Below are 56,746 nucleotides of genomic sequence, written 5' to 3' on the forward strand. Positions count from 1 at the left end.
GACACTTACTCGGGTTGGACTTTCACCAACTAGCAATTAACGGCTTGCTGGGCACGCGAAAATGACAAAAACCCAAGGACGATGTCCCTGGGTTTTATCTAAATAGAAATTAGTCGTTCACAACTTCTTTTCCTTTGTATGTTCCGCAAGACTTACATACACGGTGAGCAAGTTTCATTTCTCCACAGTTTGGGCATTCTACCATACCGGGAACCTGTAATTTAAAATGAGTACGACGTTTTCTTTTCGCAGTTTTAGAAGTTCTTCTAAAAGGTACAGCCATTCTTCCCACCTCCTTAAAGAGAATTAAGAAAGTTATGAAGGCCAGATCAAGCTGGATTCTTCAAATGCTTCTTGTTTTTCCTTCCGGCTACTTATTCAGAAGGGTTATTTTTTTGATCGAAAAAGTTAGCAAGCCCGGCAAGACGGGGATCAACCTTTTCACGTTTATCCTGCTCATGAATGACTTCCCAATCATTTCCTGATTGAGGAGCCCCTTCATCACCGCTATCTTCACAGAAAACTTGCATTGGGACCTCAAGCAAAAGAATTTCCTGAATAACCGGCATAAGGTCGATTACTTCTCCTTTTACTTGATGAACTTCCTCTTCGGTTTCATAATCCAAACCTTTTAAGAGAAACGTTTCCGTTGTTTCAACGTTAATTGGATAATTCACGTCAACTAAAGTACGAGAACAAGGAAGTACCAAATGACCTTCTATTTTCAAATGGAAAGTCACTTTCGCTGAATCGATATCTGCCCGGCCTGTAATATGCATGGGCGAAACAGAACGGATTGTCGAATCAATTTTTTTGATTTCATCAACATTCACAGTTTCATCAATCGGAAAATCCTTGCTTCGATATTTTTGCAACTGGCTTAAAGTCCATTTCATACGAATCACCCCAAGGCAACAAAGGTAATTATAGCTTCCATATAATTATTTGTCAATATTTTTTCTTTACACTATAATGTAGACATTATCCTACCACTTTAAACTGCTTTGTCAACCTTTTAATAGGATTTAGTATGCCTGACTTCAGGTAAATCGGGCTCTTTTTCATAAAGAAAAATGAAAAGATTTTACCGCGAGGGAGTAACGAATCATGAAAGTTGTCGGAGTCATTGTTGAATACAATCCCTTTCATAACGGCCATGCCCACCATCTCGAAATGGCAAAAAAAATAACAGGTGCCGATGTGGCGATTGCCGTGATGAGCGGAAACTTTTTGCAGCGCGGTGAGCCGGCGCTCGTTTCAAAATGGACGCGGGCCAAAATGGCACTGTTAGGCGGGGTTGATCTGGTTTTTGAGCTGCCTTACCAATTTGCGACCCAGAAAGCCGAAGTGTTCGCCAATGGTGCAGTGTCAATCCTGTCGTTGGCTGGCTGCACCCATTTATGCTTCGGAAGCGAATCAGGCGATATTGATTCATTTTATACCGCTATCGATTTTTTGAACAGGCATGACAGCGAGTTTCAAGAAAATATCAGGCACTATATAAGTAAAGGTGTCAGCTATCCAAAAGCGCTGGCGCTCGCCTTTCAAGATTTAAAACCCGGGAAAGAAATGGCTGATTTATCCAAGCCGAATAATATCCTTGGATTCCAATACATAAAATCGATGCAAAGATTGGACACGGGCATGGAGGCCGTAACGGTTAAACGGAAAAGTGCCGGTTACCATGATGAGCATTTTTCTTCAGAAACGATCGCAAGTGCAACAAGCATCAGGAATGCATTGTTTTCCGAACAGGGAAAGCTTGGCGAGATCAAAAGCTTTGTGCCGGAAAGCACCTACCGGCTGCTTGCTGAGCATTATCACGAATTTGGGCATTTTCATAGCTGGGACAGCTACTGGCCTTATTTGCGATACAGGCTGATCACGATGTCGCCCGGGGAACTGGCAATGATCTACGAGGTTGAGGAAGGGCTCGAAAACCGGCTTATGTCGTGCGCGCTTCAAGCAGGTTCTTTTGCTGATTTTATGAAAATGGTTAAAACAAAACGGTACACATGGACAAGACTGCAGCGGACGTGCGTCCATATTTTAACGAACGCAAAAAAAACGGAGATGAAACACGTCACGGAACCACAATATTTACGGTTGCTCGGCATGTCCGAGCGCGGCCGTGATTATTTGAATAAAAAGAAGCAGCAATTGACTGTCCCGGTTGTGTCAAAGCTGTCCGCCTTCAAAAATGAGCAAATCCAGCTTGATATTAAAAGTTCAAGGATATATGCGCTCGGGGCGCCGCCACATATGCAAACATCCGTTGTCGGAGATGAATATAAGCAACATCCGATTTATTTACTTAACCAAAATTAAACAAGCAGCGTTGTACCACGTGGATACAATGCTGCTTGTGTTTAGTCCGTTCATTATTTTTCTTCAAGTCGCTCCAAATACTGGACCGCTTCATCAAAGGAGTTAACGGGAACAATTTTCATATCCGTTCGAATATCTTTTGCTGTTGCAACGGCGGCCTCGTAATTTGATCCCCCGGCTCCCTCCTCAAAAGGGGCCAAAAAGATTTCCGCACCTGCTCGATCGGCTGCAACGACTTTTTGCTCAATACCGCCGATTCTGCCGACTTTTCCATCTGGTTCGATCGTTCCTGTCCCAGCAATATCATATCCTTTAGTCAAATCTTCTTCCGTCAGCTGGTTATAGATCTCAAGGGAAAACATTAAACCGGCCGAGGGCCCGCCGATATCCTCGGTATTTAGCGTTACTTCCGGATCGGTTATCACTTCTTTGTCATCTGTCAGCATGATCCCGACTCCAACCTTTTCAGGATGGTCTTTGTACGGCTCAATTGACAGTGAAACGTTTTTCGTTTTTCCGTTTCGTTCAAAACTTAACGAGATTTCTTCACCAGCCTTTTTGGTGCCCACATAATCAATAAACTGATCAGACGACTCAAATTCGCGCCCGTCCACCGCAAAAATTTTATCGCCAACGGCCAATTTCCCGGCGGCTGGCATATCATCAAAAACGTTCAAAACGTAAACGCCGTTGTACTTGTAATCGATCTGCTTCCCGGCCTTTTGGTAGGCGACCTCAATGGCGCTTGTCTGGGAGGTGGTCATAAGGTGGAGCTGTCGGACATTGTATTCCTCATCAGTTTCATTCGGGCTCTTGATCATTTCTTCCGGGTGGAGCTGATGATACTTGCTAAATTTCGCAGCCAGGTACGAATAAATGTTAGCACGGCCCATTCTGACCGTCGTTAACATAAAGCTCCCTTCCTCCTCATAACCGTTCTCTACTTCAATAATTGCTTCAAGTTCCTTCGCCATACCCGGTTTTGACACATAAAAGGGTAAATAATAAAAAGTGCTTGCTATCAAGAAAATAGCGGCAATAATGAAGGCACGTACATAAAATTTTCGCTGCATTACTTACTGGGGCTCCTTCCATCTTTCAAAAACGCTTCTGATTTTACTAAGTTGTTTTCTTGTTTCCTCTTCACCGATTGAAATAATTTCTTCTATATTTGTAAAAGCTCTCGAGCTGTACATTTCCACTCTTGGGCGGATCATTACATCCGAGGCAATCTGCCTGTTGATGACGAGCTCATTTTGCATGATATCGAGGCTCTGCATAATAACATCGTAGATTGTGGTAATCTCGGTATTTATTTTAACATGCGATACATCTACAGCAATGATTAAATCAGCGCCCATCTCCTTTACGACAGAAACAGGCACTCTGTCAATGACCCCGCCGTCAACGAGAAGCCTGCCATTTAACTTTTCCGGAACAAAAATTCCGGGGATTGAAATGCTCGCCCGGACAGCATCAGCAATCGGCCCGCTGTAAAAGACGACCTTTTCCCCTGCCATGAGGTCTGTTGCAACGACTCCGACTGGTATATCGAGCTGCTCTATATTTTTCCCATGGGTAAAAATACGAATAAGTTCCTTCACCCTTTTGCCGGAAATAAAACCCATTTTCGGCACCGTAAAATCGAGGTAATATTTGCGTTTAAACGCTTTTGACAATTTATAGAGCCTTTCTATATCAAGGCCTGCGGCAAAAAAGCAGCCAACCATTGCTCCCATGCTGCTGCCTGCCAGCAAGTCAACCGGTATCCCTTCTTCCTTCAAAACTTTCAGTACACCTAAGTGGGCAAACCCCCGGGCTCCTCCTGAACCAAGCGCGACACCTATTTTTGGACGACGCAAAAGAGATTACCTCCCGCTCAAATTTCAACCTGATTCAATCTTATGGTCTATTTCATGGTTCTATGAGTATATTGGGATATATAAGGACAAGGCATGGAAGGCGCATGGTGATGAACGCCTCTCTTAAAATATTCGGCTTTTTTCTAATGACCAATATTCTAACACTGTTTTATGCACTTTGCACAGCAAGGAGGGAGGCAGCAGTGTTTCTTTCAAAATTCAAAACAGTTTTCCTCGCTTTATCGGTCACCTTGATGGCTGTATCGCTGATCTCTTTTCCACAGGAGTCTGTTGATGCTTCCATTAGGGGCCTTAATATGTGGTGGGAAATCGTCTTTCCATCCCTGCTGCCGTTCTTCATTGTTTCAGAAATGCTGATCGGCTTTGGAGTCGTCAAATTCATTGGAGTATTGCTTGAACCATTGATGCGGCCTTTATTTAAAGTTCCCGGGGTAGGCGGCTTTGTCTGGGCAATGGGGATGGCTTCCGGATACCCTGCAGGCGCAAAGCTCACTGCGCGCTTGCGGCAGGAAGGACAGCTGACGAGAGTCGAGGCAGAAAGGCTGGTTTCGTTTACAAATTCATCTAACCCCTTGTTTATTTTCGGCGCGGTTTCAGTCGGTTTTTTTTATCATGCACAATTAGGGATTATTTTAGCAATGGCCCATTATTTAGGGAATATTTCAGTCGGGATGATCATGAGATTTTACGGAAAAGATGAAGAGAAAACAAATGAAAAAAGCGGGCAGAAATTTTCCATTAAAACAGCACTATCCGCCCTGCACCGGACAAGAATGAATGATAACCGGCCGATCGGGAAGCTGCTCGGTGATGCGGTCATGTCGTCGATCCAAACTTTATTAATGATCGGCGGCTTTATCATCCTGTTTTCGGTGATCAATAAGCTGCTTTACCACCTGCAATTTACTTCATTTTTCGCAAAAATAATCGAAGTGATCCTTGATATTTTGCATTTGCCTGTAACCCTCAGCATTCCATTTATTTCAGGCCTCTTTGAAATCACGCTTGGCAGCCAAATGACCAGCCAGGTCCAGGAAGCCACACTGATGCAGCAGACGATTATCACAAGCTTCATCCTTGCTTTCAGCGGATTCAGTGTTCAAGCCCAGGTGGCAAGCATACTTGCCCAAACAGATATCCGCTTTCAACCTTTTTTCATTGCCCGTGTAATTCACGGAATACTCGCCAGCTGCTTTGCCTTTATATTGTGGAATCCGGTTTATGAACGGTTTTATAACACAGAAGAACCCTCCAACGCCATTCCCGTCACTGTCTTTGCTGAAGATTCCTGGGTTTGGCAAGCATATAAGATCCTCGTTGATACGGGCCCGGTGATCACCATTGCATCCCTTCTCGTTTATACAGCTTTGTACGCCAAAAAGATGTCCGGCTGGCGGTAATTTGTGGCTAATGAAAAAAACCTGCACTGTGATGATCTTTAGTGCAGGTTTTTTAAGTTATCGTCCGAATTTATCCTTAAGTGCCTGTTCGACAACAGGAGGGACCAGCTCGGAAATATGGCCGTCGTATTTTGCTACCTCTTTAACAATACTTGAACTTAAAAAAGAGTATTGGTTGTTGGTCATAATAAAAAACGTCTCAATGTCAGGATTTAACACGCGGTTCATCGAAGTAATCTGCATCTCGTATTCAAAATCGGATACGGCCCGCAAACCGCGGATAATCACTTTGGCATTCACACTTTTTGCATAATCAACCAGCAAGCCCTGATAGGACTCGACATGGACGTTAGGAATATCTTTCGTGGCTTCCTTAATAAGCAGAATTCGTTCTTCCACCGAAAATAATGGTTTTTTCGAAGAATTATTTAAGACAACGACATTTAACTGATTGAACACCTTTGCACCTTTTCTAATAATATCAAGATGCCCATATGTAATTGGATCAAAGCTACCTGAACATACCGCTACTTCAGTCAATTGATTTACCCCCATACTCCGCAGTATCGTTTGTAAAAATCGAAATGGCGATGACGCCGTATTGCTCATGCTTTTTCTTGACCAGGGAACCTACTTTGTCAGGAAGTTTAACGTCATGGCTATGCTCACAGACTATCGTACCGTTTTCAGCAATGATCCTCTCCTGTTCGAACGTTCCGAGAAGCTTTAGAAGCTGCTGTTGTTTGTATGGCGGGTCAAGAAAAATATAATTGAACCTTAATTCCCGCTTCTTGATCGCTTTCAGAGCTCGCTGCGCTTCATTCCGGTAAACCTCTGCCCGGTCTTCCAAACCGCACGTTTTGATATTTTCATGAATCGTCTGGATGGCCTTTCCATCGCGATCGACAAAAATCATGTGGTCCAATCCCCTGCTCAACGCTTCAATCCCCAATCCGCCGCTCCCTGCGAATAGGTCCAGGCCGGTGCCTCCATTAAAATATGGGCCGATGATATTAAACATGGCCTCTTTCACCTTGTCCGTTGTCGGCCTTGTTGAATTTCCCGGTACCGCTTTCAACAAGCGTCCTTTACAGGTTCCTGAAACGACTCTCATATGTATCACCACTAATTTTCGAGATAAAACAAGCATCTCCATTATCCTATCATAATTGTTTTTTTGCCGCCAACCTGTTAGATGCTTTATTTCATCTCCCTACTTTTAAAAAAATAACCAAAAAGGGTGTATAACCCCATTTATTGTGGAAATACTGTTACTAACAGCATCTATCGAGGATGTTGTTGCCAACCGCGGAGAAGACTTACGTTTCCCCATAAGTTCTTCCTCCGGTTTCTCCTCTCCCTTTGCCTTCTATTCTTAGAAATAAGAATATAGAAGGACCCTGCAGGAAACTGCAGGGTTTTTTTCTTGTTGTTACTCTCCCGGCCCGGAAATGATAATTTCCTGTTCATTTTCTTCAATTGCAAAATTAAAAAGTGTTTCAAGCCATTGCTGTTCAATATACATACGATTATCAATCGTGATCAGCGGATTTTCCAACAGGCCATAATCCTCCTCATTGTAAATAAATATATTGCGGTCTACGAAGAAGCGGTAACTGTTGGTTCCTTTATTGAGCAATAATCCTCCCTGATCAGCTAAAGCAGTTGTCTCATAGCCCATCCCGGTCATGAGTTCTGTAAATGGGAACAGCCTTTTCCCGTCCTCATAAATAACTTCGATCCCGTCTACCGGCTTATTGGCTGCACGGATAGGCCTTGGGTCATAGAAATAGAGAGGGACGAAAGCGGCTGAATCCACCCTGTTTAATGTAAAAAAGTGAGTCCCCATCCCTTCTGCAGCACCCAGAAGCTCATCCAGTTTTTTTGCAGTTAGTTCCGGCTCCTCTTGCACTGCAGTAAAAAAGAGGTTTAGCTGAGCATCAGACAACTTCGCCTTGAGATCATTCAACATTGCTTGTCCCTTTGCGTTCGAGCTTTGCTGCTTAGTGACCGCAGCGGCAAAAAGGTCAATAAGCCCTTTTTCCTCTGGCGACAGAGTTTTCAACTTTTGTGAAAAATAGATTTGGGCTGCTTTTCGTTCAACCGTTTCCATTGGTTCATTCTTTTTCGTGATCAAAAGCCCTTTTCCGATTGTTTCAGGATATTGATCGGTCATCACAATCGATAGATGGGGGAAATCAGCGATTTTTGCCAAAGACTGCAACTGGAATGGTGCCCCCTGTTGAACTGGTTCGCGGTAATAGATGATTCCACCTTGATTGGCTGTCGCCAATGGTGCTGCTTGCCAATAGAGAGAAAGGGCCTCTCCTTCACCTTCAAATACATAATAATCGATAAATTCAAGCTTTTGCTGACCTTTTAAAGGTGCGCCGGCAATCCACGAGCCGTTTCTCCTTGCATAATCGACAATGTCCAGCTTCGTTCTTGAAGCGGCAACATCCGGAAATTTTATCGTCCAATCATCCAGGAACAAAGAAGCAGCGCCATCATCGACAGGCAGTCTGTATTCGAGTGTGATGCTTCCTTTGTCAGCCAGGAAGGTGTCCGGATTATCATCGGCTGATTCACACGGATTTGCTTCTTTCGTCACGCAGCTCCAGTTCTCGATTGATTCCGGAACCGAAATGCGATATTCCTTTCCCTCTGTCAGTCCATCTATAGTTTGGGAAACCTTCAATTCCCGGGGTTGTGATTCAACTGTTAAATGCTGGAGGGCTGTCTCCCGGCTCTCCTCAGGCTGCTCAATTTTTTCCGAGTAAGCTTCCCACTGCCAGAACAATATGCCACTGATGGCAGCTGACAATATTGTAAATAAAAATAAAAATGCCCGTAACAATCGGAACTCTCCTCACCAAAATATGATTACCTTAACAATAACAAAATCGCTCATATTCGTCACACAAATTTTGTATAAAAAACTCGAAAAATGTTTTCATTTGGAAGCATTCTTTGGCATACTGAAATCAATCATTTTATCAGCCCAATGCAATAGTGTTTTAAAATTATAAAAAGGTGAGGTTCTCCCCCACCTTTTAAATTCCCATTTTATAATCGTATTCTTTTGCTTTGTCAGGTTTGGAATTTTCAAATTCCAGCCGCAGAAAAGGCTTGTAAGAAGGTTCAGCCTTCTTGACGAACGAATACGATTGAATTTTTTCAAGCAGACCTTCCATTTCTTCCTGATTACAATAGAGAACAGCATATTTCAAACGCCTTGAAACATAATGGACATTTCCAAATCTTCTCAGCATCTTTGCTTGCTTAAGCGAATACAGCCAAATAATGATTCCCTGCCGTTGACCAAACATATTGATACTCCTTCAAGATAGGTTATTGCTAATAGTCTAGCATAATATACGTTCTTTGAGCAACGCAGATTCCTTTATTTGAAACAGGATTGCCCTTTTTTATAAAATAATCGTAAAAGGACATTGGTGGAAAACATGGATTTGGATCATATTTGGGACCGCTTTATCGAGTTGCTGCAAGCAGATCCGGCTATCAATAAAGCCTATTATAAAAAAGCGGCAGGCATTCCGTTTCTCTATATATGCGCGATCGACAACCAGCCTGGCCAGGTGTTGGATGCAGCGATTCGGCGTTCCTCGGCAAAGGCGATGAAGGGAAAGCAACTGCATAGTGAAACGGTGTTTGTCCGCGCAGACGATCAATTGTTCGTCTACCGGCACCGTTTTTTTGTCCCTCAGCAGAAAATGTTTTGCTGCGGCAACCAGTGTGCTGACTGTGTCCGGTTTAAGCTGCAATCGTTTTGGACTTAGGTCCGCCAGACCGTGAAATTTTCTCGCGCGTGTTATGAGGACAAATGAAAAAGGCATGGGTGATCCCCTGCCTTTTTCATTGTTCTCTTGGTCATCAAGCGGAACATCCGCAGCTTCCGCCTGAACCACAGCCGCCACCACAGCTCGATCCGCTGTCGAAGAAAGGATTGCCGGTCGGCACTTTTACACTTTCGGAAACTGATTTGCCAATCAGGGCACTCACTTCGTCAAGTAATGCTTGAAGCTCGTTTTCTGCCTTCTTAAATTCGTATATATTCGAATCTAAATCCAGTTCCCTTTTTACTGTGCGGATTTCTCCCATCACCTTTTTGTAATCGGGGTGATATTTGCCGAACCTTTGCACTTCCTCATACATCTCCTTCATCTTGATGAAGGCCTGGAGCTTCCGCTGCGTTTCCCGGCTGTGCTGTAATTTATATAAACATTGGCGATAATGCTCGGCAGCATCTGATTCTATGATCATGTTGGCTAATTCATCAGCCATATCTAAAAGCCTGACTCTTTCTGTTGTAGCAAGCAAATTGGCACACCTCCGTCTCATATTTTATCATGAAACTGTATCTAAAGCTAAATGATTCGTCAGGAAATGATCACAGAAAATTCATTTTTGAGCTGGTACGGCTGATTATTCGGCTGCACCACTTCCAATTTGATCCGATGGGTTCCAGGGGAAAGGTTTTTTAAAATGAAGGCAGCCGCCGTCACTTCTTCTGTCTTTTTCCCATCTACAAAAACGACTATTTTCCCTTGCTCTTTCCCTGTTTCATGTGGAGCCCGGAATGATATACCTGTGACAACGCATTCAACAAAGACGTTATTCCCTTTTATATGGTGCTGCACAGTAAATGTCCTGTTTTCTGCCTGTTTAAACGCAGATACAGTTGCATCCCCGCTTATTTCGGCAGGCAGCGACGATTCGGCATGCACTTTCGTTGCCGTTTCCGGCTCAGGCAAATCCCTCCGGCATCCTGTAAGGCATACAAACCCAAACATCAGCAAAAGGCAGGCTTTCCGTTTCACTTTCTTCACTCCTTTATGCCTGTATTATTAGCCGCATGTCCATTTTTTAACCGAACAGCACACAATTATCAATCCAGGCATAGAAAGGCTCTCCCTGCAGGTAAGAAAGCCTTTGTTAAGAGCCTGACTTCATCGTCTGGAGCATATGCATCATCATCGATGCCATTTGCACACCGTTTGAGAATTTTTCAACCTGATGTGGTATCGTTTTTTTATAATAATCAAGGGCAGCCACCTCAAGCTTTTCAACGTCATATGGATTTCTTGTTAACAACCGGTACCATTGGGGCTGCTCTCTGACAAATTGCTTTAAATCTTTTTTGCTGTTCAAAAACTCGATTAATTCGGTTCGCACTTTTTTTTCCTCTCAGTCCTTTCTAAACATAAACGGGCTCGTTGGCGGGTTTGCCTGTTGCGGGCCCGGCTGTTGGGGAGATCTTTGAAATTGGGCGATTACCCCCTGGACAGCGGCAAGAGCCTGGCTGATGTTCTGGATATGCTCCTGCATTTGATTCTGGTCCATTTTTTTAATCACGCTCGTTATTTGTGCCATCCAATCGGTTTTCTTTTCGTCAGTCTCTTTTTTGCCTGGCTTTTTGCCTTCCCGAAAAGAATCCCATCTGCTGTCATCCTCGCCAAACAAATACCAATCTTCATAAAGCTCTTTCCATGTCGTCTTCCCTTTTCGCACTTCCTGAATAATTTTTGGATTTGCTTTGACAAATTCCTTAAATTGTTCTACAGACGGATGAAGCTTTTTCTGTACCATTTTGATTCACCTCTATTATGATCCATTCGCCTATCATACAATATGATTTTTAAGTAAAATCGGTGAGAAACGAATAAAGGCAAAAGCGCGGGGACGAATACACGCCTATTTGGGTCACTCTTCCCAGTTTTGAATAAAATTTTGTGTATAATGCCTTTTATAAACTCCGACACCAAGATGGGTGTAATCTGGATTTAGCAAGGTTTCACGATGTCCTTGACTATTCAGCCAGCCTTCGACAACCTCGGGGGCATCAATATAGTTTGCCGCAATATTTTCCCCTGCGAGCTGGTAAAAGACATCGGCCGCATCGAGCCTGTCCGCTAAATCGCCCGATGTTTTAGAAGTGTGGGAAAAATCGCCGCTGTCATGCATATCCTTGCTGTGGGCATAAGCAACCTCGGCCGTTTTTTCATCCCAGGCGACAGGACTGGCGTTATGGCGGATTCTAATAATATTTGTAATATCAAATATTTGCTGTTCCATACCATCCTCGACCCGTTGTCTCTTTGTTTCTTCCAGAGGCTTGGGTTCAGGCAACGGACCGCGATACGCAAGCTCATACGGTCTATGGGTGATCAGCGTCTTCTTATCCAAATAACGGATGCTTGAAAGGCTGCCTGTAAATTTGTCGATATAAAGCTGGGCAAAATAGTCGCCAATTTTAACAAGCGGACGGGTGTTCATATCCGTCTCGGACAATTCAAATCGGTATGACCCTTTGTCATATTCAAGATTTACATTCGTTTCTATTAATACGGAAGTATGAATTTCCTCTATCTGCTGGCCAATATGAAATGGCTGGACGTTGCTGTCCTTGCCGTTGGCATAAATGGTTACGACTTTATCCTCTTCGATGCCAACTTGTATATAGTTTTGGGGATCCTGATAGATCCACCATTCGTAATCATAATAAGATGGGTCACGTCGATCCGGTTCACCAAGCGCGGTTTGGACAGCCTGGCTATTTTGCCCCATCAAAGCGGCAAGGCCTTCTTTAGGGGCTTCAATCCCGGACTGTTGATTTTCAGTCGTTTCTGATAAAGGCAAATCTTCTTTTGATAACGGCTTTTCGTTTTCAATAAGAATGTCGTTTTCTTTCTCCCCGTTTAAACCAAGGTATAATCCAAATGTTAATAGTGCAGATACTATAATTAAAATCCTGACAAGAGTTCTCAGTGGGAAACCTCCTTTCTATCAATTTCTCTATTATATATATGTATGCTATTCAAAAATATTATAGCATCTATATCTTTGTTTTTGATAGAACACTGTTTAGCCCCGAAACTATGTATAAAAAAAGAAAAGACACCTTTAGATGTCTTCTCAGTGGTGATATTCTTCCGGCTCTGATATTTCAGAAAGTGCTGTTTTCGCTTGATCATCCGTAAGTTCACGAACGGCCAAATCACCGAGGGCGACGATTCCAACCAGCTTTCCATTTTCAACAACAGGCAATCTGCGAATTTGGTGTTGTGCCATCAATTCAGCAGCTTCTTTAGTCGAGGTGTCAGGACTGACCGTGATCAGGTTTTTGCTCATAATCGCTTCCACCTTCGATGATCCCGGATATTTTTCAGCAATACCGCGAACGACAATATCCCGGTCTGTAATCATGCCGACAAGTTTCTCGTTATCGACAATCGGAATCGCCCCGACATCCAATTCCTTCATCTTAACAGCGACTTCAAATACATTATCAAGCAAGGAGCATGTTTCGACATCCTCAGTCATAATATCACGAACCTGTTCCATATGTCCTCCTTTAAAATACTGAAGTTTGTCCAGTCTGTTTTCCACAAATAATAAGATGAAAATAATCTTATTCTGAGAAAATGTTCTGTAACGGTTTTTTGGGTTTTGTTTCGGTTACGCTTGTAGGTTTTCCAAAAGAAGAATATTTATACACAATTATGTTGCACAAAGCGTTTTGGAAATAGATGAAGACTCGACTCAATATTAGATGGAAGTAACACTTCAGTCTAAACGCAAATTTTTAACTTCCTGTCTGCTGATAATTTGTTTAAATAAGGAAAAGATAAATAAAAACAATTCTATGTGGATGGTTTACAAATTATCTCTTTAGGAGTGAAAAAAGTGCAACCAAGAACAGGGACCAGGGTTATCCTTCATCTATTATTACTTATTGTTGTTATTGCTTTCTTTATTTGGTCTGCTATAAAACCTGTAAGATTTTCAAACTGGGCTATGGAAGTAAGCCCGGCTGTTATTGGATTGATTATCGTTACTGCCACTTATAAAAAATTTCGTCTAACTACCCTCTCTTACGCCATTATTACAATTGTATCCATTATTGCGTTTATCGGCGGCCATTACATTTACTCTAACGTACCTGCTTTTGATTGGCTAAAAGAAGAATTTAATTTAGGACGAAACTTATACGACCGGTTTGGACATTTTCTTAAAGGGCTGCTTGCAATTGTAATGAGAGAAATACTGTTACGAAAAACACCGTTAACAAAAGGCTTTTGGGTAAATTTTATTGCGGTAAGCATGATTCTTGCAATTGCTGCCCTGTACGAAATCTCAGAATGGCTTTATTCTTTCCTTACCCATGGGGGAAAAGTCGCAAAAGACTTTTTAGGAACGCAGGGAGATATTTGGGATACACAATGGGATTCGATGCTAACATTAATCGGATCGATTCTCGCATTACTTTTTTTCACTAAACTGCATAACCGGCAGTTAGAAAAAGAATTGAATATAAAATAATTCTCCATTCCGCTGCAGCTTCCGGGGGACCGCATTTTCTATGCTTTTCTTTATTCCACATTTTAATCGTACTGTTCATTCATCTTAAATTATTGATTGTTATTACATCTTCCTGCTTTAATAAATCGTTGTTAAAATAAATATTTTTTCATATATTTTATTAATCATGCGCCTCTGTAGCTCCAGAAGGGAGGATCGCCGGAAAACAATTGCAGCACCGGGTCGCAAGGCAAGGAATTAGGAGCACCAAAAAGCAAATTAGCTGGGGCAGGAGAACTTCCTGGCCGGTGAAAATCCGCAGGGAAGCGTGTTCTCCCCTGGCCCATGCTTACGAAAGAAGAGAATAGAGGGAGAGGAAAACATATGGCAATAAGACCACCGTTGTTGCAAAGAGGAGACACGATTGGATTGGTTACACCTGGCAGCCCTCTTGATGCTAATATTATTAATGCCAGAGCACAAACTTTGAGAGATATGGGCTATAATGTTGTTTTTGGCAGGTATGTTTATTCCTATGAAGGCATCGTAGCTGCACCAGCCGAGCAAAGAGCCGAGGATGTAATGAACATGTTCAGAGATCCGAGAGTCAAAATGATACTGCCAACACGAGGAGGGACAGGGGTTCAGACCATTCTTCCTTATCTGGATTATGACGTCATAAGAGAGAACCCTAAAATTATATCCGGTTATAGTGACATAACAGTTCTACTAAATAGTTTGTATCAATTTAGTGATTTAATTACGCTCCACAGCCTCATGCTTATTGATTTTAGATTAGAGACACCTGCTTATAATTTCAATCAATTCTTTCAAGCAACCTCTACAGTCATTTCTCCCAGGATTATCCAAAATCCACCGGATATGCCTCTGATGAGTTTAGTAGCAGGAAATGTAACGGGTCCAATAGTAGGTGGAAATATGACTTCGTTAGTAAATACCCTTGGCACTCCATTTGAAATCGATACTCGAGGAAAAATTCTTTTTTTAGAAGAAATCAATTCACCTACTACAACGATTTTTCGGTATCTAACCCAACTATTGATGTCAGGTAAATTCCAGGATTGTCTTGGTATTATCATGGGAGAATGTACGAATTGCCTTGTATCTTATGATACAACATATGAAGAATTAATTAATGATTGGTTAGTCCCGTTAGGAAAACCTCTGATGGTCAACCTTGCTACAGGGCATGGTTTTTATAAAGCTGCTATTCCAATCGGTGCTTCTGTTAATCTCAATACGATAGATAATACATTGACTGTACTTGAACCAACCGTTTCTTTTTGATATGAAATTTTTTGTTTCGAGAGGATGATTAGCCATCCCACCAGTAACAATCCCTGCTTTTCAGGTTTGAAAACGGGTCCAATGTTATCATTGCAACTTTTTTACTTTTCTACTATTATTGAATTGAGATAAACTCGCCTTAATTTATTGTCTGATCGGATTGTTTTTTAGGAGGGATATAGAATGAAATTTGAGAATACCGGTTTTGAAGAATTGAAAGCAGATTTAAATCGTCTTGATGAGGTCATGCTCGATCATGGACTTGTACGGGAAGAACAATGGGATTATGAACGTGTTACATACGACCGCAAGTTTGAGCTGAAAGAAGGTACTTACTATCTGCGCGTGTTTGGTTATGCGATAGAAGGTGACGTTGGTGCCCACAATGCAACAATTCAATTGATGACACCTGTGCTTGGCAAACATTACTATCCACACGGCGTAGAATATGGAGAAGACGAACATTTCCCTCAGCCGCTTGTCACCCAATGTGAAAAACTGCTTGCTGAGTTAAAAGCAATTATTGAGAAATTTTAAAGGCGCAGAGTGCGCCTTTTTTTAATTTAATAGCTTCTTTCGATCCATGGCGATAATACAAGCAAAACAGGTGAATTTTGAGGTGTTTTGTTAGTCTAAAAAAAGTCATAGATAAACGTCTTCTGGACTGGTATTTTCTTTTCCAGCTCGTCTATTTCTTTTTCGCTGCCTGTTAAAAGCCCGAGCTGAAAAAGTTCTTTTGGTTTCATGAGCCCTATGAAGACCGCTTTTGCTATTTTTCAAATGAGATTTGTCCTTCATGAGCCCTATGAAGACCACTTTTCCTATTTTTCGAATGAGATTTGTCCTTCATGAGCAATAAAAGTACCCGCTCTCTTTAGCCCATTTGAAGATAGTTGGAAAATGTTAAATTCAATTTATATAGCAAAAAAAGAAAATTCCTTTAAAAGGATTTTTCCCACTAAAAAAGCACTGCACAATTCGCAGCACTTTTTTACCGGCCTATTAAAATCCTAAAATAGCTTTGATAACGGATGTTGTTTCTCCGCCCCTGTAGAAAATGTATAAAAGGAGATACACTGCTACGCCTGTCGTTGCGGTAAAAAACCAGATGATACTTGTAATCGGGCCGAGCTTTCGATGGCGGGCCAATTTGTTTTTATAGCCTGTCAAGAGCGTCACGATCCCGAAAACGGCACCAGTCGTTGCCAGGAAAATATGAAAGACAAGGAAAATGGTATAGTATATTTTAATATCAGCCGGGCCGCCAAACGCTGTATTTCCGATGAAGATTGTCCGGCTCGCATAAATGAGAAAGAAAATAAGCGCAAAAATAGCTGCGACGACCATCGTTTTTTTATGGGCTTCAATTTTTCGCTGTTTGATCAGGTACCAACCGATCGCCACCGTAACGGCACTGAGCACGATAAACGTCGTGCTGATCGTTGGAAGTATCGGAATTGATTGCATGAATAATTACCTCTCCATTCTTTTTGCACATAGAATCATTTTATGGCAAGAATCACTATTTTTCAACAATCATTATCATTGTTCATAAAATATTGCGATTTGGCCGCAAATCTATTAAAAAAATCACAGACATGCTTTATACCGAAATATTTGTGCTGAAAATATTGACAAGAAAGACAAAAAAAGTGACCTGGTTTGGGCCACCTTTTCTCCACTTTGCAGATTCAATTATTAGACATTTACATTCGCTTCCGATTCGTACAATTCCACCGCTCTGTCGACACTGTATCTCTCGTGGACAATTGAATGAATCGCCTTGATCATCGCAACGGGATGTTCGGACTGCCAGATGTTTCGCCCCATATCGACACCCGCCGCACCTTGATTCATCGCATTGTATGTGATGTCCAGCGCTTCACGGATCGTATCAAATTTAGGACCGCCCGCAATCACAATCGGAACTGGACACTTGCTTGTTACCTGTTCAAAGTGATCACAATAGTATGTTTTCACGATATCTGCCCCCATTTCCGCAGCCACACGGGACGCTAATGCCAGGAATCGCGAATCCCGTTTTTCGAGCTCTTTCCCTACTGCTGTAATGCCAAGGACAGGAAGACCGTAATCATGGGCATCTGTTACGACATGGGCCAGATTGGTGATTGTTTGAGTTTCATAATCTGAACCAACAAATATTGAGACTCCTACCCCGACAGCGTTGTGGCGAATTGCTTCTTTTACCGAGGTAACAATCGTTTCATTTGCCAGGTCTTTTCCTACTACAGTTGGTCCGCCGGATACGCGGAGAACCATCGGTTTTTCCGTTTCTACCGGAATCGAAGCAGCAAGCGTTCCCCTCGTTAAGTATAAGGAATCGGTATAGGCCAAAAGGTCTTTTACCGTTTCACCCGGCTTTTCAAGTCCGGAAATGGGACCTAAAAAATAGCCGTGGTCAATCGCAAGCATAACCGCCCTTTTATTTGGCAAAATTTTATTTAATCGATTTTCGAATCCCCAGCTCATCGTTTTTCACTCCTTAATTAATTTCCGGCTTATCAATAACGACTGAATCCTTCTCGGAAATATGCGGTGATTTGATGAAGACAGCTTTGAAATTTTGCTTTGATTGATTAATAAGATAATGAGAGTCATTCGGCCGGCATTGAATCATATCACCTGGTTTAGCCGGCACTTTTTTATTATTAATATAGAAATCTATTTCACCCTCAAGGATATAAAAGATTTCTTCACAGACTGTATGATAATGGTTGGGAAAATCCTGACCGGGTTTTAATACGACAACTCCAAGGTCAACATTTGGCCCTTTTGTTAAATATTTCGGTCCATTGTCGCCAAATCGGTATTCAAAATCCTGTTCGTTCACTTTCTTCATTCCTTCACCTCCTTTCACATTTACGCCAGTCCCGGTGCCTTCCACATGTGGGTGGTTAGACCATAGTCCGCCAATCGCAGCTGCTCTTTATAAACCTTTCTCCATGTTTCATAGATTTCCAAATACTTTACGTGGTTTTCCATATTGGGTTGGTGGGTTCGTTCCCACTTCACGACAATATTTACAGCTTCCTCAATATCGGCGTAAATTCCCGCGCCAATTCCCGCATACAGGGCAGTTCCCAAAGATGCGGCTTCTTTTACAACAGGTACCTTTACAGGAACACCCAATACATCAGCAAGGGTCTGGCTCCATAATTTTCCCTTTGAAGCACCCCCGGCAAAAATGACTTCCTTCGGATAAAATCCCGTTTCTTCTTGAATGAGTTTCAGGTTTCCAAGTGTGATAAGAGCAGCGTTTTCTTGAAGAGCTTTGAACATTTCTTTTTTACCTGTTTTTTGAGGGTCCAATGTGAGGTTAATAAATGACGGTGCAGCATGCCTCCAGAACCTATAATTCATAATATTGGAAAAGATCGGAATGATTCCGTTTGATCCGACCGGGACAGCCATCGCTTTTTCCTCTAAAATCTCATACGGATCACGACCGGTACGAGCAGCCTCTTCTTTTTCAAGTTCACAAAATGCATCCCGGAACCATCTCATCACAAGCCCTGGAAAAAACGCAATCGTTTCCAGCTGCCACAGGCCGGGTACTGCATGGCAATTGACACGAATGCGCCCTTGCTCACCGACAATCGGCTCTTTAACGTTTACTTCTTGCTGCCAGAACGAGCCACCCGATACAACCGTTTGCTGATCCGCAACTGCCCCCACCCCTACCGAGGCCATTTGTGCGTCTCCCCCGCCGGAAACGACTGGAGTACCCGCCTCAAGCCCGGTTAGCGCTGCGGCTTCATCTGTGATCCGGCCTAAAATGGTACCCGCTTCGTTTACTGGCGGAAACAAGCCTTTCTTAATTCCGCAAAGACCAGGTATATCCTGTGACCATTCCCGTTTAACCAAATCAAAAATACCTGTTGTACATCCATTCGATGGTTCGACATGAAGCCTGCCCGACAATTTGTAGAGGATCCAATCATTAATCATCGAGATCGCGGCTGCTTTCTCATAAATAAACGGTTGATGGTTTTTCAACCATAAAAGCCTTGGGAGCGCCCCTAGCGCAAAGGTCTGTCCGGATAACCGATAAATTTTTTCTTCTATTCCCGAGTTTGACTGTTTTAGAAATTTCACTTCCTCCGAAGCGCGTGCATCCACATTTGCACATGCCCAAATTTCTTTTCCGCTTTGATCGTATAGGACAATCCCCTCCCTCATGCTGGTAGCGCTCACCGCTTTTATATCTTTTGGGTTTATCCCGGTATTTTCCAGGACTTTATGGACGCACTGAACAACCAGCTTCCAATTCGTTTCAAAGTCAAAATCCATTGAACCTGGATACTGTTCATGTGAGCGATGATGCCATTCTATTTGCGATACACCCGCTTGATTTCCTGCGTTATCGAACAGAACGGCACGAATACTGCCCGTGCCGGCATCAAATGCCAGAATGTACTCCATTCCGATGATTCACCTCCATATTGATTAAAGATAGAGCCGTTGCTTCATCCGTGATCATGGTGTGAATGTATCTCCCTTTCAATGCACCGTAAATGGCTTCTACTTTTTTCCTGCCTCCCGCAACCCCAATCACATTATTCATTCCATGCAGTGAGGACAGGGTTAATCCAATTAATCTCTTATGATGCGGCAAGTCCAGCACCTGTCCATTGCGGTCAAAAAACTGCCCTAAAATATCGCCCACTGCATTCTGCTGTTTAATGAACGTAAGCTCATTCAGCGTCATTTTCTCTTCCTGAATGATTGTGGCATCGGGATATATTCCTCCGATCCCAACAATCATATATTTGCAGAGTTGTGCTAAATCAAGAATCTCTTTGACGGAAGGTTCCGTCAAAAAGCTCTCAGCCATTTCTTCTGTGGAAGCAAGAAACGGTGCCGGAATCACATGAATCTGGTGGAATTGTTCCATACCACCATCATGGTTGCTCCGATTATGAAGATAATAATTGACACCGCCTGTCAAGGTTACAACGGAAATATGGCTGTCAGGGTCCATCGAAAGATAATCAATTGTTTTTGACACAGCCCTTCCCCATCCGAGGCCAACGAGGTCGTTATTGGCAAGTTTATTCTGCAAATATTGGGCAGCGGCCCGTGATAATGAATTGCTCAAATCGCTTTGATCGGGCGGAGTCGGAATAACAAATGCATTTGCAAGAGCGAAAGCTTCCTTGAACTCTTTTTCGATTGACAGAAGGTTTTCCCTATGTCCTTTTATATGGAACTGGACAATTCCTTCTGCTCTCGCCCTTTCAAGCAGGCGCACCACTTTCATACGGGAAATATCGAGTAAATCAGCAATCTCGTTCTGGGTTAAATTTTCCTTATAATAGTACCAGGCTACTTTGATGAGTACATTTTCTGTATAAATATCTTCGTTCATCGCGGTTACACTCCTTGAGACAAATGTTCACCGTGCAATTAATTGTTCACAACCTACCAAGAGTATATCGCTGCATTTTTAAAAAAAGACCATGATTTTGTACGATGATAAATTTTAAAAAATATATATTCGCCGCGGGTAATATTTTTTTAGTTTGCCAAGTAAATAATAACAAGCTTTTATTTCTGATGAACTTTTTACAGACAAATTGACTTTTGTTCATTTGTAAGCGTTACCAACTTTTTTATAGGTGGTGAAAAATATGATCATACCTTTGCTTCAAATAGAAAATGTTTGTAAACAATTTGCGAATAATCTTGTCTTAAAAGGCGTTACTTTATCATTAAACAACGGAGAGATTCACGCGATTGTCGGCGGCAACGGGGCAGGTAAATCGACATTAATGAAGATTATTACAGGGTTGTACAAGGCCGACAGCGGTGTGATAAAAATCAAAGGACAACAAGTGGTTTTTTCCAATACGCATGAAGCACATATGCATGGAGTATATCTCGTCCCACAGGAACCGCTCATTTTTCCAAACATGACCGTTGCAGAGAATATCACAATTGGGCTCCCTGACAAAAAAACGGTCCTGAATGAAAAAATAACTAACATTATGCTGCGCCTCGGTTGGAAAATAGATTTACACAGAAGCGGGTTAAGCTTATCGATCGCTGAACAGCAGTTAGTGGAAATTATTAGAGGACTGATAAGAGAAGCTGAGATTTTAATACTGGATGAACCGACTTCCACCCTTACCTTCGCTGAAATTGATTCGTTGTTTCAGACGATCAAACAGCTTACAGACGAAGGCCTCGGTGTATTTTACATTACGCACCGCATCCCGGAAATCTTTACATTGTCCAATACCATTTCTGTCTTGCGTGACGGGGTGATTTCAGCTCAAGGACCCGTATCCGGGTTCAATTATGAAAGATTGCTTGAGGGATTAATGCCCGGGAATATCGCAAGACCCCAGCAGTCTAAAAACAACAGCATGGCAACAGCGCTGCCAAGCAAAAACACCCTCCCGGATAATAGACCTGTATTAGTCATTGAAAACCTGTCAGCTAAAAGATTTCATCACGTTTCTTTCAGTGTCCATGCCGGTGAAATTGTTGGAATTGCCGGGGTAGTTGGTGCCGGCCGTACTGAACTGGCTGAAGCTGTCTTCGGGGTCTCACAAACAGAGCGGGGCAGCATCCTGTTAGACGGGGCAGATATTAAAAAATGTTCAATCCGCCAACGGATCGATAAAGGTCTTGTCTATGTCCCGGAAGATCGTCACTCGCACGGAATTTTTCCGATTACAACAATCCAAAAAAATATAACCTCGACAATTTTGCATCGCCTTAAAGGGTTTTTACTGCCATTTCACCGAGAACAGAAACTTGCTGCACATTACGTTTCAGACTTGAAAATTAAAGCAACAAGTATTGACCAGGAGCTTAAAGACGTTTCGGGTGGAAATCAGCAAAAAGTTGTCTTATCCAAATATCTTGCATCAGCACCAAAGGTAATGATATTGGATGAGCCGACAAGAGGAATCGATGCGAACGCCCGAAAAGACATCTACCGAATTATCCAGGAATTAAAAGCAACCGGTCTTGCTGTCCTATTAATTTCTTCAGATATTGAAGAAATAGAAAAGTTGAGTGACCGCGTCCTGGTGATGCACGAAGGAAAAATCGTGAAAACTTTGCTGAAGCCTGAGATCAGTTCAGATGCGATCACGACATGGGCTTTTGGGGTAAAAAAAGAGGTGAGCGTATGATGCGTGCGTTATTATTGCAAATATTGAAAGCACGGGAGCTGTCAATTGTCTTATTGATGCTCGCCTATATCGTTTTTATAGGTTCCATCAACCATGAATTCATTACAGCAGATTCAATTTCCTTACTGGTCAAAGCCAGTGTGATTCTTCTTATCATGGCGGTCGGCCAGTCCTTCGTACTATTTACCTCTAATATTGATGTATCAGTCGGCTCAATTATGGGTTTAACTGCCGCAGTTTGTGGAGTCCTGTTAACTTCCGGATACAGTCTCTGGATGATGGTTTCTTTCGTTCTGATTGTCGGAGCGGTTATTGGGTTTATGAACGGAGTCGGAGTCGCCTATTTAAAAATCCCTTCTATTATCATGACGCTTGGCACGCTTGGAATCATTAGAGGATTTATGCTGATTTACACGGAAGGAATGTGGATAGAGGACATTCCCCATTTTTATAAAGAATTATCAGGTATCAAGTTTTTAGGTTTGAATTTCCCTGTATGGATCGCGATTTTTATTCTTATCATCACCTCTCTTTCCCTGGCGAAAACAAAATTCGGACGTTATTTTTATGCGGTAGGTGACAATTTTGAGGGAGCCCGCCTGGTGGGAATACCTGTGCAAAAGGTCCAGCTGGCAGCCTTTATATTGTCAGGAATTTCAGCAGCAATTGCCGGACTTGTTTTCGTTATGAATATTGGATTCGTTCCGAACCAAACTGGAAGCGGTATCGAATTGCAAGTTATTGCGGCAGCAGTACTTGGCGGTGTTAGCCTGACCGGCGGTATTGGCACTGTGCTCGGTGCCGGTTTAGGAGCTGTTTTCTTTACGGTGATCAGTAATTCGTTAATTTATTTGAAAATACCAGCCTATTGGAATGATGCTATATCGGGGCTTCTATTACTGCTAATTGTGGTGGGAGATTCCAAATTTCAGCAATATCTTAAACAACAGTCCTTTAAAAATCAAAAAAAGAAAATGCCAGAAGCAGTTCCTTCCCTTAAAGGAGGTGTTGATCATGATAAAAAAAATAAAGCTGTTACTTAAGTGGGAAGCCGCTCTGATTTTATTTCTTGGATTGGAATTACTATTGTTTGGCTGGGTCTCTCCCGGGTTTTTAAATGTTAACAATCTCCTTTACAGCATGAACGATTTTGCCTATATCGCTTTGGCAGCCATTCCGATGACGTTTGTGATTATTACAGGCGGAATTGATGTTTCAGTTGGATCTGTAATGGGATTATCCTCGATAACGGTTGGCGTCCTCTGGATGAATGACATCAATATTTGGATTGCCCTGCTGATCACGCTTGCGATTGCCATGTTAGCCGGATTCATCAATGGCGTGCTGGTAGCTTTCACAAACGTTCAACCTCTTGTTGTCACTTTGGGCGGAATGTTCTTATTTTCAGGAATCGCCCTTGTCATTTCCGGTGGCTCAAGCGCTTCGGGCTATGAGGGCATCAGCGGTTTTCCGGATTCATTTGTGGAGCTTGCAAATGGGCAATTTCTCGGCATCCCCAATCCCATTTGGATGTTGATCATATGCATGTGTTTATTCGGCGGCTTGCTCCACTTAACCCGTTATGGAAGAAACGTGTATTTAGTGGGGATTAATATAAAAACTGCCAGGTACAGCGGCATTTCCACTAAGTGGACGGTCATGAGTGCCTATATATTATCGGGTCTTGGAGGTGGGATTAGCGGAATCATCTTAACATCATACTTCAGTTCGGCCAGGTCTGATTTAGGTGCCGAGGCGGTATTGCCGGTCATTACGGCAGTTGTGCTCGGAGGTACAAGTATCTTTGGCGGGAAAGGCAGTGTGTTTGGGACAGCTGTAGCCAGTATCGTAATCGGCATCATGCAGTATGGGCTGCAAATGGCAAATATGTCCAGTCAGCAAACGAGCGTTGTCATTGGTTTTATGTTAATTGTTGCCGTTTTGCTGCGAAACACCGATTGGCAGGCATTCAAAGCTTCTATTATCAATCTTTCAGGCAAAAGCACGACTCAATTTTTGAAAAAATAAGGGGGTATTTCAAAAATGAAGAAGGTTGGACCGATAGCCGTAATTATCACCATTTTTGTTTTGGTTGGATCTTTGCTTGCATGCAGCAATGGCCAGCAGTCCCGTTCAAATGGAGAAAGCAATAATGCGGATAAGAAGGATGTAAAACTTGCTTTTATCCCTAAACTTACCGGAGTTGGTTTTTTTACATCGGGCGGCCAGGGTGCTAAAGAAATGGCTGATTCATTGGGGGTTGAATTAAAGTATGATGGTCCCGCTGAAGCATCGGTAGCCGGCCAGGTTCAATTTATTAATAACTTTGTAAACCAGGGCTATGATGCTCTTATGATATCTTCCGTCTCGGTCGATGGCTTAAGTCAATCATTGAAACGGGCAAAAGACCGCGGGGTAAAGATTTTGACATGGGACTCGGACGTTAATCCAAAGGACCGTTCTTTTTATATTAACCAGGGTACTCCCGAGCAACTGGCAGAACTGCTGATCCAAATGACGTCAGATCAAATCGGGGATAACGGGAAGGTCGCTTTCTTCTACTCCAGTCCAACCGTGACAGACCAAAACCAATGGGTAACAAAAGCAAAAGAAATCATTGCTGCTGAATATCCCGGCTGGGAAATTGTCACCACGCAATACGGGGAGAACGATGCCCAAAAATCATTATCTGTAGGGGAAAGCATCTTAAAAACGTATCCGGATATCAATGCGGTCATCTGCCCTGACGCTACTGCCCTGCCGGCGATGGCGCAAGCAGCTGAAAACTTGGGGAAAGCCGGCTCCGTTGTCATCACCGGATTCTCGACACCAAATGTGATGAGAGACTATGTCAAACGGGACACTGTCAAACAATTCGGTTTATGGGATGTTAAAAAACAGGGCGCACTTGCGGCATACGTCGCTTACCTGATGACGGCGGAAGGTAAAGAATTAAAAGTGGGCGATGAATTTGAAGTACCCGGGATCGGCAAAGTGAAAATCGAACCGAATTCAATACAGGGATATGATTATACAGCAGACGACAGCGGCATTATCCTCCTGCCTGAACGGGTGGTATTTACAAAAGAGAATATCGATGATTATGATTTCTAAATGAGTCAATTTCACAATGTAATAAGCTAAACCGAAAAACGAATGAAGTTGACTAGATATATAGGAGTATGCCGTAGGAAACGAATAATACTATCTTAATTTTAAGCAACTGTTCGTTTTTCACTTAAAGAATTACTTTTTGAAAATCATTCAAATATCCAGAAATAAGCAAAGCACCCAAATTGGGTGCTTTGTTCATTCTATCGTTTGCGGATTTAACGATGGATTCATGTCGACCTGATCCGCTTCCTGTTCTTTTTTGTACCAGCTAAAAAATACTTTGCCAAGAACAACTCCGTATACAATTTCCTGAATGATTTTCATGATCACACCGCCAGTCTGCTGATCATTTAAAAGGGACATTGAACTAAACATTTCCGGCCCGCTCAAATTGAGTCCGGACAACGTTGAAGCCGGCACACAAAGAGCCAGTGCGTCTGCCCATGCGCGCGGGTCAGAAAACGTCTCATACATCGGTGCATCTGCAAAAATAATCAGCGCACATGCCGGGGTCAGCAAAATCCCATTGGCAAAAATGTAGCCGACTTTTTTCAACCCGCCCATCGTCTGGTATTCGTCAAGCTGATTGACCAAAGGCCACCACATGATGATCGCCATTAAGAAAAGCATCGTCGTGTAAGCAGCATGCAGCAGCATATCCGTCTTGACAACGTCAAAAATCAGCGGGATATGATAAAACGAAAATAACCCGTTAAATAGAATCAGTGCAACAATCGGCTTTGTCAAAAAGCGGAACACCGCTCCAATGCTCTTCATACCGAGAACCTTTCTCCACATCCACTCGGGGATCGCGACGATAAACAATGGCGGAATAACCAAATACAACAAGGCCATTTGGATCATATGGGCATAAAAAGCAAGATGGCCCATCAGATCAAGCGGCGAACCTTTAATGGCATAGAGAAGTGCGGCGGTTGCAACGAAAAGAACCGCTTCTTTTTTCTGCAAAGGCGCACTGCCGCTAAACCGGTCCCGGTATTTTACGGTAATCAAGAAAAACACAGCCGTTACGGCTAAAATAGCAACAAAAAAATAGGGACTCCACATTGCCCGAAAGCCAAAAATATCTAATGAAAGCACGGTAAATCACCCCGTTGTTAGCACTAAGAATACATGTTTTCATTATACTCCTGATGCCCGCCAACTGCAATTTATGAGGATTTTCCAACATTTTAAGCGAGGCGGGCCCATATAAAAAGAAAATCGGCTCTTAAGCCGATTTTCCTGAATATTACCACCAAATAACAGTCATAAAAGTCAGTACGGTTATCGCAGCTACAAACACACCCGAGAAAAGAAATAAAGAAGGTGCTTCATGGCCTTTATGGCTCATATGCATGAAATAGTAGAGCTGAAAAATAACCTGTACAACAGCGAGCAGAAGAATAAACGGTACTGTAAACCAGCCGGTAAACCCGTCATAGGCAACTGCTGCAAATGCTACAATCGTAAAGAAAATCATTAATGCAAAGGTAATGACTTGATATTTCATTTCTTCTGCGCTTTTTTTGCGGCGATATTCAATGTCCACTCTTGGGTTACCTGAATTTGGTTGTTGTGTCGCCATCAGTTTATCCCACCAATCCCATTAAATATACTACTGTGAAGATGAATACCCAAACAACGTCGATAAAGTGCCAGTAAAGGCTGGCTACGTAAAACTTCGGAGCGTTGTAGAGGCTTAATCCCCTTTTCGCGTTGCGGACCATCAGTGTGGTAATCCACAATAAGCCAAATGCGACGTGGCCGCCATGGAAGCCCACCAGCGTGTAAAACGCAGAGCCAAAAGCACTGCTCGTAAACGTATGGCCATACTCATGAACATAATGATTAAACTCATAAATTTCAAAGCCAAGGAAGGCTGCACCCAATACTACGGTAATACCAAACCAAAGCTGCATTTTCTTGAAATTAAAGTTTTTCATATGATAGATCGCATATACACTTGTCAGTGAACTGGTTAACAGCAGCATAGTCATAACAAATACAAGCGGCAAACCAAAAAGGTCTTTAGCTAGCGTATGCTCTGTATTTGGAACTTTGTCTTTTAATGCCAGGTAAGTGGCAAAGAGAGAGGCAAAGAGAACCGTCTCTCCTCCTAAGAACAGCCAAAAGCCAATAAATTTGTTTTTCGCTTCGAGGGTAGCCTTTTCAGGCGAAGCAGGCCAAGTTTCAATCGTGAATTTTTCTTCAGCGTGCATTATTCCATTCCCCCCTTATCATCTTCAAGATCTTCCTTGTGAATATGGAAGCCGTGGTCATCCTTAATTGAGCGGACAAACATTGCGCCAAGCACGATCGCTAAACCGAGAACCAATACCGGAATGCCCCATGCATGGTCGACCCGGTACATGGCACCAAACGCCGCAATGAATAATCCAAGCGAAATCACGAATGGAATGAATGAACTATTCGGCATATGGATGTCACCGACAGGTTCGGCTGGAGTCATACCCTTTTTGCCTTCCATTTTTTCAAGCCAGAAAGCATCCAATCCGCGGACAAGCGGAAGCTGCTTGAAGTTATAGAATGGAGGCGGTGAAGGAAGCGCCCATTCGAGGGTACGGCCATCTCCCCATGGATCATTGCCGACCTTTTCATTCTTAACACTCGTCATGATGATATTAACGAGCAAGACGATAACGGCAGCTGCCATCAAGACTGCTCCGACCGTACTCACCAAATTTCCTGTTTCCAGTCCCTGATCAGGAAGGAATGTGAAAATACGGCGCGGCATTCCCATCAGGCCAAGGAAATGCTGGATAAAGAATGTTAAATGGAATCCGACAAAGAACAGCCAGAAAGTGATTTTACCAAGCACTTCATTCAGCATTGTTCCAAACATTTTTGGCCAGTAAAAATGTGCTCCGGCAAATAGTGCGAAGACAACCCCGCCGACAATAACATAGTGGAAGTGGGCAACAACGAAATAAGTATCATGGAACTGGTAATCCTGTGCTGCGGATGCAAGCATAACACCTGTGACTCCACCAGCTACGAAAGATGGGATAAACGCAACCGCCCACATCATTGGAGTCGTAAATTTAATGCTGCCTCCCCACATCGTAAAGAGCCAGTTAAAGATTTTAATCCCTGTAGGAACGGCAATCGCCATCGTTGCCACCGCAAAAATCGCGTTCGCAATCGGCCCCATTCCTGTTGTGAACATATGGTGGGCCCAAACCATGAAGCCAAGAAAGCCAATCAGTACGGTTGCAAACACCATCGATGAATAGCCAAACAGGCGCTTTCTCGAAAAGGTTGCGAAAATTTCGGAAAAGATACCGAATGCCGGAAGAATGAGAATATATACTTCCGGGTGACCGAAGATCCAGAACAGATGCTCCCAGATAATCGTGTTGCCGCCCGCTAGCGGATCGAAGAAGTTCGCGCCAAACATGCGGTCAAAGGTCAATAGGAACAAACCGACCGTAAGCGGCGGGAATGCGAATAATATCAGTGCTGAAACAACAAATGTAGACCAGGTAAATAAAGGCATGCGCATATAAGTCATTCCCGGTGCACGCATATTGATGATCGTGACAAGAAAGTTAATACCACCGATCAACGTTCCGAATCCGGAAATTTGCAGACCAAGCGCATAAAAATCAATTCCGTGTCCCGCTGAAGCAAGCGACAAAGACGCGTAGGAAGTCCAGCCTGCATCAGGAGCTCCACCTAAAAACCATGACAGGTTTAGAAAAACGCCCCCGAAGAAAAACAGCCAGAAGCCCAATGAATTTAAAAACGGGAATGCAACATCACGCGCCCCGATTTGCAAAGGCATGACGGCATTCATAAAAGCGAAAACCAGCGGCATTGCTGCCAGAAAGATCATCGTTGTACCATGCATGGTAAGAATTTCATTATATAGTCCCGCACTTACAAAATCATTATTCGGTATTGCAAGCTGAATGCGGATAAACATGGCTTCCAAGCCGCCGAGAATAAAGAAAAATCCGCCGGCAATTAGATAAAGGATGGCGATTTTCTTATGGTCAACGGTTGTTATGTAATCCCATAAGGTTGCGCCAAACCCTCTTTTCTGAGCATAAGTACTCACAGTTTTACCTCCCCTTTAAAAAATCCCCTTTTATTCCTGAACTTTTAAGCCCATCAAATATTCAGCTAAAGCATCCAGCTCTTCTTCATTTAATTCTTTATATTTCCCGGTCATTTTATTTCCAGGCTTAACTGATTCAGGATCTCTCAGCCAGTTTTTAAGTTCTTCTTCATTATTGTCAAGAATTCCGGCTATGCGGGAACGGTCACCAAAGTTCGTCAGGTTTGGACCGACACGCGCTGCTTCAGGAGCCTTGTTTGTCGGTGTTACAGCATGGCAGCCGATACAGCTGTTGTTGAAAATTTCCTGGCCCTGTTGTGCTGAAGCAGTTTCAGCCTGGACTGGTTCTTCAACAGCCTTCATATCACTTGCCCATTGCTCAAACTCTTCTTTAGAAACAGCTTTCACTTTAAAGTCCATCAATGCATGTGAAGGTCCGCAAAGCTCAGCACACTTCCCATAAAACAAATTACCTGCTTCATCAGCAGCTTTTTCATCAAATTCCAGCCAGAACTTGTTTACGCTTTCTGTATTCGTATCGATTTTTCCGCCAACAGCAGGAATCCAGAAGGAGTGCTTAACATCGGATGCCTTTAAATTAAAGTAGACTTTCTCACCTGTCGGCACTACCAACTCCTGGCTCGTAACGATCTCCTGGTTTGGATATTCAAATTCCCACCAGTAAAGGTTGGCGCGCACATTAACGACGAGTGCATCCGTCTTCCCTTCTTCATTCTTTTTCTCGGCGGGAGAAACATCTGCCAGCTTAAATGTAGCAGATACTGTTGGCACTGCAAGAATCAAGAGAAGAAGAATCGGAATAACAGTCCAGATAATTTCCAATTTGTGATTTCCCTCAACCTGTTTTGGAATCTTCTCATCTTTTCTGCGGAAGCGCACCATGACAATAATAAAGATAACAGTTACGGCAAGAATAACACTGACCATAATTGCTGTGCTCAATAGCATTAAATCATATTGTTTCTGAGCAACTTCACCTGCAGGCTGCAATGCTGATAAAAATGGTTTTCCACAGCCGGAAAGAATGAGCGTCAATCCTGCAAATAAAGAAAATAAACGCCATTTCGCAAGCCTTTTCATAGCTTAATAAAACCCCTCTTTCGTAATATATTTTTTTGAAATAGTTGATCAAAAAAATATGGAAAAATTCTCTCTGAATTATGAATCTTGTAAAGAGAGAATCTCCTAACAAAAATAATTAAATAAGTGTGACAATGACCATAGCTACAAACATAATAGTCAGATATTGCAGGGAGTATATAAACATCAGCTTAGCCCATTTAATATCATCCTTTAGCTTATATCCATAAATCCCTAAGATAAACCACCCTAAGTTCAAGACAGTCGCAAGAATAAGAAATGGAGTTCCTAAAGAGGTAAGCAAAAGTGGAAGCGGAAACAACGCTGCTACCCATGCAATAATATGCTTCTTCGTTGTGCTGTAGCCTTTTACAACAGGGAGCATCGGTATGCCCGCGGCCCTGTACTCCTCGACTCTTCTCATCGCCAGTGCATAAAAGTGCGGTGGCTGCCACACAAACATGATGAGAAATAATGCCCACGCGACCGGATCAAGGCTTCCATCAATAGCCGCCCAACCAATTAATGGCGGTACAGCTCCCGAAACACTGCCGACGATCGTGTTTGATACATATTTCCGTTTTGACCACATCGTATAGAGGAACACATAACTGAATACTCCGATTAAGCCGATCAAAGCAGCAGCTGGAGTCGCCAGCAGTAAAGACAGCGTTCCCAATCCAATTAATAAGATGCCCAGCGTGATCACTTTCGAGGGGTTCACCCGTCCTGTTACCGTTGGCCTGTTTTTCGTTCTCTCCATCAAATGGTCAATATCCCGGTCAATGTAATTATTAATGCTGCATGAACCGGCAATAATTAATGAAGAACCAACAAGAGTAAAGAAAACAATATCAAGATTATTCAAAAAACCTTTATCAGTGAAATGCAGCGCCAGCCACAAACCTGTAAAAGTTGTAATCAAATTAGAATTAACAATGCCAATTTTTATGAGAGCTAGAAAATCGCTCCAGGCAGTTGCTGCCGATACTTTCACATTAAGGCTCCGTTCACTGCTATCAATAGCCGCCTCAGCTAAAGCCTTCGTATTAGCCATTATTTTTCCTCCTTTATCCAAATCACCAACCGGAACCGTAAAAAACGCCTGTAAGCATCGTTAATTGCCGCACTATACTCGCAACAAAAATTTTATAAAAGATTAAAAAAGTAGTTTTCCACTATTATTATTGTAGAAATATGGATCAGTATTTGTGTAGAAAAACATTCGATACTCACTGTATATTAAATCACATTTCAGCTGTTTTTTGTGAATATTTTTCGAATTATTTTTGACCAAATTGTGTCGCGTAGTGACAAAAAGTATAATTTTTGTTGTTTTTCTAAGATAATAAAGTGGATCCAAAAAGCAGGATAGTAGAGCTCTCATTCTTCCAGGCTTATAGCAAATCGAGGAACCAGCAATCATGCAGCTATCTATTGTAAAAATCCCTATTATTGTGTAGTATCTTTAAAGTGCAGTAAAAGATTGATATCTTTATATAAATTCGTTCTTATTATACACTTCCATTATTATCGGTGACAAATTATCGAACTTTACTATAAGAAGGTGGATCAGTTGGATCGGTTTTTAAAATGGTTTGCTGTCCTGACTACAATTGGGATGTTGTTTATCCTGTTGGGCGGAGCTCTTGTAACAAAAACAGAATCGGGTATGGGCTGCGGCAATTCCTGGCCGCTCTGCCACGGAGAACTAATCCCAAGCAAGATCACTCCTGAATTAATTATCGAATTAGCCCACCGGGTCGTATCAGGCGCTGTCGGGTTCATGGTGTTAATATTATCCGTCTGGTCATGGCGGTCGATCGGACATGTCAGGGAGACAAAATTTCTTTCCGTCCTTTCATTCTTTTTTTTGGTGCTCCAGGGTTTGATCGGCGCTGCAGCAGTGGTGTGGGGACAATCCGATTTCGTGCTCGCACTTCATTTTGGAATTTCACTTATTTCCTTTGCAGCCGTATTGTTGCTGACACTGCTTATTTTTGAAGTTGACAAAAAATTCGAAGCGGAGAAACTGATCCTCGACAAGAAAATGAAATTTCATATCATCGGTGTTTCCCTGTACAGCTATCTCGTCGTATACACCGGTGCGCTCGTCCGGCACGTAAATGCAAGCTTGGTATGTAAAGACTGGCCGCTTTGCGTCAATTCTGATCCGGGTTTGCCGGGCAGTATGCATGAATGGATTCAGATGGGCCATCGTGCCGCAGCCGGATTAATCTTTATCTGGATTGGCTATGTCACCTACCTGGCTATTAATCAGTACCGGCATCAAAAGGTGATTTATTGGGGATGGATTATTTCATTTATACTTGTTTCGTTGCAAGTTATCGCCGGGGCACTCGTTGTGATTACCCGCGTAAATTTATATCTCGCATTATCCCATGCTTTCTTTGTTACATGCCTGTTTGGAGTATTAAGCTATTTGATCCTGCTGACTTCACGCAGCAGTAAAAACGCCGCGGCTCTTGAAAAACTAAAAGATGATCGAAACAGCCAATCCACTGTCAATCATGCCTGAAATAAAAAAACCGATCGAACGATGATAACAACACTGTTCGATCGGTTTTTTATATTACTTGGACAATTCAATCAGCAGATCGCCGGTTTGGATCGCTTCTCCGTTTGTCACATAAATATCTTTGACAACTCCTGAAAACGGAGCTTGAACGGTCGTTTCCATTTTCATCGCTTCCGTAATCATCAGGTGATCGCCCCGGTTTACCTTTTCACCCTTTTCGACAACCACTTTGATTACCGTACCTGGCATGGAGGCGGCAATATGGCTGTCATTTTTCGGATCCGCTTTTATTTTTGATGCAACCTTTGATTTTACACTTTCGTCCTTAATGACGATTTCGCGCGGCTGGCCGTTCAATTCGAAATAGACGACTCTCGTACCATCGGCCTGGGCCTCCCCTATCGCCACCAGCTTTACAATTAGCGTCTTACCGGTTTCGATTTCAACTTCAATCTCTTCTCCAAGACGCATACCATAGAGGAATGTTGGCGTATCGAGAACCGAAATATCTCCAAATTGTTCGACAGTGTTGAAGTACTCCATAAACACCTTTGGATATAAAGCATAGGCGATCGCATCGAAGCTGGTGACCTGTCTTCCCATTTCCTTAAACAGTTTTTCTTTAAGAGCGTTGAAATCGACATCTTCGAGCAGTTCTCCCGGCCTAACCGTGATAGGCTCCCTGCCTTTTAAAATGACCTTCTGCAATTGTTCCGGGAAACCACCGTGCGGCTGGCCAAGATACCCTTCGAATAATTCGACAACAGAATCAGGAAAATCAAGCGAGTCGCCCCTGCTTAACACATCCTCCTCGGTCAGCTCGTTCTGCACCATGAACAGGGCCATATCACCGACAACCTTTGAAGATGGTGTAACCTTGACGATATCTCCAAACATTTGGTTAACCCGGGCATACATGCTTTTTACAAGGTCCCATCTATCGCCGAGTCCCACCGCTTTTGCTTGCTGCTGCAGATTGCTGTATTGGCCTCCGGGCATCTCGTGCTCATACACTTCCGTATGCGGAGCCATCATGCCGCTTTCAAAGTCATGGTAGTATTTGCGGATATCTTCCCAGTAATACGAGAGTTGTTCAAGCGCACGGTTGTCCACCTTCGGCTGTCTGTCCGTGCCTTCCAATGCATAGAACAGTGAATTGGCGCTTGGCTGTGAAGTTAGCCCGGCCATCGTGCTTAACGCAACATCGACAATATCGACACCTGCTTCAATTGCTTTTGCGTACATATAAATGCCATTGCCGCTTGTATCATGCGTATGGAGGTGAATCGGAATGTCAACCGTTTCCTTCAACTCAGAGATAAGGCGGTAAGCAGCTTCCGGCTTTAACAGCCCGGCCATATCCTTTATACCAAGAATATGGGCCCCTTGCATTTCCAATTCTTTAGCCAGATTTTTATAATAATCGAGATCGTATTTCCGGCGCGTTGGATCGTTAATGTCACCTGTATAGCAAATCGCGGCCTCGGCGATTTTTTCGGCCTGTCTTACTGCGTCAATGGCGACTTCCATGCCTTTCACCCAGTTCAGGCTGTCAAAAATCCGAAATACATCGATTCCGGCGTAGGCAGATTTCTCGACGAATTCGCGGATCACATTATCCGGGTAATTTTTGTAGCCCACCGCATTTGACGCGCGCAGCAGCATCTGGAAGAGAACATTTGGAATCTTCTCCCGCAGCGTCAGCAATCGGTCCCACGGATCTTCTTTTAAGAAACGATAGGCAACATCAAAGGTTGCTCCGCCCCACATTTCATATGAAAATAAATCGGGCAGAAGCCTTGCCGATGGTTCAGCAATATGGCTAATATCAGTTGTACGGACACGGGTTGCGAGCAGTGATTGATGCGCGTCCCTGAAGGTCGTATCCGTCAGGAGCACTTCCTTCTGTTCTTTCACCCATTTGACAAGCCCTTCAGGCCCTTGTTGATCGAGGATTTGCTTCGTTCCTTCGAGTCTGTCAGAGCTGTACTTCAACTTTGGAATGCGCGGCTTTTCAAAAATCGGCTTCTTCTTCTTTTCTATTCCGGGAAAGCCGTTTACTGTTACATTTGCAATATAGGTAAGCATTTTCGTTCCGCGGTCTTTACGTTTTGGAAAAATAAACAATTCCGGTGTTGTATCAATGAAAGATGTATCATACTGGCCGGTCCGGAACCGTTCGTGTTTAACGACATTTTCAAGAAAAGGAATATTTGTTTTGATCCCGCGGATTCGGAACTCTTGCAAATTTCTGACCATTTTGGCTGCAGCCTGGTCAAATGTCATTGCATGGGTGGACAGCTTGACGAGCAATGAATCGTAATATGGTGTAATGACCGCGCCCTGGAAGGCATTTCCGGCATCGAGACGGACACCGAAACCGCCGCCTGACCGATATGTCATCAGTTTTCCTGTATCCGGCAAAAACTGGTTTAATGGATCTTCCGTCGTTACACGGGATTGAATGGCGAAACCATGTATTTTAATATCTGCTTGCTGGGGAATTCCAGCCTTCTCACTATGCAAATCATGCCCTTCCGCGACAAGAATCTGCGTTTGGACGATGTCAACGCCAGTAACCATTTCCGTGATTGTATGTTCAACCTGGACACGTGGATTTACTTCGATAAAATAAAAATCTTCACCTGCGACCAGAAATTCAACCGTACCCGCATTGACATAGCCGACATTATCCATAAGCCGGACAGCAGCTTCACAAATTCTTTCCCTCAATTCATCTGTGATCGATACGCACGGGGCAACCTCCACCACTTTTTGGTGGCGGCGCTGGACAGAACAATCGCGCTCATACAAATGAATGATATTGCCGTTCTTGTCAGCAATGATTTGAACTTCAATATGCTTCGGTTTTTCAATAAACTTCTCGACATAAACCTCATCATTGCCGAAGGCCGCTTTTGCTTCCGATTTTGCGCGCTCGTACGCTTCTTTTACTTCATCATGATTGTTCACGATTCTCATACCGCGGCCGCCGCCGCCAAGAGCAGCTTTAATGATGAGCGGGTATCCGTGCGTCTTTCCGAATTTAATAACCTCTTCAAGCCGGTGGACTGGTCCATCGCTTCCCGGGATTACCGGAATCTTTGCCAATTGCGCCTGAGTCCTTGCTTTTACCTTATCACCGAACATGTCGAGATGCCGTTCTTCAGGTCCGATAAAAATAATTCCTTCTTCTTGACAGCGCCTTGCAAAGTGAGTGTTTTCAGACAAAAACCCATATCCAGGATGGATTGCGTCCACGCCGCTTGTTTTCGCAATATCAATGATACCTTCAATATCCAGGTAAGCATCTATCGGTTTTTTGCCTTCCCCGACAAGATAAGCTTCATCCGCTTTATACCTGTGATAAGAGCCGGAGTCCTCCCTGGAATAAACCGCAACCGTACGGATATTCAATTCTGTACATGCTCTAAATACGCGGATCGCAATCTCTCCCCTGTTCGCGACCAAGACCTTGTTGATAACTTTACTCATCAGAACACCTCATCTTTATATAATTAGTACAAGGATTGTTTTGCTTACGCATAGCAGGTGTCAGCTAAGTGATACTTTGAGCATGCGCTGTTGCTAAATCCTTTTATCTGTCAAAAAATGACTGTTGAAACTGATTTTGCATTTATATAAAAGCCTTATTGGGCTTAAGCTACTTGTTTTTCTTTATCTTTGTTTTTGTATTTTTGTTCATAGTTGACGAACATTGAGACGTTTACGAGTATTCCCATTGAAATGTATAGCTGGAGCAATGAAGAACCTCCGTAGCTGACGAACGGGAGCGTTACACCTGTTAGGGGAATGAGTCCCGAGGCGCCGGCAAGGTTAATAAATGATTGGATTCCAATCATGCTTGAAATCCCGATCGCAAGCAGGCTTCCAAACGGATCAGTGCATTTTAAGCCTGTGTATATCCCTCTTAAAACGATATAACTAAGCAGCAATATGACAAAAGCAACTCCCCAAATCCCCAGTTCTTCCGCGATTACCGCGATAATGAAATCGGTATGCGGTTCAGGAAGATAACCGAGCTTTTGAATGCCTTTGCCGAGACCAAGTCCGTCAATTCCGCCCGAGCCAATCGCAATATAGGCATTGGTAATTTGATAACCGCTCGTCTGCTCGACTGCAAAAGGGTCCATAAAGGCTTTAAAACGGCCCAGCCTGTTTTCTGTGAAAATCTTATCCTGCAAGGCAATGAATATAGGAAGGATAACCATTAGCCCAATGCCAGCAAGCTTCAGCAGATTTTTCAGGCTCATCCCGGAAGAGATAATGATCATCGAAGCAATCAAGATGATAATGGCTGCGGTCCCGTAATCCGGCTGAATGGCAATAAGCACGGAGACAAGAAATAAATAGAATAAAGGAGGGACAACACCTTTATTGAATTCATTTATGTACGACTGTTTTTTCGCATAGACTGCGGCCAGGTAAATGATCACGGAAACCTTGACAAATTCAGACGGCTGCAGGCTTGCCGGCCCGATTTGAAACCAGCTTTGCGCATTGCCGGCAGTATGTCCGAAAACAAATAAAGCTACCAAACAAAGCAAGGACAGCAAAACCATCGGTCCAAGTATTTTATTGCTTTTCATCGCTTTATACGGAAAGAGTGCAAAAAACAAAAATACAACGGAAGCTCCAATCAGGTGGAGCTTTTGCCTTTGGAAAAAATGATCACTCGGATAATCGTATGCCGTCACCATGCTGGCGCTGTAGACCATGACGAGCCCGAATAAAGATAGCAGCACCATCGCAATCACTAAAGAATAATCGTATGATTTAAAGATTTTTTTAAACATTCAACCTCTTCCCCATTTTCTCCGGATGTATATGTATTCTCCGATTATAAACAATAATCCTGCTCAGAGAGGTTATGTTAAATGTAACATGTTAATTCTGAAATATCCACAAATATGTTATACTATTAAAAATAAAATATGTCACATTTAGCATAATCGAGGGTTATCCCTATATACCCTAAATATTTATAAAAAAACTCAAACAAGTAATGAAGAACTGTTTGAGTTTTTCGGTTTATTTTTTTTGTGAAGCTTCATGAAGGATTGACAGCTCAGCTTCGAGCGCGGCAAGAATGGCTTTTCCTTCTTTTTGATCAATGAGCCCGAGGCGGACTGCAAAATCTATTTCCCGTGACAAGCCAAACATTTGCGTATCCAGAACCTCTTCGTAAAGAGGACATTGAGGCATTGTAAGGTTATCCATTTGCACCTTAATAAGCTTTAATATCTTATCAGCGTCAGCCTTTAATAGGGCGTGTGCTTTTTCTTGGTGGTTCACCATCATTTCAGACGCCAACATTGATCCCCCCGTTTCCGAGCGTTTACCCGATCCTATCTTTAAATATTACCGTTAAGACGGGAAAAAAGCAAGGATAATACGGGATTAGCTTTTTATTTTTGCATTTCGCTTAAAAGATGCTGAGCTGGTGCTCTGCGGCGAGCATTTCAAGAACCTTCATTCCAGCTATGCTGTTACCTTTTTCATCGAGCGACGGCCCGAAGATTCCGATTCCATAACGGCCTGGTACCGCGCCCATAATCCCTCCGGAAACTCCGCTTTTGGCAGGTATGCCAATTTTGATGGCAAATTCCCCGGAAGCATTATACATTCCGCATGTAACCATAAAGGTTTTGCAAATCCGGGCAATGTGTTCCGGAATGATCACCTTCCCGGTTTCAGGATCGGCCCCGTTTAAAGCGAACACAGCACCGACCCTGGCAAGGTCAAAGCAATTCATTTCGATCGAGCACTGCGCAGTGTAAACGTGAAGAAGGTCTTCGACATCGCCCTGGATAATCCCGTGCTGTTTCATAAAATAGCAAAGGGCCCTGTTCAGATGGGCTGTTTCCATTTCCGATCGGGCCGTTTCCCAATTGCATGAGACCGGCTCTCCATTTAAGAAGCTGGAAACAAACCGGAACAGCCTGTCAATTTTTTCTTTGCTGTCACGGCCGTTAATCATATCGGTAACAGCAAGCGCTCCTGCATTGATCATCGGATTTAGCGGTTTTGAAGGGACCGTCGTTTCAAGCTTGGAAATCGAATTAAAAGGATCACCGGTCGGTTCCATTCCAACATGGCTGAATACATAATCAAAGCCCCGGTCGGCAAGGGCCAGCGCAAGAGCCAAAACTTTTGAGATGCTCTGCAATGTAAATTTCTTCTTATAATCGCCGGCATAGTAGCATTCTTTCCCAATTTCAAAAATGGCGACAGATAAATCGCCTTTTTCTGCTTTTCCAAGTGCAGGTATATAATCAGCAACCCGGCCTGAAGCAGTATAAGGGCGTGCTTTTTCAACCAGCTTGCTGAGGCTTTCATTCGAATGGCATGTCAAGGCGGCATTCCCCCGGTTAAAAACTTTTAATTAGTGTTCCGCAGGCCGTTTCTTTTCATGCGCTGGTTTCCCCTGCAAGAGCGTAAAATAGGCGTTTCGCTTAAGAACCTGCTATACTTTACTTAGGCATGGAACGCGAACGAGGAGGTTGTGATGGAAAATATTATTTTTATTAAAGGGAAAGTAAAATACCCGATTACATTGGATCCGGGGGTTTGGATTTTTGATGATCGCCGCCTTGACCTGAATACATATTTCGATCAGGCAAATGAATCTGTCGATGAGCTGGAAAACTACACGAAATCGATTTCAAAGCATTGGGACCGGGAGATTATGGAAGGTGCAGTTTATCCGCCGACATTAAAATCGGAAAAAAAGTTCGAAAAGGAAAAAGTATTAACGGGGACATTCGGGATACCGCTGCTGCCATTTATACAAAATGCTGAACCTGAGAGCACTGCCCGAACGCTGATAGTTGAAAGCTTGGATGGAGAAATTGCATTGCCGATTGAACAGGGGAAAGAATTGATTTTGGGTTTTTCAAAGGATGGAAAGCCACTGCAGGAAGACGGCCCTGTTTATGCCTTTTTTGGGGATGGGTCAAATCGGGACAAGCCGCTTAAAAACATAAAAGGCTTCCGATTGGAATGATAAGCGCTGTCTTATCAACACAATCCAGCCTGCCAAAAAGCAGATTCCCCTTTTTTAGGTGAATCTGCTTTTGTCAATCATGACTTCGGATTAAAGGAGATCAGCTGCGAGCTGCGCCAGATCGGACCGTTCCCCTTTGATCAGTTTTACATGTCCGGAGATTTTTTGATCCTTGAACTTTTCGACCACATATGTAAGTCCGTTGTTGAATGCGTCTAAATATGGATGGTCAATTTGTTCTGGATCGCCCATCAGCACAATTTTGCTTCCTTCCCCAACTCTCGTCAAAATTGTTTTGACCTCGTGCTTTGTCAGGTTTTGCGCTTCATCGATAATGATATAATGATCCGGAATACTCCTGCCCCGGATATAAGTCAATGCTTCAACCTCAATCGAACCCATTCCCGCTAAAATCGCATCAAGTTCACCTGGTTTCTTCGTATTAAATAAATATTCGAGATTGTCATAGATCGGCTGCATCCACGGCCGCAGCTTTTCACCTTTTTCCCCGGGCAAAAAACCGAGATCTTTACCGACAGGCACAATCGGCCGCGCAACAAGCAGCTTTTTATACTCTCCGAGATCCTCTATTTGTAACAGCCCCGCAGCAAGGGCAAGAAGCGTTTTGCCCGTACCTGCTTTTCCGATAAGCGTAACCAGTGGCAAGTCTTTTCTGAGCAACAGTTCTATCGCCATCGTCTGCTGAACGTTTCGCGGCCGGATCCCCCAAATATGATCATGGTCGAAAACCATTTTTTTAACTTTTTTTCCGCTCTTTTCAACCATTCCCAACGCTGAAGAAGAGCTTCCCAAGGAGTCTTTCATAAGCAGAAATTGATTTGGATAAAAAGGGTGATTGGCTATGTCTGCGAGCGGTAATTCCCCCTTCTCATAAAACCGGCCCAGTTTTTCAATATCTGTATACACCTCCTGCATTCCGGTGTAAAGATCATCATTTTCAACGACGCGGTCACTCAGAAAGTCTTCAGCTATTAGCCCGATCGCATCGGCCTTCACTCTAACCAGCGCATCCTTGCTGACTAAAATAACAGGTCGTCCATTTTCTTTCGTCTGCTCTTCAAGTGACAGGTTTTTGGCTACGGCAAGAATCCGGTTATCATTTGTTTTTTCTACAAATATTTCTTGAAGCTGCTGGAAAGAACGATGGTTCAGTTCAATCCGCAATATCCCGCCATTTTCAAGCGGAATTTTCTCATGTAGCTTGCCTGATTCCCTCATGCTGTCGATCAGCCTCGATACTTGTCTTGCATTGCGGCCGATTTCATCCATATAGCGTTTTTTTGAATCAACTTCCTCCAGGACCACCGCGGGGATAACAACTTCATTATCATCAAAGGAGAAAATTGAAAACGGGTCCTGCAGCAAGACATTCGTGTCCAACACATAAATTTTAGCCAAGTTGATGCCTCCCACTCTGTTGTTTCTTTATGGTGCATCTCTACCCTGGATTCGGGTAGCAATTGCTAAAATATATGTTTTTCCGAATAAAGATAGAAGAAATTTAACACAATAATTGCTGAGGTCCATTTATTCAGGCAACGAACTCTTTCACAGCATTTTTATTTCTTATTTGGCTAATTTGGAGTCTTACAATATATTTGCCGGAGGTGGCAACAGTGAGAAAAATGATATTGGGAACCGTGCTGGTAGCGGCATTGGCTGGCTGCGGGGCAGAGAATGACGCTTCCAGAGATAATGAGCAGAATTTAGTAAATGTTAAAAGTGGCCCGCTTGGAGAAGTTGACCAGGAAACAGGCCAGAGGGCTTCCACCCACCTGGAAGAAATTGCTGGCAGCGTCCCGGATGTGGAAGACGCTACAGCTGTTGTGATAGGAGATTATGCAATTGTCGGGATTGATGTAAATGAAAATTTAGACCGTTCAGAGGTTGGATCCATTAAATATTCGGTGGCCGAAAGCCTCGAAGATGATCCATATGGGGCGAGAGCGGCGGTTGTCGCCGACCCGGACATAGTAGCCCGGTTAAGGGAAATTGCCGAGGATTTTCAAGCAGGGGAGCCTGTTGAAGGAATCGTCAACGAACTGGCCGATTTGACTGGCCGGATGATGCCTGAGATTCCTGCCGATATTGAAGACCCAAATGCAAACAATGACACAGAAGAACCAAAAAAGAAGCTGGAAGACTCTGAATCAAAGCAGCTTGAGAAACAACAGGAGGACCAATCATACCATCATAAGGACTGAAATAGGAAAAGCTTGGCCGGACCAGTCCGGCTAAGCTTTTCTCATTGCCTCCATTACCTGGTTGTCGAGGCGGGCTGCTGCATCCTTATCATAGGTTTTATCATATTGTGGTTCCACAACAATTTTAGAGCCATAAAACATAACATCTCTTACTTCTTTAATTTTAATTTCAATGAGCGCCAGCTTTAAAGGAACCCCTTCCATCCTTTCCCGGATGATCGCGGCTTCACCGCTAATCGAATATGTAGATTCATTTGCAATCATATTGATCGCTACTTTATGGTTGTTTTTAATATTTTGAATGATTCGGGAGCGGTTATCCAATGCAAAATAAACCGTTTTATCATCTTTTGCGAAAATCCATGAAATCGCGTTTATATTTGGCGCTCCTGTTTCAAAATCGATTGTAGCAAGCGTCACAAATCGCTCGTGCTGCAGTTCAGCAAATAATGGTTGAATCAGCCTTGGTTCCACTTGATTTGCCATACTGTCCATCCCTCCTTAAGCTACCACCATATTACTACTATCCCTTACATACGGCAATATAAACGTCAATATCTCATTACTCTCTGCTTGAAACAATGGTATAATTAAAAGCAGCAAAATTTGTATGCCAGAGGTGCCAAAATGAGAGTAAAATGCGTGATATGCGATATAATAGAGTCGATTGACGATGACTCCCCAATAGCGAAAAGATTAAGAAACAGGCCGATTCATACCTATATGTGCCGTCCATGTGAAGAACGAATCAGTGAAAAAACGCTTGCCCGCAAAGCAACCGGCAATTTCCGCCTGTATCGTCCGAACACTGAAAAGGACGAATGGTAAAAGTCCAAAAGCCGACTTCACTCGGAACTGGGAGTTTCCGACAAAAACCGATCCAATATGGACATAGAAAACAGCCTGGCCAATACTGGACAGGCTGTTTTTATGAGGCTTTAGTTCTCAGGATAGTTAATAAATTTCTCCGGCTCTTCCTCAATCTGATTGATCATTACATCGATCAGTTCAACAGGAAAAGAAGATTTCTTTTCTTGATTTTGATGACTGTAGGTAAGCTCGTACATCGTTTCGCCTTTCGTGATCACAATTTCGCTTATCCCGTGGTCTTTTGCCAATAACTCCTCAAAAAGCTTGGTTGTATCCTTTGCAGCGGTATCATCAGGCCGCGCATCGCTGACTACTTTAATCGAGAGCCAATTATATAATGCATCCTGTAATGATCTCATTTTCCTCTCCCGTCAATCTGCATGGCTTCCTGCTTTTTTTGCTGGTGCAAGCGGATTTTGTAAATAATCAGGATAATCGCTGCCACAACGAGCCCTTCTGCTACAGGCAGGAAAACGCCCAGAAACGTTAATATCGTACAACCGAGCACTAAAAAAATGTAAATAATGATCGATTTTGTTAATGGAAGCTTTTTAGCAAACCCTAATTTATAGACGATTATCGCTAAAGCAATAATCGTGATATAAAGCATCCACATACCCGACTCTGGATTTTCTCCCACTTTATATAAGGCTGCGAAAAAAGAAAGTCGTTCTGTAACATCCACTCCGAATCTCCCCTTCCCAAAAGGTTAATTCATTTCAGCGTATTTTTTCTTTTTCGTCATTCTTTCGCGTTCATTTTTATCAAGAATTTTCTTTCTCAACCGAATCGATTCAGGCGTAATCTCGCAATACTCATCGTCGTTTAAGTACTCGAGCGCTTCCTCAAGCGTCATAATCCGCGGCTTTTTCATTGTCGTTGTCTGGTCCTTGTTGGCTGAACGAATGTTGGTTGCCTGCTTTACTTTCGTGATGTTGACGGTAATATCATTTTCCCGGGTATGTTCACCGACAATCATCCCTTCATAGATGTCTGTGCCTGGTTCAAGGAAGATGATTCCCCTGTCTTCTACTCCCTGAATACCATAAGCAGATGCTTTTCCCGTTTCCATCGATACGAGTACACCCTGGCGGCGTCCGCCAACTTGGCCTGCCTGCATCGGCTTATAGCTGTCAAACGTATGATTGATGATTCCATATCCTCTTGTCAATGTTAAAAATTCTGTCGTATAACCAATCAGTCCGCGGGCAGGAACCATGAATATGAGCCGCACTTGCCCGGTTCCATTGTTGATCATATCGACCATTTCCCCTTTGCGGGCACCAATTGACTCCATAACAGCACCAGTATGCTCCTCAGGAATATCAATTTGAACCCGCTCAACCGGTTCACAGCGGACCCCGTCCACTTCCCGGACAATAACTTCAGGCTTTGATACTTGAAGCTCATAGCCTTCACGGCGCATATTTTCAATTAATATCGATAAATGCAGCTCTCCTCGTCCTGAAACGATCCAGGCGTCAGGAGAATCCGTGTTTTCAACACGAAGGCTGACGTCTGTCTGCAATTGGGCACGTAAACGCTCTTCGATTTTCCGCGCGGTCACATATTTGCCTTCTTTGCCGGCAAACGGGCTGTTATTTACAAGGAAAGTCATCTGTAAAGTAGGCTCATCAATGCGCAATACCGGCAGCGCCTCCTGTTGATCAATCGGACAGACGGTTTCACCGACATTGATATCCTCCATCCCGGAAACCGCAACAAGGTCTCCGGCAAACGCCTCTTGAATTTCCTGGCGTTTCAACCCGAAGAAACCGAACATTTTCGTTACCCTGAATTGTTTTACAGAACCATCAAGCTTCATCAAGGCTACCTGCTGCCCCACCTTCATCGTTCCGCGGAAGACACGTCCAATTCCGATACGTCCTACATAATCGTTGTAATCCAATAGCGCCACCTGGAATTGAAGCGGTTCTTCACGGTTATCAACAGGAGCTGGAATATGCTCGACAATTGCATCGTAGAGAACCTGCATGTTCTCATCCTGCTTGCCAGGATCAAGGCTTGCAGTACCGTTGATTGCTGAAGCATATACGACAGGAAACTCCAGTTGGTCTTCGTTTGCATCAAGCTCGATGAAAAGATCAAGCACTTCATCAATCACTTCTTCGGGTCTTGCTGCATCACGGTCGATTTTGTTGACGACGACGATCGGGCGTAAATTTTGTTCCAGTGCTTTCTTTAATACGAAGCGGGTTTGCGGCATACAACCCTCGTATGCATCAACGACAAGCAGAACACCGTCAACCATTTTCATGATCCGTTCTACTTCACCGCCAAAGTCGGCATGGCCCGGTGTATCTAAAATATTGATTTTCGTATCTTTATATTGAATCGCTGTATTTTTCGCCAGGATCGTAATGCCCCGTTCTCTTTCAAGGTCATTTGAATCCATTGCCCGCTCTTCAACGTGTTCATTTGTCCGGAAAGTACCGGATTGCTTTAAAAGCTGGTCAACCAACGTTGTTTTTCCGTGGTCAACGTGAGCGATAATGGCGATGTTGCGAATATCTTCTCTTATTTTCAAAATTTGTTCACTCCTATTTGTTATATCCTTATGTGATTTATTATTGATGTTTTTTGTCATAACTAAAATATTATACCACAAACGAGTGTAGAAACCCATCAGCTTTTTTTGTACAATAGTAAAAAAGCATGCAGAAGATTTATCTCCCGCAAGGAGGGTTAAAAATTGAAAGAAATTAAGTGGATTTTTGTCGTATTTGCAATTGTCGCAGCAGCCTGCATAATGGGAATCGGTGTCGCCATTGCCGAAAGAAGCCTGGTTGGTATTTTTGCTTGCATAGCCGGTGTTATTGTTGTGATGGGCTTTGGATTCAAAACAAAGCGGAAAATGCGCGAAAAAGGAGATCTGTAATATAAGCTGATGCCGCCTTCGCGCAGAAAAAGATCGGCGCGTACCGATCTTTTTCATTCTTCTTTATAAAATAGGAAGTTTATAAATTTTCAGCCTGCAGTTGAGACTCCCACGTCTAAAGACGGGCTACGCCCTGCGTGGGCTTTCTCGTTCGGAGAATCTGTAATTCTGCAATATTTGCTCGTGCAGCCCCGGTTTTGCTACAAACACAGGGCCTGTTGTGAGGAAGTCCAATTCTTCGCCTGTCAGTGTGGTGACCAAACCGCCCAGTTCCTTTACAATAACTGCTCCTCCCGCAACATCCCATGGAGCGAGGCGCAAAGAGATGTAGGCGTCTATTCTTCCGGTTGCTACGTAAGCCATTTCGAGAGCTGCTGACCCGTATGACCTCGTTCCCCTTACGTCCTTGACAAGTTTGGAAAGCAGCTTGTAATCAAATCGTTTATTCTCTATCAGCCATGACGGGCTTATGCCGACAATCGCATTCGTGACCGGCACTTGTTCCAAATCGGGTATTTTTTTATCATTCATATAGGCACCCTTGCCTTTAAAGGCATGATACAGCTCGTTATGGGCTACGTCATAAATTAACCCGATCATTCCAACTCCGTCTTCATATATTCCGATCGATATTGCAAAATTCCGCTGCTGATGGATGAAATTCATCGTTCCGTCAATCGGATCAATAATCCAGACAACCCCGGCAAGCTGGTTCAGTTTATCACCGTACCCCTCTTCCCCGAGTATTTTATGCTCCGGGTATGTAGCTTTTATTTTTTCAATAAAGAATTGCTCTGTTTCTTTATCGATATTTGTAACAAGGTCGTTTGGATTTGATTTTGTTTGGATATCGAGCGTTTTTGGAAAAGAAGCACGGATTCTTTCTGCAGCTTCTTTCACCCATATTTTCGCATTGTTATCGATTTCCTGCCAGTTTGTCATCGTCTTCCTCCAATGGATTTGTGATCCTGTTGATCTCAAAAAGTGTATCAATAGCTTATCGCGTATCAGCATTCCATTCAAGTTTTAGCTTTCCCAAAAAGACCGGAAATTGAAATGACAAATGCAATAAACGAACTCCCAAATCCCCCAGGAGTTCGTTATCAGTTATTCACTATATTCGGCTTCGTTTTTTTCATCCGTTCAACAAATCCCCTTATGATGTTCAGATTTATAATGCTTTAAGTCTTAGCAGCTCCTGCCTGATGTGCTCAAGCTTCTGTTTACATTCGGTCTTTTTTGTTTCATTTTTTTCATTGATCGCATCATAAAGGATTGCCAGTTCGTAATCCATCTCCATCTTCAACACAGCTGTTCTTTCCTGTTCCACACCTTTTTTACGAGTTGAATTGATTAGTTGTTTCACTGTACTTCACCCCTTCCGAGTTTTAAAATTGCGCATTCTGATTGTTAGTAATCTATTGTATGAATGAACTGTCGAAGTTGCAACAAAAATGTGCTTAAACCTATCTTTGTTACAGCTTAAAGCTCAAACATTTACTGTTTTTTCATGGTTATGCTACAATATTTGACAAAGATCAAGGAGGTTTGTCTCATGTCATTTACCGGCTTTTCAAAAGAAGATTTTGCTGTGTTTACGATAAATGGGCTTGATGAGCGGATGGAACAATTAAAAGAGCATGTCCGTCCAAAATTGGAGGATTTAGGCGCTCATTTTGCTCCGACTCTCTCTGCTTTGACAGGCGATGAAATGTTTGCTCATGTTGCCAAACACGCCCGCCGTACAAAGAATCCGCCCGCCGATACATGGGTAGCTTTTGCTGCTAATCCAAGAGGGTATAAAATGCTGCCCCATTTTCAAATCGGTTTGTGGGAAACCCATTTATTTATCTGGTTTGCATTAATTTATGAGGCTCCCGACAAGGAAGCCTACGGCCAAAAACTCGCCGAAAATATTGATGGAATTTCAAAGAGCATCCCCGGAGATTTCGTCTGGTCCACTGATCATACAAAGCCTGATGCCATTCGTCATAAAGATTTATCAAAAGATGAGTTATCTTCCATGTTTGAACGTTTGCAAACGGTAAAGAAAGCCGAAATACTTTGCGGACTTCATATTCCCAGGGATCAGGCAATCGCCCTTGAACCTTCTGAACTGATAAGTAAAGTTGATGCTGTGTTTAGAAAATTATTACCCTTATATAAAATGGCGTAAACCTAATGACGCCTTTCCGGCAACGATGGAAAAAGCATCGGCATGCAAATGCCGATGCTTTTTTCTTTAACCCATTTTAATTCTTTCTCCTGATAATTCTTCTTTTACACGTTTAACAGTTTTGTATGGAGAGTAGCCGCTCATTTCTTCGAATTCGCTGCATAGCTTTTTTTCCTCTGCTTTGCTTGGTACAATTTCCTTAAATCTGCGATATGCATTCAATAAATCGTCACGGTCAACTCCTTTTTCGTATGCGAGTTCGACCTTCTCAAAAAATTTAATCACATCGATAATTTCTTCTGTGGACCAATTATGGTCGATCGGGTATTGATATTCCATTCATGTTCACCTGCTTTTTTTACTTAAAATATGTTAGTTTAAAACGGTTCAATTTATCCTTTAATTTCTCCACCTTTCGCGGATTTCTTCCGCTTCTCCTATCATTCGCGCTACCAGCTCGCTTACGGTTGGAATATCTTTGATCAAGCCCATCACCTGACCGGCCCAGGCAAATCCCTCATCAACCCGGCCCTCATGGATATAGCGCATATTTGCCGTACCGCTTATGTAATCTTTCAGCACTTCGTAGCCGGCACCTTCTCTTTCCAGCTCAACAATTTTGTTTGTCCATTCGTTCGCAATTGCTCTGGCCGGCGCTCCCAGTGATCGTTTGATCACGACCGTATCATTTTCGGTTCCTTCGACAAGCTTCTTTTTGTATAGTTCGGAAGCATGAACACATTCCTGTGTTGCGATAAATCTTGTTCCCATTTCGATGCCTTCCGCACCGAGACTCAAAGCGGCCATTAATCCCCGGCCATCCCCAATCCCTCCTGAAGCGATAACCGGAATCGATACCCGATCAACGACCTGGGGGATCAGAACCATCGTTCCAATATCATGTCTGCCGAGATGCCCGCCGCCTTCCTGGCCGACAACCATCACTGCGTCCGCACCAAGCTCTTCGGCTTTTTCAGCCTGCCGTCTCGCAGCGACAAGGACAAGCTTTTTAATCGGGGTTCCTTGCAGCTGATCAAAAATAGGTGCGGGATTTCCGCCCGTAATGCTGATGACCGGTACCTGAGCATCAATAGCTGCTTCCACCATATGAGCAAACGGTCTTCCATGCTGGCCGATCGCAAAATTAACGCCAAACGGCTTATCTGTCAACTTTCTCAGTTTTTTTATTTCCATTTTTAGCGCTTCAGGGCTCTCCAATGACATGGCAGTTATTTGTCCCAATCCTCCCGCGTTTGAAACTGCAGCAGCCAGCTCCGAATAAGCTAAATGGGCAAGCCCGCCCTGTATAATCGGATATTCGATTTCTAAAAGATCTGTTACGCGCGTTTTCCAATTCATTCCTTTCCCTCCAGTCACTCTTTCCATCTTTTATTTATTTTAACAAATTAATATCCTCGCTTCTCGAAAAACTAATATTAAAACGGATTTTAGACTTTTACTGCAGGCAGTCTTTAAATTTTTCCTGCGCCTGTCGGACCGGCCGTTTTTCGCTATGCAAAAAAGGATTTTTAGTGCTATAATTCATGTGTTTTATGACTGTGAATCTGTATGATTAAAGAGGTGTAGTTTAAAATTGTCACAAAATGAAACTCCGCTTTTTAGCGGTTTAGTGGAACATGCAAGGAAAAATCCTGTTCAATTTCATATTCCCGGCCATAAAAAAGGGACCGGAATTGACCCTGAATTTAGAGATTTTATTGGTGAAAACGCGCTATCCATTGACTTGATCAATATCGGCCCACTTGATGACCTTCATCAGCCAAAAGGCATTATTAAAGAAGCGCAGGACCTTGCGGCTCAAGCTTTTGGTGCTGACCATACATTTTTCTCCGTCCAGGGTACAAGCGGGGCGATTATGACGATGGTTTTGGCTGTCTGCGGTCCTGGGGATAAGATCATCGTTCCGAGAAACGTCCATAAATCAGTGATGTCCGCGATCGTTTTTTCAGGAGCAATCCCGATTTTCATCCATCCTGAAATTGATGAAAACCTTGGAATCTCGCACGGCATAACAACCGAGTCAGTCTCAAAGGCGCTTCAACAACACCCTGATTCAAAAGGTGTATTGGTGATTAACCCGACCTATTTCGGGATCTCAGCTGATTTAAAGAAAATCGTTGAGATTGCTCATGAATACAATGTGCCGGTCCTTGTCGATGAAGCGCATGGGGTTCACATCCATTTTCACGATGAACTGCCATTATCGGCCATGCAGGCTGGAGCAGATATGTCAGCCACGAGCGTTCATAAGCTCGGGGGGTCAATGACCCAGAGTTCAATCCTGAATATGAAAGAAGGGCTTGTTTCTCCAAAGCGGGTGCAAAGTATTTTAAGTATGTTGACGACAACGTCTACGTCTTATTTACTGCTCGCCTCGCTTGACGTGGCCAGGAAAAGGCTGGCTACAGAGGGGAAAAAGCTGATTGACAGAACGATCAAGCTGGCTCAGTCGACAAGAGCGAAAATAAACGAAATCGATTGTTTATATTGTGTGGGGGAAGAAATTCTCAGCACTCAAGCTGCTTTTGATTATGATCCGACAAAGCTGATCATCTCTGTAAAAGAGCTTGGCTTAACAGGTTATGATGTAGAGGTATGGCTCCGCGAAAATTACAATATCGAAGTGGAATTGTCTGATTTATACAACATTCTCTGCCTGATTACTCCAGGGGATACGGAGAAAGAAACAGAAATATTGGTGCAGGCTTTACAGGAATTATCCGACCGGTTTACGCACGGTGCAGAAAAAATAGAAGTGCAAGTGCTGCTACCGGATATTCCACTGCTGGCCTTAACGCCTCGTGATGCTTTTTATGCAGACACTGAAGTGGTTCCCGTTGAAATGGCGGAAGGACGGATTATTGCCGAATTTGCAATGGTTTACCCTCCCGGAATCCCAATCTTTATTCCCGGTGAAATCATCACAAAGGAAAACCTGCTCTACATCGAAAAGAACGTCGAAGCTGGCCTGCCTGTCCAGGGGCCGGAGGATGATGAGCTAAAATCTTTCCGCGTGATTAAAGAACATAAAGCGATACGCTAATCTAAATTCAATGGCAAAAATGGCGGTCCGCTGCTTGCGGCCGCCTTTTTTTAATAATACAAAAAAGAAGCACGCAATCCTGCCTGCATGCTCCACACCGTTTATATTTTTATTCTTCTTCGAGGTGCTCTCCGTCGCAGCAATGGCCCTTTGAATACAGAACAGTTACTTTTTCATCTTCAAAATGTTCAATAGTGGAGTTGCAAGTTTGACAAACAATTGTACCCATTTTCTCAAGCTCCTTTCGATATTTTGAAAACGCTTTATTATCTTTGAAAATATAATAATATAACACAATTAAAATTTCAAGTCTAATTGTATAGCATATTTTGCTTATTTTTAAATAAATAGTTATAAATTGATGATCTTTTATTATAATATCCTAAATAAGTATGTCACATTAATCTAAATAATGAATATTTCCCTAAAAAAAAGGCCCTAATTGGGCCATCGATCAGATTATTATTCATATTGTGTTTCTAAAGAGACACCTGGAAGGGCGTCCAGGAAAAATTCGGCTAAATCTTCTGCTTCCTTCTTATCCTTGATTCGAAAAGAATGCTGCAAATGTTCTGTATCCTCAAGATCTCTCGGGTCAAGGAGGGTTGACCTTCCTGTCTGCATGCAAACAACAAGTGGTTTTCCGAAAAACATATTGGTATACACGATCCCGAAATCATAGCGCGTTTCATCCGTGGTAAAACCAATAAAACGTACCTTCACCTTTTCGTGCTCGTCATAAAGCTTTTCGAAAAGTTCCATAATAATCCTCCTTTTTTATTTTTTTGAATATTATTATAATTCAAAAAATATTTTTATTCAAGTTTTTAGTATACTACTTTTATTATATTATGTTATTTGATTGTATTCAGTGCTAAAATTGAATAAAAAAGGACAATTGGGGGGATCCAACATGGCGAGTCATGCATACATTAAACTCGTTCCTTTATCAGATAAAGAAAGCGTTACCACCGAAGAAATAAAAGAGCTATTCGAATATTATAAAAGCATCACCGCTAAAACCGGCGACCAGCTTGACTGGAAGTATGAAGATTCAGCATTTCCGTATGAAATCAAGGAAATGCCTGAGAGTAAAGGAAAATGGTTTTATCTTTATTCAAACCACGATCGCTACCATTCCATTTTAATTGGGGTGGATAAGGAAACGGTTGTCGAGGATGATCATGAAAGGGAACAGGCATACATACAAGTCACTTTATCCGATGCGTCCACCTTTGGTGATAAAGGCAAAGCGAACGAGTTTTGCAAATTCCTTGCAAAAAAGCTGAAAGCCGAGCTTCATTTATTCAACGGCCGAATCATGTATTACTACCCAAGAAAATAGAAAAGTTTCCAGGAGCAGAACAACTCTGCCGTACAGGTTGTTCTGCTCCTGTTTATAGTTGCGTTTTGTTCTTACGGAGTTTCTATTGTTGCCGGATCAATGATGCCATACCCTTTTTGCTGCAGACCTTTTACGATGTTTTCGAGCGCAGCATTTGTCCACTGGCGGTCATGCATGAGGAGATTCGCGCCATTGCTTAAAAGGGATGTATTGACCATGATGTCGGCAAGATTTTCGGCTGTTTTATAATTTGCTTCCCAATCATAACCGTATGTCCAATTCATAAGCACCATATTTTGTTCACTGGCTATTTTTTCGCTGTAATCTGTATTAACCCCAAAGGGCGCCCGAAAGAACTTCGGTCGTTCTCCGATCACGCCTTCGATTTTATCGTTTAATGAAACAATTTCCTCATACTGCTCCTGTTCGGAAAGCTCATCTAGCCTTCGATGCGTGTTTGTATGGTTTCCGATCGCAAATCCGAGGCGGTGTATTTCTCTCAATTGCTCTTCTTTTTCTGGTGTGTCTAGAAAATGGCCATTGACGAAGAAAATGGCTTTGACATTCAGTCTTGCCAATGTTCTTGCCATTTCCACTGCATATTTATCAGGAGCATCGTCAATGGTCAGCAGGACGGCCGGCTGAGCGGAATTGCCTATTGGTTCAAGCGACCAATTGTTTTCATTTACCCTGTATTGCGGGACATTTTCTGGGACCGGATTTTGCACGTCTTCAACGACTGTTTGAACCGCCGGCTGCGGTTCATTTTTTTTCTGCGAAGCTTTTTGTTTGTGATCATCACTGCCTGCTCTCTCATTCCTGGTCCCGCAAGCAGTTACGACTAATATCATTGACATTAAAATGGCAGCCAGTTTTTGCATACTTGCTCCTTTTCCGTGCAGAATCCTTCACTCTGTTCTTAATCAATGTTAAGATAATATATGGACTTGCCGTCAAGTGGAAAAATATTCCCTGCTTTTACTCCGATATCTGCTGTTTTCCCTAAACTGTTGTTTCCACTTTTCAATGATTTGCAAACCTTATTAACAAAAAAAGTCGCCCTAAACAGTTATATGACAGAGCAAGTTTTTTTATGAAGCCGGCTAAGCGGCACTGGGCGACATAGGATGAAGGTTTTTATGTTTCACTGACACAAAAATGGACTATGAATTAAATTGTGAATTGGAGGGATTTCATGAAGAGGCTGACACCAGTTTTTACGGTATCTGTCGTTGTAACTGCCCTGTTTATTATATGGGGATTGATACCGGAACGGTTACTGCCAAACGCAAATTTAAACCGTGTAACCACCATTGTGCAAGGATTCATTTTGGAGAAATTTGGATGGTTTTATTTATTGGCAGCTGCAGCATTTTTAATTTTTGCATTGCTGTTGATTTTTAGTAAGTATGGAAACATTCGTTTAGGGAAAGACAATGATCGGCCTGAATACAGTTATCTATCTTGGTTTTCAATGCTTTTCAGCGCAGGTATGGGGATTGGACTCGTATTTTGGGGTGTTGCTGAACCGATGTACCATTACTATGCCCCGCCCTTTATGGAAGGCGGGACTCCGGAAGCGGCTCGTGCGGCGATGCGGTACTCATTTTTTCATTGGGGGCTTCACCCGTGGGCGATTTATACCGTGATTGCCCTCGCACTTGCCTACTTTCAATTCCGCAAAGGCGCGCCAGGAGTAATCAGTTCGATATTGCGGCCAATTTTTGGAGACAGGGTTGACGGCAACCTGGGGGTATTAGTTGATTTTTTAGCTGTTTTTGCAACAGTATTTGGTGTCGCTACCTCGCTTGGGTTGGGTGCGATTCAAATAAGCGGCGGGTTATCATATGTATTTGATGGCATTCCGAATACAGCGTCAACACAATTGGTGATTATCGTTATCGTTTCAGTGCTGTTTATGCTGTCTGCTTATTCCGGACTGAATAAGGGGATCAAATACTTAAGTAATCTGAACGTGATGCTTGCGGTTTTATTGCTCATCTTTTTACTATTTGTTGGCCCGACAAACTTTATTATGGATTTATTTACAACCACGATCGGGTCATACTTGCAAAACCTCCCTTCGATGAGCTTCCGGTTAAGTCCTTTCGAGCAGAAAATCACGTGGTTCCAGGACTGGACCATTTTTTATTGGGCATGGTGGATTGCCTGGGCCCCATTTGTCGGAACGTTTATTGCAAGAATTTCGCGCGGCAGAACTGTCCGTGAATTTGTGATTGGAGTGCTGGCCGTTCCGACTATTTTTGGAGCGCTATGGTTCTCTGTATTTGGAGGAACGGGAATTTATCTTGAATTTTTCGAAGGAGCCTCTATCATGGAAAGCATGGAATCAGCAGGAATGGAAGTCGCTTTGTTCTCAGTTCTCGACCATTTCCCGCTTTCAACCGTGCTTTCGTTATTGGCAGTATTCCTGATTAGTACGTTTTTCATTACATCTGCTGATTCTGCCACCTTTGTACTTGGGATGCAAACGACCGCCGGAAGCTTAAACCCTTCCACCAGCGTAAAATTCACTTGGGGCATCATCCAATCAGCAGCAGCAGCGATTTTATTATGGACCGGTGGACTCGAAGCACTTCAGCGTGCATCGATCATCGCTGCTTTACCCTTTACCATAGTGATGTTGTTTATAGTTGCAGCATTATTAAGAGCGTTTAAGGAAGAAAAGCTCTATATTGTGGGCAGAAAAAGTAATAAATCTAATTAAAGATGCGGTTCAATTCCAAAGATATGCGTTTCATTGCCAACAGAGACAGCAACTTTTCGTGCTGTCTCTGTTTTTTGCTGTTTAAGTGGGATGGGCTTGACATCTCAATACGAGTTATCGCCTCAGTCTACAACGGTTTTGCTTGTCCAAAAGTGTCCGGCTGTGGGAAATCGGCTCTCGAGTCAAGGGACTCCCTTTTAACCGTTATATAATATAGATCATCGTTAACTGAAAGGATCCGTAAATGGCCAGACTCAGGAAAGTGACAAGGAGGGTTTTTTTCGCAGATTTCATAAAATAGTTCCCAAGAATGATCGCCAGATAGAAGAAAATGAAAAACATTAAAATATTGTATTCAGGATGGTCATGCTTTGATAACCATTCCAACAGGGTATAGCCGCTCCACAAAATAAGCTGGAGCAGAATAACAGAATATACTTTCAATAAAAATCCCACTCCTTTCACCATTGTTGCAAAATGTCACCTGATGCACAAAAAAGCCGGCAACGACTGTTATATATAAAAGCGGAGCCGTGATCCCTGCCATTTCCGGGTTCTAACTATATTTTCCCCAGCTATTTGTAATATATGATGGTTGGACAGCACTTATTTTTCAATTCTGTAACATTTAGGTGACAAGCATAAAAACGATATTTTCCTATGATAAAATACGGATTATTATGATCGACTCGTTGGCAAGCCATGTGGATTATTTTATAAAGTGAGGCCAAGAAATGAAAGGGCTGGCATTCTGCTTATCTGCTGTTTTGTTGGTGATAACTGCATCTTGCACAAAGGGTGGGCCGGAAGATTCGCTGTCATTTGGTCAGAACGTCAAACAGATTGTCTTTTTTTCGGACGATAGCGACTATACTGAAGAAGTTTCCTATTATGATGCACTACTCGAGCTAAAAAAAGAGTTTCCCTCTGAAGTGGATAATATGATGGTTTTTTCTGAAGACAATGCGAAGAGATATTATGACGCCTTTCAAATAGAACAATCGCCGGCGATTTTGATCGTTTATAATGACAAAGTCGTTGCCAGGGTAAAAGGTGATGTTTCAAAGGAACAAATTATCCAGCCGCTTGAACGGATTCTTTCCCAGTAGAGTAGAAAACAGGAATTAGATATTGTCTTCTTGTCCTCGGGTTTCAGGGTGTTCCACC

General features: G+C 42.9%; 61 protein-coding genes and 1 pseudogene. 20 read left to right on the forward strand and 42 right to left on the reverse strand.

Going from position 1 to position 56,746, the window contains the following annotated elements; translation table 11 throughout:
• Nucleotides 1–109: 109 nt before the first annotated feature.
• Nucleotides 110–283, reverse strand: coding sequence for a 50S ribosomal protein L32 (gene rpmF / locus CU633_RS01310; protein WP_101657927.1), 174 nt, complete (start codon nt 281–283; stop codon nt 110–112).
• Between the two features lie 91 nt (nt 284–374).
• Nucleotides 375–896, reverse strand: coding sequence for a YceD family protein (locus CU633_RS01315; protein WP_101657928.1), 522 nt, complete (start codon nt 894–896; stop codon nt 375–377).
• A gap of 211 nt (nt 897–1,107) precedes the next feature.
• Here CU633_RS01315 and CU633_RS01320 point away from each other — a divergent pair, with 211 nt between their 5' ends.
• Nucleotides 1,108–2,328 carry a nucleotidyltransferase gene (locus CU633_RS01320; RefSeq protein ID WP_101657929.1) on the forward strand — a complete coding sequence of 407 codons (1,221 nt, stop codon included), beginning with the start codon at nt 1,108–1,110 and terminating at the stop codon, nt 2,326–2,328.
• A gap of 53 nt (nt 2,329–2,381) precedes the next feature.
• Here the strand turns inward: CU633_RS01320 and CU633_RS01325 are convergent, their stop codons facing one another.
• Nucleotides 2,382–3,401, reverse strand: a complete 1,020-nt coding sequence (locus CU633_RS01325) for a SepM family pheromone-processing serine protease (protein WP_101657930.1) — start codon at nt 3,399–3,401, stop codon at nt 2,382–2,384.
• A gap of 3 nt (nt 3,402–3,404) precedes the next feature.
• Nucleotides 3,405–4,190 carry a patatin-like phospholipase family protein gene (locus CU633_RS01330; RefSeq protein ID WP_101657931.1) on the reverse strand — a complete coding sequence of 262 codons (786 nt, stop codon included), beginning with the start codon at nt 4,188–4,190 and terminating at the stop codon, nt 3,405–3,407.
• A gap of 203 nt (nt 4,191–4,393) precedes the next feature.
• Between CU633_RS01330 and ylbJ the strand changes: the two genes are divergently transcribed.
• The gene (gene ylbJ / locus CU633_RS01335; RefSeq protein ID WP_101657932.1) at nt 4,394–5,611 is read left to right on the forward strand and encodes a sporulation integral membrane protein YlbJ; all 1,218 of its coding nucleotides are present in this window, start codon (nt 4,394–4,396) and stop codon (nt 5,609–5,611) included.
• 57 nt (nt 5,612–5,668) lie between these two features.
• Here ylbJ and coaD read toward each other — a convergent pair whose 3' ends face one another.
• From coaD to CU633_RS01360, 4 genes are all read right to left on the reverse strand, one after another.
• Nucleotides 5,669–6,151, reverse strand: coding sequence for a pantetheine-phosphate adenylyltransferase (coaD, locus tag CU633_RS01340; RefSeq protein ID WP_101657933.1), 483 nt, complete (start codon nt 6,149–6,151; stop codon nt 5,669–5,671).
• The gene (gene rsmD, locus CU633_RS01345; protein WP_101657934.1) at nt 6,144–6,725 is read right to left on the reverse strand and encodes a 16S rRNA (guanine(966)-N(2))-methyltransferase RsmD; all 582 of its coding nucleotides are present in this window, start codon (nt 6,723–6,725) and stop codon (nt 6,144–6,146) included. The genes coaD and rsmD overlap by 8 nt, the downstream gene beginning before the upstream one ends.
• Nucleotides 6,726–7,043: 318 nt before the next feature.
• Nucleotides 7,044–8,468 (reverse strand): stalk domain-containing protein, encoded by a 1,425-nt coding sequence (locus CU633_RS01355; protein WP_101657935.1) that lies wholly within the window; start codon nt 8,466–8,468, stop codon nt 7,044–7,046.
• Nucleotides 8,469–8,664: 196 nt separating this feature from the next.
• Nucleotides 8,665–8,940: a YlbG family protein gene (locus CU633_RS01360; RefSeq protein WP_101657936.1), complete on the reverse strand. Its 276-nt coding sequence runs from the start codon at nt 8,938–8,940 to the stop codon at nt 8,665–8,667.
• Nucleotides 8,941–9,075: 135 nt separating this feature from the next.
• Between CU633_RS01360 and CU633_RS01365 the strand changes: the two genes are divergently transcribed.
• Entirely contained in the window at nt 9,076–9,411 is a 336-nt protein-coding gene (locus CU633_RS01365) for a hypothetical protein (RefSeq protein WP_101657937.1), read from the forward strand.
• A 94-nt stretch (nt 9,412–9,505) separates the two neighbouring features.
• Here the strand turns inward: CU633_RS01365 and CU633_RS01370 are convergent, their stop codons facing one another.
• From CU633_RS01370 to CU633_RS01395, 6 genes are all read right to left on the reverse strand, one after another.
• Nucleotides 9,506–9,952 carry a YlbF family regulator gene (locus tag CU633_RS01370; RefSeq protein ID WP_101657938.1) on the reverse strand — a complete coding sequence of 149 codons (447 nt, stop codon included), beginning with the start codon at nt 9,950–9,952 and terminating at the stop codon, nt 9,506–9,508.
• 59 nt (nt 9,953–10,011) lie between these two features.
• On the reverse strand, nt 10,012–10,452 hold the full coding sequence (locus CU633_RS01375) for a hypothetical protein (protein ID WP_257958375.1): 441 nt from the start codon (nt 10,450–10,452) through the stop codon (nt 10,012–10,014).
• A 115-nt stretch (nt 10,453–10,567) separates the two neighbouring features.
• Complete coding sequence (locus tag CU633_RS01380; RefSeq protein ID WP_101657939.1) at nt 10,568–10,807, reverse strand: YlbE-like family protein; 240 nt, start codon at nt 10,805–10,807, stop codon at nt 10,568–10,570.
• A 12-nt stretch (nt 10,808–10,819) separates the two neighbouring features.
• Nucleotides 10,820–11,221: a YlbD family protein gene (locus CU633_RS01385; protein WP_101657940.1), complete on the reverse strand. Its 402-nt coding sequence runs from the start codon at nt 11,219–11,221 to the stop codon at nt 10,820–10,822.
• 114 nt (nt 11,222–11,335) lie between these two features.
• On the reverse strand, nt 11,336–12,400 hold the full coding sequence (locus CU633_RS01390; protein ID WP_142383386.1) for a CAP domain-containing protein: 1,065 nt from the start codon (nt 12,398–12,400) through the stop codon (nt 11,336–11,338).
• 147 nt (nt 12,401–12,547) lie between these two features.
• On the reverse strand, nt 12,548–12,976 hold the full coding sequence (locus tag CU633_RS01395; RefSeq protein WP_101657942.1) for a CBS domain-containing protein: 429 nt from the start codon (nt 12,974–12,976) through the stop codon (nt 12,548–12,550).
• A gap of 342 nt (nt 12,977–13,318) precedes the next feature.
• Here CU633_RS01395 and CU633_RS01400 point away from each other — a divergent pair, with 342 nt between their 5' ends.
• The 3 genes from CU633_RS01400 (at nt 13,319) to CU633_RS01410 (ending at nt 15,778) form a co-directional block, all read left to right on the forward strand.
• The gene (locus tag CU633_RS01400; protein ID WP_374703335.1) at nt 13,319–13,954 is read left to right on the forward strand and encodes a DUF2238 domain-containing protein; all 636 of its coding nucleotides are present in this window, start codon (nt 13,319–13,321) and stop codon (nt 13,952–13,954) included.
• Between the two features lie 363 nt (nt 13,955–14,317).
• The gene (locus tag CU633_RS01405; protein WP_101657943.1) at nt 14,318–15,241 is read left to right on the forward strand and encodes a S66 peptidase family protein; all 924 of its coding nucleotides are present in this window, start codon (nt 14,318–14,320) and stop codon (nt 15,239–15,241) included.
• Between the two features lie 183 nt (nt 15,242–15,424).
• Nucleotides 15,425–15,778: a YugN family protein gene (locus CU633_RS01410; RefSeq protein WP_101657944.1), complete on the forward strand. Its 354-nt coding sequence runs from the start codon at nt 15,425–15,427 to the stop codon at nt 15,776–15,778.
• Between the two features lie 465 nt (nt 15,779–16,243).
• Here the strand turns inward: CU633_RS01410 and CU633_RS01415 are convergent, their stop codons facing one another.
• The 5 genes from CU633_RS01415 to CU633_RS01435 all read right to left on the reverse strand — a co-directional run bounded on the left by CU633_RS01415 (nt 16,244) and on the right by CU633_RS01435 (nt 20,630).
• A complete protein-coding gene (locus tag CU633_RS01415) occupies nt 16,244–16,708 on the reverse strand; it encodes a DUF420 domain-containing protein (RefSeq protein WP_101657945.1) in 465 nt (154 codons plus the stop codon).
• Nucleotides 16,709–16,939: 231 nt separating this feature from the next.
• On the reverse strand, nt 16,940–17,731 hold the full coding sequence (gene lsrF / locus CU633_RS01420) for a 3-hydroxy-5-phosphonooxypentane-2,4-dione thiolase (protein WP_101657946.1): 792 nt from the start codon (nt 17,729–17,731) through the stop codon (nt 16,940–16,942).
• A gap of 13 nt (nt 17,732–17,744) precedes the next feature.
• On the reverse strand, nt 17,745–18,101 hold the full coding sequence (locus CU633_RS01425) for a cupin domain-containing protein (RefSeq protein ID WP_101657947.1): 357 nt from the start codon (nt 18,099–18,101) through the stop codon (nt 17,745–17,747).
• Between the two features lie 20 nt (nt 18,102–18,121).
• Nucleotides 18,122–19,684, reverse strand: coding sequence for an autoinducer-2 kinase (lsrK, locus tag CU633_RS01430; protein ID WP_101657948.1), 1,563 nt, complete (start codon nt 19,682–19,684; stop codon nt 18,122–18,124).
• Nucleotides 19,662–20,630, reverse strand: a complete 969-nt coding sequence (locus tag CU633_RS01435) for a sugar-binding transcriptional regulator (protein ID WP_101657949.1) — start codon at nt 20,628–20,630, stop codon at nt 19,662–19,664. The genes lsrK and CU633_RS01435 overlap by 23 nt, the downstream gene beginning before the upstream one ends.
• A 262-nt stretch (nt 20,631–20,892) precedes the next feature.
• Between CU633_RS01435 and CU633_RS01440 the strand changes: the two genes are divergently transcribed.
• From CU633_RS01440 to lsrB, 4 genes and pseudogenes are all read left to right on the forward strand, one after another.
• Nucleotides 20,893–22,407: a sugar ABC transporter ATP-binding protein gene (locus CU633_RS01440; RefSeq protein ID WP_374703336.1), complete on the forward strand. Its 1,515-nt coding sequence runs from the start codon at nt 20,893–20,895 to the stop codon at nt 22,405–22,407.
• Nucleotides 22,407–23,345: pseudogene (locus tag CU633_RS01445) on the forward strand (ABC transporter permease subunit); the annotation flags it as partial. The gene CU633_RS01440 and the pseudogene CU633_RS01445, both read left to right, overlap by 1 nt.
• A gap of 79 nt (nt 23,346–23,424) precedes the next feature.
• Entirely contained in the window at nt 23,425–24,435 is a 1,011-nt protein-coding gene (locus CU633_RS01450; protein ID WP_374703337.1) for an ABC transporter permease, read from the forward strand.
• Nucleotides 24,436–24,450: 15 nt separating this feature from the next.
• Nucleotides 24,451–25,521, forward strand: a complete 1,071-nt coding sequence (gene lsrB, locus CU633_RS01455; protein ID WP_101657951.1) for an autoinducer 2 ABC transporter substrate-binding protein LsrB — start codon at nt 24,451–24,453, stop codon at nt 25,519–25,521.
• A gap of 195 nt (nt 25,522–25,716) precedes the next feature.
• Here the strand turns inward: lsrB and ctaG are convergent, their stop codons facing one another.
• The 6 genes from ctaG to cyoE form a co-directional block, all read right to left on the reverse strand.
• Complete coding sequence (gene ctaG, locus CU633_RS01460; protein WP_101657952.1) at nt 25,717–26,622, reverse strand: cytochrome c oxidase assembly factor CtaG; 906 nt, start codon at nt 26,620–26,622, stop codon at nt 25,717–25,719.
• Between the two features lie 151 nt (nt 26,623–26,773).
• Nucleotides 26,774–27,109 carry a cytochrome c oxidase subunit IVB gene (ctaF, locus tag CU633_RS01465; RefSeq protein ID WP_101657953.1) on the reverse strand — a complete coding sequence of 112 codons (336 nt, stop codon included), beginning with the start codon at nt 27,107–27,109 and terminating at the stop codon, nt 26,774–26,776.
• Nucleotides 27,110–27,113: 4 nt separating this feature from the next.
• A complete protein-coding gene (locus CU633_RS01470; RefSeq protein ID WP_101657954.1) occupies nt 27,114–27,743 on the reverse strand; it encodes a cytochrome (ubi)quinol oxidase subunit III in 630 nt (209 codons plus the stop codon).
• On the reverse strand, nt 27,743–29,605 hold the full coding sequence (gene ctaD / locus CU633_RS01475) for a cytochrome c oxidase subunit I (RefSeq protein WP_101657955.1): 1,863 nt from the start codon (nt 29,603–29,605) through the stop codon (nt 27,743–27,745). Before ctaD ends, CU633_RS01470 begins: the two co-directional genes overlap by 1 nt.
• Before the next feature lie 30 nt (nt 29,606–29,635).
• Entirely contained in the window at nt 29,636–30,706 is a 1,071-nt protein-coding gene (gene coxB, locus CU633_RS01480; RefSeq protein WP_101657956.1) for a cytochrome c oxidase subunit II, read from the reverse strand.
• 118 nt (nt 30,707–30,824) lie between these two features.
• The gene (gene cyoE, locus CU633_RS01485) at nt 30,825–31,763 is read right to left on the reverse strand and encodes a heme o synthase (protein WP_101657957.1); all 939 of its coding nucleotides are present in this window, start codon (nt 31,761–31,763) and stop codon (nt 30,825–30,827) included.
• Nucleotides 31,764–32,282: 519 nt separating this feature from the next.
• Between cyoE and CU633_RS01490 the strand changes: the two genes are divergently transcribed.
• Nucleotides 32,283–33,245, forward strand: a complete 963-nt coding sequence (locus CU633_RS01490; protein ID WP_101657958.1) for a COX15/CtaA family protein — start codon at nt 32,283–32,285, stop codon at nt 33,243–33,245.
• Nucleotides 33,246–33,299: 54 nt separating this feature from the next.
• On the opposite strand, the gene pyc is transcribed toward CU633_RS01490, so the two are convergent.
• From pyc to glsA, 4 genes are all read right to left on the reverse strand, one after another.
• Nucleotides 33,300–36,740 carry a pyruvate carboxylase gene (pyc, locus tag CU633_RS01495; RefSeq protein WP_101657959.1) on the reverse strand — a complete coding sequence of 1,147 codons (3,441 nt, stop codon included), beginning with the start codon at nt 36,738–36,740 and terminating at the stop codon, nt 33,300–33,302.
• Between the two features lie 164 nt (nt 36,741–36,904).
• The gene (locus CU633_RS01500; protein WP_101657960.1) at nt 36,905–38,062 is read right to left on the reverse strand and encodes an FtsW/RodA/SpoVE family cell cycle protein; all 1,158 of its coding nucleotides are present in this window, start codon (nt 38,060–38,062) and stop codon (nt 36,905–36,907) included.
• A 235-nt stretch (nt 38,063–38,297) separates the two neighbouring features.
• Nucleotides 38,298–38,579: a YlaN family protein gene (locus tag CU633_RS01505; RefSeq protein WP_101657961.1), complete on the reverse strand. Its 282-nt coding sequence runs from the start codon at nt 38,577–38,579 to the stop codon at nt 38,298–38,300.
• A 112-nt stretch (nt 38,580–38,691) separates the two neighbouring features.
• The gene (gene glsA / locus CU633_RS01510) at nt 38,692–39,621 is read right to left on the reverse strand and encodes a glutaminase A (protein ID WP_101657962.1); all 930 of its coding nucleotides are present in this window, start codon (nt 39,619–39,621) and stop codon (nt 38,692–38,694) included.
• A 153-nt stretch (nt 39,622–39,774) separates the two neighbouring features.
• On the opposite strand from glsA, the gene CU633_RS01515 reads away from it, so the two are divergent.
• Nucleotides 39,775–40,272, forward strand: a complete 498-nt coding sequence (locus CU633_RS01515) for a hypothetical protein (RefSeq protein WP_101657963.1) — start codon at nt 39,775–39,777, stop codon at nt 40,270–40,272.
• Nucleotides 40,273–40,362: 90 nt separating this feature from the next.
• Here the strand turns inward: CU633_RS01515 and CU633_RS01520 are convergent, their stop codons facing one another.
• Complete coding sequence (locus CU633_RS01520) at nt 40,363–41,691, reverse strand: PhoH family protein (RefSeq protein WP_101657964.1); 1,329 nt, start codon at nt 41,689–41,691, stop codon at nt 40,363–40,365.
• 227 nt (nt 41,692–41,918) lie between these two features.
• Here CU633_RS01520 and CU633_RS01525 point away from each other — a divergent pair, with 227 nt between their 5' ends.
• Nucleotides 41,919–42,497 (forward strand): YhcN/YlaJ family sporulation lipoprotein, encoded by a 579-nt coding sequence (locus tag CU633_RS01525; protein WP_101657987.1) that lies wholly within the window; start codon nt 41,919–41,921, stop codon nt 42,495–42,497.
• Nucleotides 42,498–42,527: 30 nt separating this feature from the next.
• Here the strand turns inward: CU633_RS01525 and CU633_RS01530 are convergent, their stop codons facing one another.
• Nucleotides 42,528–42,983, reverse strand: coding sequence for a pyridoxamine 5'-phosphate oxidase family protein (locus CU633_RS01530; protein WP_101657965.1), 456 nt, complete (start codon nt 42,981–42,983; stop codon nt 42,528–42,530).
• A 141-nt stretch (nt 42,984–43,124) separates the two neighbouring features.
• Here CU633_RS01530 and CU633_RS01535 point away from each other — a divergent pair, with 141 nt between their 5' ends.
• Nucleotides 43,125–43,325 (forward strand): YlaI family protein, encoded by a 201-nt coding sequence (locus CU633_RS01535; RefSeq protein ID WP_101657966.1) that lies wholly within the window; start codon nt 43,125–43,127, stop codon nt 43,323–43,325.
• Nucleotides 43,326–43,435: 110 nt separating this feature from the next.
• Here CU633_RS01535 and CU633_RS01540 read toward each other — a convergent pair whose 3' ends face one another.
• From CU633_RS01540 to typA, 3 genes are read right to left on the reverse strand one after another with little or no spacing between them, the layout of a single operon-like run.
• The gene (locus tag CU633_RS01540) at nt 43,436–43,726 is read right to left on the reverse strand and encodes a hypothetical protein (protein ID WP_101657967.1); all 291 of its coding nucleotides are present in this window, start codon (nt 43,724–43,726) and stop codon (nt 43,436–43,438) included.
• The gene (locus CU633_RS01545) at nt 43,723–44,052 is read right to left on the reverse strand and encodes a YlaH-like family protein (RefSeq protein ID WP_101657968.1); all 330 of its coding nucleotides are present in this window, start codon (nt 44,050–44,052) and stop codon (nt 43,723–43,725) included. The genes CU633_RS01540 and CU633_RS01545 overlap by 4 nt, the downstream gene beginning before the upstream one ends.
• Before the next feature lie 24 nt (nt 44,053–44,076).
• Complete coding sequence (gene typA / locus CU633_RS01550) at nt 44,077–45,915, reverse strand: translational GTPase TypA (RefSeq protein WP_101657969.1); 1,839 nt, start codon at nt 45,913–45,915, stop codon at nt 44,077–44,079.
• A 165-nt stretch (nt 45,916–46,080) separates the two neighbouring features.
• Between typA and CU633_RS01555 the strand changes: the two genes are divergently transcribed.
• A complete protein-coding gene (locus CU633_RS01555; protein ID WP_101657970.1) occupies nt 46,081–46,266 on the forward strand; it encodes a YlaF family protein in 186 nt (61 codons plus the stop codon).
• Nucleotides 46,267–46,392: 126 nt separating this feature from the next.
• Here CU633_RS01555 and CU633_RS01560 read toward each other — a convergent pair whose 3' ends face one another.
• Complete coding sequence (locus tag CU633_RS01560) at nt 46,393–47,208, reverse strand: inositol monophosphatase family protein (protein WP_101657971.1); 816 nt, start codon at nt 47,206–47,208, stop codon at nt 46,393–46,395.
• 229 nt (nt 47,209–47,437) lie between these two features.
• Nucleotides 47,438–47,632, reverse strand: a complete 195-nt coding sequence (locus tag CU633_RS01565; protein ID WP_101657972.1) for a hypothetical protein — start codon at nt 47,630–47,632, stop codon at nt 47,438–47,440.
• A gap of 189 nt (nt 47,633–47,821) precedes the next feature.
• On the opposite strand from CU633_RS01565, the gene CU633_RS01570 reads away from it, so the two are divergent.
• Nucleotides 47,822–48,442 (forward strand): YktB family protein, encoded by a 621-nt coding sequence (locus CU633_RS01570; RefSeq protein WP_101657973.1) that lies wholly within the window; start codon nt 47,822–47,824, stop codon nt 48,440–48,442.
• 66 nt (nt 48,443–48,508) lie between these two features.
• Here CU633_RS01570 and CU633_RS01575 read toward each other — a convergent pair whose 3' ends face one another.
• Nucleotides 48,509–48,781, reverse strand: coding sequence for a UPF0223 family protein (locus tag CU633_RS01575; RefSeq protein WP_101657974.1), 273 nt, complete (start codon nt 48,779–48,781; stop codon nt 48,509–48,511).
• 60 nt (nt 48,782–48,841) lie between these two features.
• On the reverse strand, nt 48,842–49,801 hold the full coding sequence (locus CU633_RS01580) for an NAD(P)H-dependent flavin oxidoreductase (protein WP_101657975.1): 960 nt from the start codon (nt 49,799–49,801) through the stop codon (nt 48,842–48,844).
• A 235-nt stretch (nt 49,802–50,036) separates the two neighbouring features.
• Between CU633_RS01580 and CU633_RS01585 the strand changes: the two genes are divergently transcribed.
• Nucleotides 50,037–51,506: an aminotransferase class I/II-fold pyridoxal phosphate-dependent enzyme gene (locus CU633_RS01585; protein WP_101657976.1), complete on the forward strand. Its 1,470-nt coding sequence runs from the start codon at nt 50,037–50,039 to the stop codon at nt 51,504–51,506.
• A gap of 109 nt (nt 51,507–51,615) precedes the next feature.
• Here the strand turns inward: CU633_RS01585 and CU633_RS01590 are convergent, their stop codons facing one another.
• Together CU633_RS01590 and CU633_RS01595 are read right to left on the reverse strand one after the other, a co-directional pair.
• Complete coding sequence (locus tag CU633_RS01590; protein WP_101657977.1) at nt 51,616–51,735, reverse strand: GapA-binding peptide SR1P; 120 nt, start codon at nt 51,733–51,735, stop codon at nt 51,616–51,618.
• Between the two features lie 233 nt (nt 51,736–51,968).
• Complete coding sequence (locus CU633_RS01595) at nt 51,969–52,268, reverse strand: DUF3055 domain-containing protein (protein ID WP_101657978.1); 300 nt, start codon at nt 52,266–52,268, stop codon at nt 51,969–51,971.
• Between the two features lie 151 nt (nt 52,269–52,419).
• Between CU633_RS01595 and CU633_RS01600 the strand changes: the two genes are divergently transcribed.
• Nucleotides 52,420–52,851 carry a DUF1885 family protein gene (locus CU633_RS01600; protein ID WP_101657979.1) on the forward strand — a complete coding sequence of 144 codons (432 nt, stop codon included), beginning with the start codon at nt 52,420–52,422 and terminating at the stop codon, nt 52,849–52,851.
• A 71-nt stretch (nt 52,852–52,922) separates the two neighbouring features.
• Here the strand turns inward: CU633_RS01600 and CU633_RS01605 are convergent, their stop codons facing one another.
• On the reverse strand, nt 52,923–53,732 hold the full coding sequence (locus tag CU633_RS01605; protein ID WP_101657980.1) for a polysaccharide deacetylase family protein: 810 nt from the start codon (nt 53,730–53,732) through the stop codon (nt 52,923–52,925).
• A gap of 314 nt (nt 53,733–54,046) precedes the next feature.
• Here CU633_RS01605 and CU633_RS01610 point away from each other — a divergent pair, with 314 nt between their 5' ends.
• A complete protein-coding gene (locus CU633_RS01610) occupies nt 54,047–55,579 on the forward strand; it encodes a glycine betaine uptake BCCT transporter (protein ID WP_101657981.1) in 1,533 nt (510 codons plus the stop codon).
• Between the two features lie 204 nt (nt 55,580–55,783).
• On the opposite strand, the gene CU633_RS01615 is transcribed toward CU633_RS01610, so the two are convergent.
• Nucleotides 55,784–56,023: a hypothetical protein gene (locus CU633_RS01615; RefSeq protein WP_101657988.1), complete on the reverse strand. Its 240-nt coding sequence runs from the start codon at nt 56,021–56,023 to the stop codon at nt 55,784–55,786.
• 290 nt (nt 56,024–56,313) lie between these two features.
• Between CU633_RS01615 and CU633_RS01620 the strand changes: the two genes are divergently transcribed.
• On the forward strand, nt 56,314–56,688 hold the full coding sequence (locus CU633_RS01620) for a small peptidoglycan-associated lipoprotein (protein ID WP_101657982.1): 375 nt from the start codon (nt 56,314–56,316) through the stop codon (nt 56,686–56,688).
• Nucleotides 56,689–56,746: the final 58 nt, after the last annotated feature.

Source organism: Bacillus sp. V3-13, from assembly GCF_002860165.1.
Lineage (GTDB): Bacteria > Bacillota > Bacilli > Bacillales > Cytobacillaceae > Bacillus_BJ.

Coding starts and splice junctions, on each gene's coding strand:
- lsrK (WP_101657948.1), bottom strand. CDS start 19,684: ATGGAGTACATTCTGGCATTTGATGCCGGCACGGGCAGTATTCGTGCC.
- CU633_RS01610 (WP_101657981.1), top strand. CDS start 54,047: ATGAAGAGGCTGACACCAGTTTTTACGGTATCTGTCGTTGTAACTGCC.
- CU633_RS01560 (WP_101657971.1), bottom strand. CDS start 47,208: ATGACAAACTGGCAGGAAATCGATAACAATGCGAAAATATGGGTGAAA.
- CU633_RS01525 (WP_101657987.1), top strand. CDS start 41,919: ATGATATTGGGAACCGTGCTGGTAGCGGCATTGGCTGGCTGCGGGGCA.
- CU633_RS01540 (WP_101657967.1), bottom strand. CDS start 43,726: ATGAGATCATTACAGGATGCATTATATAATTGGCTCTCGATTAAAGTA.
- coxB (WP_101657956.1), bottom strand. CDS start 30,706: ATGAAAAGGCTTGCGAAATGGCGTTTATTTTCTTTATTTGCAGGATTG.
- CU633_RS01535 (WP_101657966.1), top strand. CDS start 43,125: ATGAGAGTAAAATGCGTGATATGCGATATAATAGAGTCGATTGACGAT.
- CU633_RS01605 (WP_101657980.1), bottom strand. CDS start 53,732: ATGCAAAAACTGGCTGCCATTTTAATGTCAATGATATTAGTCGTAACT.
- CU633_RS01470 (WP_101657954.1), bottom strand. CDS start 27,743: ATGCACGCTGAAGAAAAATTCACGATTGAAACTTGGCCTGCTTCGCCT.
- CU633_RS01360 (WP_101657936.1), bottom strand. CDS start 8,940: ATGTTTGGTCAACGGCAGGGAATCATTATTTGGCTGTATTCGCTTAAG.
- lsrB (WP_101657951.1), top strand. CDS start 24,451: ATGAAGAAGGTTGGACCGATAGCCGTAATTATCACCATTTTTGTTTTG.
- rsmD (WP_101657934.1), bottom strand. CDS start 6,725: ATGAGAGTCGTTTCAGGAACCTGTAAAGGACGCTTGTTGAAAGCGGTA.
- CU633_RS01410 (WP_101657944.1), top strand. CDS start 15,425: ATGAAATTTGAGAATACCGGTTTTGAAGAATTGAAAGCAGATTTAAAT.
- CU633_RS01435 (WP_101657949.1), bottom strand. CDS start 20,630: ATGAACGAAGATATTTATACAGAAAATGTACTCATCAAAGTAGCCTGG.
- CU633_RS01600 (WP_101657979.1), top strand. CDS start 52,420: ATGGCGAGTCATGCATACATTAAACTCGTTCCTTTATCAGATAAAGAA.
- CU633_RS01415 (WP_101657945.1), bottom strand. CDS start 16,708: ATGCAATCAATTCCGATACTTCCAACGATCAGCACGACGTTTATCGTG.
- cyoE (WP_101657957.1), bottom strand. CDS start 31,763: ATGGCTAATACGAAGGCTTTAGCTGAGGCGGCTATTGATAGCAGTGAA.
- rpmF (WP_101657927.1), bottom strand. CDS start 283: ATGGCTGTACCTTTTAGAAGAACTTCTAAAACTGCGAAAAGAAAACGT.
- CU633_RS01590 (WP_101657977.1), bottom strand. CDS start 51,735: ATGGGTACAATTGTTTGTCAAACTTGCAACTCCACTATTGAACATTTT.
- pyc (WP_101657959.1), bottom strand. CDS start 36,740: ATGAGTAAAGTTATCAACAAGGTCTTGGTCGCGAACAGGGGAGAGATT.
- CU633_RS01315 (WP_101657928.1), bottom strand. CDS start 896: ATGAAATGGACTTTAAGCCAGTTGCAAAAATATCGAAGCAAGGATTTT.
- ctaF (WP_101657953.1), bottom strand. CDS start 27,109: ATGGCGACACAACAACCAAATTCAGGTAACCCAAGAGTGGACATTGAA.
- CU633_RS01395 (WP_101657942.1), bottom strand. CDS start 12,976: ATGGAACAGGTTCGTGATATTATGACTGAGGATGTCGAAACATGCTCC.
- CU633_RS01580 (WP_101657975.1), bottom strand. CDS start 49,801: ATGAATTGGAAAACGCGCGTAACAGATCTTTTAGAAATCGAATATCCG.
- CU633_RS01365 (WP_101657937.1), top strand. CDS start 9,076: ATGGATTTGGATCATATTTGGGACCGCTTTATCGAGTTGCTGCAAGCA.
- CU633_RS01575 (WP_101657974.1), bottom strand. CDS start 48,781: ATGGAATATCAATACCCGATCGACCATAATTGGTCCACAGAAGAAATT.
- lsrF (WP_101657946.1), bottom strand. CDS start 17,731: ATGAGCTGGGGATTCGAAAATCGATTAAATAAAATTTTGCCAAATAAA.
- CU633_RS01440 (WP_374703336.1), top strand. CDS start 20,893: ATGATCATACCTTTGCTTCAAATAGAAAATGTTTGTAAACAATTTGCG.
- CU633_RS01320 (WP_101657929.1), top strand. CDS start 1,108: ATGAAAGTTGTCGGAGTCATTGTTGAATACAATCCCTTTCATAACGGC.
- CU633_RS01325 (WP_101657930.1), bottom strand. CDS start 3,401: ATGCAGCGAAAATTTTATGTACGTGCCTTCATTATTGCCGCTATTTTC.
- CU633_RS01500 (WP_101657960.1), bottom strand. CDS start 38,062: ATGTTTAAAAAAATCTTTAAATCATACGATTATTCTTTAGTGATTGCG.
- CU633_RS01515 (WP_101657963.1), top strand. CDS start 39,775: ATGGAAAATATTATTTTTATTAAAGGGAAAGTAAAATACCCGATTACA.
- CU633_RS01385 (WP_101657940.1), bottom strand. CDS start 11,221: ATGGTACAGAAAAAGCTTCATCCGTCTGTAGAACAATTTAAGGAATTT.
- CU633_RS01405 (WP_101657943.1), top strand. CDS start 14,318: ATGGCAATAAGACCACCGTTGTTGCAAAGAGGAGACACGATTGGATTG.
- CU633_RS01425 (WP_101657947.1), bottom strand. CDS start 18,101: ATGAAGAAAGTGAACGAACAGGATTTTGAATACCGATTTGGCGACAAT.
- CU633_RS01530 (WP_101657965.1), bottom strand. CDS start 42,983: ATGGCAAATCAAGTGGAACCAAGGCTGATTCAACCATTATTTGCTGAA.
- CU633_RS01570 (WP_101657973.1), top strand. CDS start 47,822: ATGTCATTTACCGGCTTTTCAAAAGAAGATTTTGCTGTGTTTACGATA.
- CU633_RS01595 (WP_101657978.1), bottom strand. CDS start 52,268: ATGGAACTTTTCGAAAAGCTTTATGACGAGCACGAAAAGGTGAAGGTA.
- CU633_RS01620 (WP_101657982.1), top strand. CDS start 56,314: ATGAAAGGGCTGGCATTCTGCTTATCTGCTGTTTTGTTGGTGATAACT.